This window comes from Xanthomonas sp. WHRI 6106, from assembly GCF_040202405.1.
In the GTDB taxonomy this organism is placed as follows: domain Bacteria; phylum Pseudomonadota; class Gammaproteobacteria; order Xanthomonadales; family Xanthomonadaceae; genus Xanthomonas; species Xanthomonas cannabis.
Genome location: NZ_JBEGFC010000012.1, coordinates 1 through 56,612 on the forward strand (window position 1 = coordinate 1; position 56,612 = coordinate 56,612).

At 66.6% G+C, this 56,612-nt stretch carries 50 protein-coding genes and 1 pseudogene; 33 read left to right on the forward strand and 18 right to left on the reverse strand.

Annotated elements, in window-relative coordinates:
* Window positions 1-354 precede the first annotated feature (354 nt).
* Window positions 355-1,566, reverse strand: coding sequence for a tyrosine--tRNA ligase (gene tyrS / locus ABQZ09_RS16245; RefSeq protein ID WP_184557668.1), 1,212 nt, complete (start codon window positions 1,564-1,566; stop codon window positions 355-357).
* Between the two features lie 170 nt (window positions 1,567-1,736).
* Here tyrS and ABQZ09_RS16250 point away from each other — a divergent pair, with 170 nt between their 5' ends.
* Window positions 1,737-3,155 (forward strand): M23 family metallopeptidase, encoded by a 1,419-nt coding sequence (locus ABQZ09_RS16250; RefSeq protein WP_179456629.1) that lies wholly within the window; start codon window positions 1,737-1,739, stop codon window positions 3,153-3,155.
* A gap of 377 nt (window positions 3,156-3,532) precedes the next feature.
* Window positions 3,533-4,666: an anhydro-N-acetylmuramic acid kinase gene (locus ABQZ09_RS16255; protein ID WP_349777381.1), complete on the forward strand. Its 1,134-nt coding sequence runs from the start codon at window positions 3,533-3,535 to the stop codon at window positions 4,664-4,666.
* A 257-nt stretch (window positions 4,667-4,923) separates the two neighbouring features.
* Here ABQZ09_RS16255 and ABQZ09_RS16260 read toward each other — a convergent pair whose 3' ends face one another.
* From ABQZ09_RS16260 to ABQZ09_RS16270, 3 genes are all read right to left on the reverse strand, one after another.
* Entirely contained in the window at window positions 4,924-5,151 is a 228-nt protein-coding gene (locus tag ABQZ09_RS16260; protein ID WP_047692723.1) for a hypothetical protein, read from the reverse strand.
* Window positions 5,152-5,209: 58 nt separating this feature from the next.
* Complete coding sequence (locus ABQZ09_RS16265; RefSeq protein ID WP_349777382.1) at window positions 5,210-6,505, reverse strand: AmpG family muropeptide MFS transporter; 1,296 nt, start codon at window positions 6,503-6,505, stop codon at window positions 5,210-5,212.
* Window positions 6,506-6,764: 259 nt separating this feature from the next.
* Window positions 6,765-7,565: an exodeoxyribonuclease III gene (locus ABQZ09_RS16270; protein WP_349777383.1), complete on the reverse strand. Its 801-nt coding sequence runs from the start codon at window positions 7,563-7,565 to the stop codon at window positions 6,765-6,767.
* Window positions 7,566-7,692: 127 nt separating this feature from the next.
* Here ABQZ09_RS16270 and pyrE point away from each other — a divergent pair, with 127 nt between their 5' ends.
* The 9 genes from pyrE to ABQZ09_RS16315 all read left to right on the forward strand — a co-directional run bounded on the left by pyrE (window position 7,693) and on the right by ABQZ09_RS16315 (window position 14,832).
* On the forward strand, window positions 7,693-8,352 hold the full coding sequence (gene pyrE, locus ABQZ09_RS16275) for an orotate phosphoribosyltransferase (protein ID WP_349777457.1): 660 nt from the start codon (window positions 7,693-7,695) through the stop codon (window positions 8,350-8,352).
* A gap of 22 nt (window positions 8,353-8,374) precedes the next feature.
* Window positions 8,375-9,040, forward strand: a complete 666-nt coding sequence (locus ABQZ09_RS16280; protein ID WP_184557681.1) for a hypothetical protein — start codon at window positions 8,375-8,377, stop codon at window positions 9,038-9,040.
* Between the two features lie 113 nt (window positions 9,041-9,153).
* Window positions 9,154-9,951 carry a ParA family protein gene (locus tag ABQZ09_RS16285; protein WP_039413394.1) on the forward strand — a complete coding sequence of 266 codons (798 nt, stop codon included), beginning with the start codon at window positions 9,154-9,156 and terminating at the stop codon, window positions 9,949-9,951.
* Entirely contained in the window at window positions 9,951-10,880 is a 930-nt protein-coding gene (locus tag ABQZ09_RS16290) for a ParB/RepB/Spo0J family partition protein (RefSeq protein WP_039413397.1), read from the forward strand. The genes ABQZ09_RS16285 and ABQZ09_RS16290 overlap by 1 nt, the downstream gene beginning before the upstream one ends.
* 35 nt (window positions 10,881-10,915) lie before the next feature.
* On the forward strand, window positions 10,916-11,224 hold the full coding sequence (locus ABQZ09_RS16295; RefSeq protein WP_003489070.1) for a helix-hairpin-helix domain-containing protein: 309 nt from the start codon (window positions 10,916-10,918) through the stop codon (window positions 11,222-11,224).
* A 204-nt stretch (window positions 11,225-11,428) separates the two neighbouring features.
* The gene (locus tag ABQZ09_RS16300; protein WP_184557684.1) at window positions 11,429-12,394 is read left to right on the forward strand and encodes an SDR family NAD(P)-dependent oxidoreductase; all 966 of its coding nucleotides are present in this window, start codon (window positions 11,429-11,431) and stop codon (window positions 12,392-12,394) included.
* 505 nt (window positions 12,395-12,899) lie between these two features.
* Complete coding sequence (locus tag ABQZ09_RS16305) at window positions 12,900-13,622, forward strand: glycosyltransferase family 2 protein (RefSeq protein ID WP_166744870.1); 723 nt, start codon at window positions 12,900-12,902, stop codon at window positions 13,620-13,622.
* Window positions 13,622-13,963, forward strand: a complete 342-nt coding sequence (locus ABQZ09_RS16310) for a lipid-A-disaccharide synthase N-terminal domain-containing protein (RefSeq protein ID WP_228313575.1) — start codon at window positions 13,622-13,624, stop codon at window positions 13,961-13,963. The genes ABQZ09_RS16305 and ABQZ09_RS16310 overlap by 1 nt, the downstream gene beginning before the upstream one ends.
* A gap of 341 nt (window positions 13,964-14,304) precedes the next feature.
* Complete coding sequence (locus ABQZ09_RS16315) at window positions 14,305-14,832, forward strand: hypothetical protein (RefSeq protein WP_184557691.1); 528 nt, start codon at window positions 14,305-14,307, stop codon at window positions 14,830-14,832.
* Between the two features lie 104 nt (window positions 14,833-14,936).
* Here ABQZ09_RS16315 and ABQZ09_RS16320 read toward each other — a convergent pair whose 3' ends face one another.
* From ABQZ09_RS16320 to coaBC, 3 genes are read right to left on the reverse strand one after another with little or no spacing between them, the layout of a single operon-like run.
* Window positions 14,937-17,285, reverse strand: coding sequence for a phosphomannomutase/phosphoglucomutase (locus ABQZ09_RS16320; RefSeq protein WP_349777384.1), 2,349 nt, complete (start codon window positions 17,283-17,285; stop codon window positions 14,937-14,939).
* A gap of 12 nt (window positions 17,286-17,297) precedes the next feature.
* Window positions 17,298-17,765 (reverse strand): dUTP diphosphatase, encoded by a 468-nt coding sequence (gene dut, locus ABQZ09_RS16325; RefSeq protein WP_039411114.1) that lies wholly within the window; start codon window positions 17,763-17,765, stop codon window positions 17,298-17,300.
* Window positions 17,762-19,027 (reverse strand): bifunctional phosphopantothenoylcysteine decarboxylase/phosphopantothenate--cysteine ligase CoaBC, encoded by a 1,266-nt coding sequence (coaBC, locus tag ABQZ09_RS16330; protein ID WP_039411116.1) that lies wholly within the window; start codon window positions 19,025-19,027, stop codon window positions 17,762-17,764. Before coaBC ends, dut begins: the two co-directional genes overlap by 4 nt.
* 96 nt (window positions 19,028-19,123) lie before the next feature.
* Here coaBC and radC point away from each other — a divergent pair, with 96 nt between their 5' ends.
* The 5 genes from radC to ABQZ09_RS16355 all read left to right on the forward strand — a co-directional run bounded on the left by radC (window position 19,124) and on the right by ABQZ09_RS16355 (window position 23,948).
* Entirely contained in the window at window positions 19,124-19,801 is a 678-nt protein-coding gene (radC, locus tag ABQZ09_RS16335) for a RadC family protein (RefSeq protein ID WP_039411118.1), read from the forward strand.
* Window positions 19,802-19,887: 86 nt separating this feature from the next.
* Window positions 19,888-21,576: an arginine--tRNA ligase gene (gene argS / locus ABQZ09_RS16340; protein WP_349777385.1), complete on the forward strand. Its 1,689-nt coding sequence runs from the start codon at window positions 19,888-19,890 to the stop codon at window positions 21,574-21,576.
* A gap of 140 nt (window positions 21,577-21,716) precedes the next feature.
* Window positions 21,717-22,604: an SPOR domain-containing protein gene (locus ABQZ09_RS16345; RefSeq protein WP_039411122.1), complete on the forward strand. Its 888-nt coding sequence runs from the start codon at window positions 21,717-21,719 to the stop codon at window positions 22,602-22,604.
* A gap of 6 nt (window positions 22,605-22,610) precedes the next feature.
* Window positions 22,611-23,144 carry a hypothetical protein gene (locus ABQZ09_RS16350; RefSeq protein WP_349777386.1) on the forward strand — a complete coding sequence of 178 codons (534 nt, stop codon included), beginning with the start codon at window positions 22,611-22,613 and terminating at the stop codon, window positions 23,142-23,144.
* 48 nt (window positions 23,145-23,192) lie between these two features.
* Window positions 23,193-23,948, forward strand: a complete 756-nt coding sequence (locus ABQZ09_RS16355) for an SDR family NAD(P)-dependent oxidoreductase (protein WP_039411126.1) — start codon at window positions 23,193-23,195, stop codon at window positions 23,946-23,948.
* 256 nt (window positions 23,949-24,204) lie between these two features.
* Here ABQZ09_RS16355 and ABQZ09_RS16360 read toward each other — a convergent pair whose 3' ends face one another.
* Window positions 24,205-25,332 carry an acyltransferase family protein gene (locus tag ABQZ09_RS16360; protein ID WP_349777387.1) on the reverse strand — a complete coding sequence of 376 codons (1,128 nt, stop codon included), beginning with the start codon at window positions 25,330-25,332 and terminating at the stop codon, window positions 24,205-24,207.
* A gap of 331 nt (window positions 25,333-25,663) precedes the next feature.
* Window positions 25,664-27,550, reverse strand: a complete 1,887-nt coding sequence (gene speA, locus ABQZ09_RS16365) for an arginine decarboxylase (protein WP_349777388.1) — start codon at window positions 27,548-27,550, stop codon at window positions 25,664-25,666.
* Between the two features lie 234 nt (window positions 27,551-27,784).
* Between speA and speE the strand changes: the two genes are divergently transcribed.
* Entirely contained in the window at window positions 27,785-28,642 is an 858-nt protein-coding gene (gene speE, locus ABQZ09_RS16370) for a polyamine aminopropyltransferase (RefSeq protein ID WP_349777389.1), read from the forward strand.
* 373 nt (window positions 28,643-29,015) lie between these two features.
* On the opposite strand, the gene ABQZ09_RS16375 is transcribed toward speE, so the two are convergent.
* Both ABQZ09_RS16375 and ABQZ09_RS16380 read right to left on the reverse strand, forming a co-directional pair.
* Window positions 29,016-29,627 carry a PH domain-containing protein gene (locus tag ABQZ09_RS16375; protein WP_039411133.1) on the reverse strand — a complete coding sequence of 204 codons (612 nt, stop codon included), beginning with the start codon at window positions 29,625-29,627 and terminating at the stop codon, window positions 29,016-29,018.
* A 185-nt stretch (window positions 29,628-29,812) separates the two neighbouring features.
* The gene (locus ABQZ09_RS16380) at window positions 29,813-30,619 is read right to left on the reverse strand and encodes a putative outer membrane beta-barrel protein (RefSeq protein ID WP_039411135.1); all 807 of its coding nucleotides are present in this window, start codon (window positions 30,617-30,619) and stop codon (window positions 29,813-29,815) included.
* 559 nt (window positions 30,620-31,178) lie between these two features.
* Here ABQZ09_RS16380 and ABQZ09_RS16385 point away from each other — a divergent pair.
* Window positions 31,179-31,835: an RIO1 family regulatory kinase/ATPase domain-containing protein gene (locus ABQZ09_RS16385; protein WP_184557720.1), complete on the forward strand. Its 657-nt coding sequence runs from the start codon at window positions 31,179-31,181 to the stop codon at window positions 31,833-31,835.
* 219 nt (window positions 31,836-32,054) lie between these two features.
* On the opposite strand, the gene ABQZ09_RS16390 is transcribed toward ABQZ09_RS16385, so the two are convergent.
* Together ABQZ09_RS16390 and ABQZ09_RS16395 are read right to left on the reverse strand one after the other, a co-directional pair.
* Window positions 32,055-34,028: a glycoside hydrolase family 84 protein gene (locus ABQZ09_RS16390; RefSeq protein ID WP_349777390.1), complete on the reverse strand. Its 1,974-nt coding sequence runs from the start codon at window positions 34,026-34,028 to the stop codon at window positions 32,055-32,057.
* A 458-nt stretch (window positions 34,029-34,486) separates the two neighbouring features.
* Window positions 34,487-34,861 (reverse strand): P-II family nitrogen regulator, encoded by a 375-nt coding sequence (locus ABQZ09_RS16395; RefSeq protein ID WP_349777458.1) that lies wholly within the window; start codon window positions 34,859-34,861, stop codon window positions 34,487-34,489.
* Window positions 34,862-35,014: 153 nt separating this feature from the next.
* On the opposite strand from ABQZ09_RS16395, the gene ubiK reads away from it, so the two are divergent.
* The 3 genes from ubiK (at window position 35,015) to ABQZ09_RS16410 (ending at window position 37,604) form a co-directional block, all read left to right on the forward strand.
* Entirely contained in the window at window positions 35,015-35,299 is a 285-nt protein-coding gene (ubiK, locus tag ABQZ09_RS16400; protein WP_349777391.1) for a ubiquinone biosynthesis accessory factor UbiK, read from the forward strand.
* 15 nt (window positions 35,300-35,314) lie between these two features.
* Window positions 35,315-36,874: a YifB family Mg chelatase-like AAA ATPase gene (locus ABQZ09_RS16405; RefSeq protein WP_349777392.1), complete on the forward strand. Its 1,560-nt coding sequence runs from the start codon at window positions 35,315-35,317 to the stop codon at window positions 36,872-36,874.
* 220 nt (window positions 36,875-37,094) lie between these two features.
* Entirely contained in the window at window positions 37,095-37,604 is a 510-nt protein-coding gene (locus ABQZ09_RS16410) for a lipocalin family protein (protein WP_349777459.1), read from the forward strand.
* Window positions 37,605-38,009: 405 nt separating this feature from the next.
* Here ABQZ09_RS16410 and ABQZ09_RS16415 read toward each other — a convergent pair whose 3' ends face one another.
* Window positions 38,010-38,186: a hypothetical protein gene (locus ABQZ09_RS16415; RefSeq protein WP_068835690.1), complete on the reverse strand. Its 177-nt coding sequence runs from the start codon at window positions 38,184-38,186 to the stop codon at window positions 38,010-38,012.
* Between the two features lie 382 nt (window positions 38,187-38,568).
* Here ABQZ09_RS16415 and ABQZ09_RS16420 point away from each other — a divergent pair, with 382 nt between their 5' ends.
* Entirely contained in the window at window positions 38,569-40,140 is a 1,572-nt protein-coding gene (locus ABQZ09_RS16420) for an EAL domain-containing protein (protein ID WP_184557732.1), read from the forward strand.
* 399 nt (window positions 40,141-40,539) lie between these two features.
* Here ABQZ09_RS16420 and ABQZ09_RS16425 read toward each other — a convergent pair whose 3' ends face one another.
* Both ABQZ09_RS16425 and ABQZ09_RS16430 read right to left on the reverse strand, forming a co-directional pair.
* The gene (locus ABQZ09_RS16425) at window positions 40,540-41,661 is read right to left on the reverse strand and encodes a fatty acid desaturase family protein (RefSeq protein ID WP_039411148.1); all 1,122 of its coding nucleotides are present in this window, start codon (window positions 41,659-41,661) and stop codon (window positions 40,540-40,542) included.
* A 9-nt stretch (window positions 41,662-41,670) separates the two neighbouring features.
* Window positions 41,671-42,747, reverse strand: coding sequence for a ferredoxin reductase (locus ABQZ09_RS16430; protein ID WP_349777393.1), 1,077 nt, complete (start codon window positions 42,745-42,747; stop codon window positions 41,671-41,673).
* Window positions 42,748-42,840: 93 nt separating this feature from the next.
* On the opposite strand from ABQZ09_RS16430, the gene fabR reads away from it, so the two are divergent.
* The 4 genes from fabR to ABQZ09_RS16450 all read left to right on the forward strand — a co-directional run bounded on the left by fabR (window position 42,841) and on the right by ABQZ09_RS16450 (window position 48,215).
* Entirely contained in the window at window positions 42,841-43,488 is a 648-nt protein-coding gene (gene fabR, locus ABQZ09_RS16435; protein WP_039411152.1) for an HTH-type transcriptional repressor FabR, read from the forward strand.
* Between the two features lie 1,300 nt (window positions 43,489-44,788).
* A complete protein-coding gene (locus ABQZ09_RS16440; protein WP_349777394.1) occupies window positions 44,789-45,913 on the forward strand; it encodes a slipin family protein in 1,125 nt (374 codons plus the stop codon).
* A 54-nt stretch (window positions 45,914-45,967) separates the two neighbouring features.
* Window positions 45,968-47,191, forward strand: a complete 1,224-nt coding sequence (locus ABQZ09_RS16445; protein WP_349777395.1) for an RtcB family protein — start codon at window positions 45,968-45,970, stop codon at window positions 47,189-47,191.
* Window positions 47,192-47,414: 223 nt separating this feature from the next.
* The gene (locus ABQZ09_RS16450) at window positions 47,415-48,215 is read left to right on the forward strand and encodes a hypothetical protein (protein ID WP_349777396.1); all 801 of its coding nucleotides are present in this window, start codon (window positions 47,415-47,417) and stop codon (window positions 48,213-48,215) included.
* Window positions 48,216-48,446: 231 nt separating this feature from the next.
* Here ABQZ09_RS16450 and ABQZ09_RS16455 read toward each other — a convergent pair whose 3' ends face one another.
* Both ABQZ09_RS16455 and ABQZ09_RS16460 read right to left on the reverse strand, forming a co-directional pair.
* Window positions 48,447-49,310 carry an alpha/beta hydrolase family protein gene (locus ABQZ09_RS16455; protein ID WP_039404502.1) on the reverse strand — a complete coding sequence of 288 codons (864 nt, stop codon included), beginning with the start codon at window positions 49,308-49,310 and terminating at the stop codon, window positions 48,447-48,449.
* A complete protein-coding gene (locus tag ABQZ09_RS16460) occupies window positions 49,310-50,416 on the reverse strand; it encodes a DUF3182 family protein (protein ID WP_349777397.1) in 1,107 nt (368 codons plus the stop codon). Before ABQZ09_RS16460 ends, ABQZ09_RS16455 begins: the two co-directional genes overlap by 1 nt.
* Window positions 50,417-51,061: 645 nt before the next feature.
* Here ABQZ09_RS16460 and ABQZ09_RS16465 point away from each other — a divergent pair.
* The 7 genes and pseudogenes from ABQZ09_RS16465 (at window position 51,062) to ABQZ09_RS16500 (ending at window position 56,561) form a co-directional block, all read left to right on the forward strand.
* On the forward strand, window positions 51,062-51,343 hold the full coding sequence (locus ABQZ09_RS16465) for a hypothetical protein (protein WP_039404509.1): 282 nt from the start codon (window positions 51,062-51,064) through the stop codon (window positions 51,341-51,343).
* 53 nt (window positions 51,344-51,396) lie between these two features.
* Window positions 51,397-51,663 carry a hypothetical protein gene (locus ABQZ09_RS16470; protein ID WP_349777398.1) on the forward strand — a complete coding sequence of 89 codons (267 nt, stop codon included), beginning with the start codon at window positions 51,397-51,399 and terminating at the stop codon, window positions 51,661-51,663.
* Window positions 51,664-51,740: 77 nt separating this feature from the next.
* On the forward strand, window positions 51,741-52,334 hold the full coding sequence (locus tag ABQZ09_RS16475; protein ID WP_039404514.1) for a DUF4142 domain-containing protein: 594 nt from the start codon (window positions 51,741-51,743) through the stop codon (window positions 52,332-52,334).
* Window positions 52,335-52,576: 242 nt separating this feature from the next.
* Window positions 52,577-53,464, forward strand: coding sequence for a TIGR01777 family oxidoreductase (locus ABQZ09_RS16480; RefSeq protein ID WP_349777399.1), 888 nt, complete (start codon window positions 52,577-52,579; stop codon window positions 53,462-53,464).
* Window positions 53,465-53,612: 148 nt separating this feature from the next.
* Window positions 53,613-54,278, forward strand: coding sequence for a response regulator transcription factor (locus ABQZ09_RS16485; RefSeq protein WP_349777400.1), 666 nt, complete (start codon window positions 53,613-53,615; stop codon window positions 54,276-54,278).
* On the forward strand, window positions 54,275-55,459 hold the full coding sequence (locus tag ABQZ09_RS16490) for an ATP-binding protein (protein WP_228313554.1): 1,185 nt from the start codon (window positions 54,275-54,277) through the stop codon (window positions 55,457-55,459). Before ABQZ09_RS16485 ends, ABQZ09_RS16490 begins: the two co-directional genes overlap by 4 nt.
* Window positions 55,460-56,046: 587 nt before the next feature.
* A pseudogene (locus ABQZ09_RS16500) lies at window positions 56,047-56,561 on the forward strand (DUF3313 domain-containing protein).
* The last annotated feature ends 51 nt before the right edge of the window (window positions 56,562-56,612 follow it).

The following is a 56,612-nucleotide window of genomic DNA, read 5'->3' on the forward strand; positions in this document are numbered from 1 at the left end:
CACCTCCATCCGCCGTAGCGTCTTTCCGTGTAGCGAGCCGCCCATCATAGCCGGCTTTTTCGTTTCGTCAACACCTTAATTTCAGGGAGTTTCCGAACCCTTTCTGCTTTGGCGCCGCGCTTGCAGGCCGTTGCGTCGGGGGAGGCGAACTATATGCCCAGAGAACGGATTTGGGAAGGGTTTTGTGAAAAATTTTTCACTAAGCTGCCAAAAACTTGCGCTATGGCTCACGCAACCCCGGATCAGCCTCTCGCACATCTACGAATTCACCCTCTCTATCTAATGGCGTGGTTCGTACAACCGTCAAGGTTGCCGCCCTACAGCAACCTCGAAGTGCTCCAGGCCAGTCACGAGTCAGGCACTCACGAGCGACACCCGGGCGAAGTTGCGTTTGCCTACCTGGATGACACCTTCGAAGCCGTGGGCGAAGACGCGGCTGGCATCTTCCATCACTTCGCCGTCGATCTTGACCGCGCGCTCCTTGAGCTTGCGGGTGGCTTCGGAATTGCTGGGCGTCAGGCCGGCGGCTGTCAGCAAGCTGGCGATGCGCAGGCCTTCGGCCGGCACGACCACTTCCTGTAGCGGCAATAGGCTGGTGTCGCCCTGCCCTGTCACTACGGCGTGCCAGCCGGCAATGGCCTGCTCTGCGGTGGCCGCATCGTGGAAGCGCGTGGCCAGTTCGCGCGCCAGACGTAATTTGACCTCCCGCGGGTGCAGCTCGCCGGAGGCAACCTGTTCCTTCAGACGCGCGGCCTCGGCCATGCTGATCTCAAAGGACAGCAGATCGATCCAGCGCCAGGTCAGCTCATCGCCGATCTTCATGGTCTTGGTGACGATGTCGATGGCCGGTTCGTTGATGCCGATGTAGTTGCCCAGCGACTTGGACATCTTGGCCACGCCGTCCAGGCCTTCCAGCAGCGGCATGGTGATCACGATCTGCGGCGCCTGGCCGTAGTGCTCCTGCAGGCCACGACCCATCAGCAGGTTGAACTTCTGATCGGTGCCGCCCAGCTCGACATCGGCTTTCAAGGCGACCGAGTCGTAGCCCTGTACCAACGGATAGAGAAATTCGTGGATGGCGATCGGCTGCTGGCCGCCGAAGCGCTTGGCGAAGTCGTCGCGCTCGAGCATGCGCGCCACCGTGTGCTGGGCGGACAGCTTGATCATGTCCGCCGCGCTCATCTGGCCGAACCACTCGGAGTTGAAGCGCACTTCGGTGCGTTCGCGGTCCAGGATCTTGAAGACCTGCTCCTCATAAGTACGTGCATTGGCCAGCACGTCCTCGCGGCTGAGCGGCTTGCGGGTGACGTTCTTGCCGCTGGGGTCGCCGATCATGCCGGTGAAGTCGCCGATCAGGAAGATGACCTGGTGCCCAAGCTGCTGGAACTGCCGCATCTTGTTGAGCAGCACGGTGTGGCCCAGGTGCAGGTCCGGCGCGGTGGGATCGAAGCCGGCCTTCACCCGCAGCGGCACGCCGGATTTTAGTCGCGCTTCGAGCTGATCGAGCTTGAGGATCTCTTCGGCGCCACGGCCGATGAGTGCAAGGGATTCTTCGATAGTGGTCAACCACAGACTCCAGCGGCGCTTGCCGTCAAAAACGTGAATGATGTTAAACGCGGGTTAATTTCGCGCCAAGTGAAAATAATGAACAGGCTCAATGGTTTGACGCGCTGTTACAGGCTGTCTATGGTACCGGCGATTGGGCTCGCACTTCGAGCCAGCGAGGAATTTGAACGATGCAGAACTCAGAGCAGGGCCGTGCACGCAAGCGGCGCTTTCACGAACGCCTCCACGTCCTCCACGACACTGCACTGCATCGCAAGCTCAAGGCGCATCTTCCGGCGGCCTTCAATGACCGTTGGACACGCCGCCATTGGATCCACGCCAGCCTGTTCGCCACCATCGGTGCGTTGGTGGCCACCATTGTGCCGGGCTTTTCCAACGCCATCGACACGCCACTTTCCAGTCATTCGACGCTGGCATTGCCGTTGCCGCCGCTGGTGCCCAGCCGCAAGCAACTGGCGCCAAGCACCGATTGGGAGATTCTGCAGGTCAAGTCGGGCCAGACGCTGAGCACCTTGTTCGGCGAGCTGGGAATCCCGACGGCGGTGATGTATCAGGTACTGGCGCATCCGGGCACCAAGGAGGCGCTGACCAAGCTGCGTCCCGGTACTGAAATTGCGTTTGACATGCCGACACCCGGCCAGCTGCGGGCGCTGCGCTTCGATCGCGATGACAGCCACCGGGTGGAACTGCGCCTGCTGGGCGACAGCGTGCGCGAGAATGTGACCGAGCGGGCGACCACCACGCGCACGGTGGTGGCCAGCGGGGAGATCAGCAGCTCGCTGTATGCCTCTGCCGGAAAATCCGGGCTGTCGCCGGCGGCGGTGGCGGTCATGACCGATGAAATCTTCAAGTACGACATCGACTTCGATAAAGACCTGCAGCCGGGCGACCGTTTCAGTGTGGTGATGGACGAGACCTGGCGCGAAGGCGAGCGGATCAGCACCGGCGACATCCTGGCGGCGACCTTCACCACCGGTGGCAAGACGTACACCGGCTTCCGCTTCGAGCGCGCCGGCAAGCCGGCCGAGTATTACGACATCACCGGCCGGCCCTTGAAGAAGAGCTTCATCCGCATGCCGGTGGCTTATAGCCGGATCAGCTCCACCTTCGGTGCGCGCAAGCATCCGGTGCTGGGCACCATGCGCATGCACAAGGGCGTGGACTATGCGGCCGCTTCGGGCACGCCGATCATGGCGGCCGGCGATGCACGGGTGGTGTTTGTCGGTACCCAGCGCGGCTACGGCAATGTGGTGATCCTGGATCACGGCAAGAACTACAGCACGCTGTACGGGCACATGTCGCGCTTCGGCAAGATCAAGGCCGGCCAGCGCATCAACCAGGGCACGGTGATCGGCTATGTCGGCATGACCGGCCTGGCGACCGGCCCGCATCTGCATTACGAATTCCGCGTGGCCGGGCAGCAGCGCAACCCGATGTCGGTGACGATGCCGCCGCCGGAGCCGCTGCAAGGTGCCGAGCTCGCGGCCTTCAGGGCGCAGACGGCGCCGGCCCTGGCGCGAATCGAAGGCATGGAAAAGTTGATCTATGCCGACGCCGCCAAGCCGGCCAAGGGCAAGTCGCGCGGTTGAGCGGCTGCGGCCAGGCAACCGAGGCAGTTGCTGGAACGGTGACGCGGCGCGGGCCGCGCAGAACGCCGGCCACTGTATGCGGTCACGCTGGGTGGCTGATCCATCCGCAGCCACCGCTGTGGTCTGCTGGTGTTGTAAGCGCCGGTAGCTTCCACACCCTGCACTGGTCTCACCGCCCTCCGCCGCTGCCTAGGTGCGATGGCCGGAGAGGCCTGGGACTGCGGGGAAACTCTGCGCCGCCGTGGTCCTGGCGGCACGCGTCCCGAGGTGAGGTCCGGTGGCGACGCGGGTATCGCACATCAGTGTCGCGCGCGAGACCGGTTGACGGACCTGGCCGGGCTGCACAAGCTGGCCGACCGTGCATCTCTGGCTTCGGCATGTCTGTCCTGGAACGCGTTGACTCTCCGCTCTATCTTGGCCTGATGTCGGGCACCAGCGCCGATGGCATCGATGCGGCCCTGGTGCGTTTTGCCGATGACAGCCACCGCCGCTGCGAACTGGTTGCGGGCACGACCGTGCCATGGGCGCCGCCGCTGCGCGATGCCCTGATCGCACTGGGCCAGGGCGCCGAGACGTTGGCCATCGATGCACTGGGGGAACTGGATGCGCAGGTGGGGCTGGCCTTTGCGGACGCCGCCAACCGGTTGATCGCAGAGAGCGGCGTTGCGCGGCAGCATATCCGCGCGATCGGCTCGCATGGGCAGACCATCCGCCACCGGCCCAAGGCCGACCCGGCCTTTACCTGGCAGATCGGCGATGCCAGCCGGATTGCCGAGCATACCGGCCTGACCACGGTGGCCGATTTCCGCCGCCGCGATGTGGCGGCCGGTGGCCAGGGCGCGCCGCTGATGCCGGCCTTTCACCTGGCCATGCTGGGTGCGGGCGATGAGGATCGCGCGGTACTCAACCTGGGCGGCATCGGCAACCTGACGCTGATTCCGCGCGATGGCACGGTACGGGGCTTCGACACCGGGCCGGCCAATGCGTTGCTGGACAGCTGGTGTCAGCAGCACCGCGCCACGGCCTTCGATGCGGATGGCCTGTTTGCTGCCAGTGGGCACGTCGATTCGGTCCTGCTGCAGGCACTGCTGACCGACCCGTGGTTTGCGTTGGCACCGCCAAAGAGCACCGGGCGCGAGCAGTTTCATCTGGCCTGGGTCCGGGAGGCGATGGGCGGCGCGGCGCTGCAGGCGGCAGATGTGCAGGCGACCTTGCTGGAACTCACGGCGGCCACGGTGGCCGAGGCCTTGCTGCGCCTGCAGCCGCGGACCCGGCGCGTGCTGGTGTGCGGCGGCGGCGTACGCAACCCGGTGTTGATGGCCCGCCTGGCAGCCCGGTTGCCGGGCGTGGTGGTGGAATCCAGCGCGCGGCACGGGCTGGATCCGGACTATCTGGAAGCAATGGGTTTTGCCTGGCTGGCGGCCGAACTGCTGGCCGGACGCCCGGCCAATCTGCCCTCGGTGACTGGGGCGGCGGGGCCAAGGCTGCTGGGGGCGATCTATCCGGCGTAAGCGCAACAGCGGGCCGAACGGCCGCGCCGCTGCGCCGGTGGTGGCTGCTTGCGCACGTGCATGCATGGTGTGTCGACCGGCGCTGCCGCTGGACCGGACTACGGTTGACGCGGCAAGCCGCTGGCGATGGTCTGTCCGTCTGGCTGCGTGAACTGCGCGAGCGGCCGGCAGGTAGACTCCTCGTCAGCGCCATCGCCGATCGTCCGTCTTCCGGGTCGGCGCCGTATGGTCCGCGTCAGCACCACCGGCATCCGTTGTCAGGGGTTGTTGCCCGCCGGCAGCGCCTTGAGCGCGGCGATCGCTTCGGCCAGGGCATCGACCTCCGGATGCTGCAAGCCACCGGTGACTTCATATTCGCTGGCGAACAGGCCTTGTTCGAGCAGATGCATGACGGTCTGGTGCTGGGTCCAGCCACGTGCGACGGAAATGCGACGGATGCGGTCCACCAGCAGCGGATCGATGTCACGCAACACCAGATCGGTCATGCCCTTCCTCGTGCGATGGATTGCCCCGCCGGCATCATCGGCAACCTTGGCGGACGTTTCAATCCGGTCGGCGGTCGTGGGCCAACAGGCGCGGCCATAGCCAGGCCAGCAGTGCCAGGGTTGGAATCACGGTGAGCGCGCTGAGGATGAAGAAAGTGCTGTAGGAGGTCGACTGCACCAGAAAGCCGGAAACGCCGCCGGCAAACTTGCCCGGCAGATTGGCCAGCGACACCAGCAAGGCGTACTGGGTGGCGGTGAAATTGCGATTGGTCAGCGATGACATGAAGGCCACCAGCACGGTACCGGCGAATCCCTGGAACAGGTTGTCGGCACTGAGCGCGGCATAGAACGCCCACAGCTTGCCGGGATTGTGCGCCATCAGCAGGAAGGCCAGGTTGGACAACGCCACGCCCAGGGTGGCCACCAGCAACATCCGCCGGAAGCCGTATGCGGCCACCGCCGCACCGCCGGCAAAGGCGCCGACAATCCCGACCCAGACGCCGAAGAGTTTGGAGACGGTGGCGATGTCGGCCTTGGTGTAGCCGGAGTCCAGATAGAATGGCCCGGCCATGACCCCGATCACCTGGTCGGGGAACTTGTATAGGCCGACAAACAGCAACAGCACGATCGCCAGTGCCAGACCATTGCTGGAAAAAAAACTCGAAATGGGCTGCCAGAATGCGCCGGCGACATCGACGCGGCGCACCACCGTGATGTCCGGTCGGTCCGGCTCACGGCAGACCAGGGTCGTGATGATCGGCAGCAGCATCAGCGCCGACATGCCCACATAGGCCCAGGTCCAGCCGAGATATTCGGCCATGTACAGCGCACCGGCGCCGCCCAGGATCAGGCCCACGCGATATCCCAAGGTGTAGGTTGCCGCCAATGCCGCCTGGGCGGTCTCCGGCGCGATCTCGATGCGATAGGCATCGACCACCGAATCCTGGGTGGCGCCCCAGAACGAGGCAAACAGGACCCAGCTCACCAAGCCGGTCACGCTCAACTCTGGACGCGAGAAGGCCAGCGCGGCCAGGCCGATGGTGACGCCGATCTGCGCGATCAGCAGCCAGGACCGGCGCCGGCCCAGGAAGGCGGTGAGCGGAAACGCGTAGCGGTCGATCAGCGGTGCCCAGAGGAACTTGAGCAGATAGAAAAAGCTGGCCAGGCTGATCAGGCCGATGCTGCCCAGGTCCAGACCGACATCGCGCAGCCGGGTCGACAAGGTCTGCGAGGCGATCAGCAAAAACGGCAGCCCGCTGCCGAAGCCGAGCAGTGCCATGGTCGCCGCCGATGGCGTGGTGAAGGCCTGTCGGATACCGCGCAGGCCTTTGTAACGTTGTGCAGGCTTGGTCATGCGTGCGGCCGCTGGACGCGGTCAGCGGGCGAGACGAGGCCGCCATTGTGGCCAGCACCTGCGCGGGCCGGGTTGGCGGAAGCGAACATTGCGCTCGGTACCGGAGGAGCTGCGAGGGCAGCGTGGCCCACGGCGCAACGGCGGCGCCCAAGCGGCGCGACGTTTCTCGTTGCGGATACCTGCGGACTGCGCGCAGCCGACTGCCCGGTCGCCCCGGCACCGTCGCGCTGCCCTACTTCAGCCAGCCACGGGCGCTGACTCACAGCGCGTAATCCACGATGTAAGGCGCGTGGTCGGAGAACCGCTCTTCGCGGTAGATCGCGCAGGCCTGCAGTGCCTCGCGCAGGCCAGGGGTGACCAATTGATAGTCGATGCGCCAACCGACGTTGTTGGCGCGCGCCGCGCCGCGGTTGCTCCACCAGGTGTAGTCCTGGCCTTGCGGGTGCAGGACGCGGTAGCTATCGACCCAGCCGCGGCCTTCGGCGGCGTTGGCGTCGTCTGCCGCGTCGGCGCACAGGCCGTTGAGCCAGTCGCGCTCGGGCGGCAGGCAACCGGAATTCTTCTGGTTGGACTTCCAGTTCTTGATGTCCAGCGCAGTACGCACGATGTTCCAGTCGCCGCACAACACGTACTGGCGGCCGCTGGCCAGCCACTCGTCCAGGATCGGACGCAGCCATTCCATCACCTGGAACTTGTAGCCCTGGCGCAGCTCGCCCGAAGAGCCGGACGGGATATAGAAAGAGACCACGCTGAGGTTGCCGAAGCGCGCCTCGATGTACCGGCCTTCTTCGTCGAACTCGGGCCAGCCCAGGGCGGTGCGCACTTCGTCGGGTTCGCGCTTGGCATAGATCGCCACGCCGCTATAGCCCTTCTTGGTGCTGGCATCGCGAAACCAGGCCTTGTAACCGGCCGGCAAGAATTCCGGCCCGGCCAGCTGATGCTCCTGCGCCTTGGTCTCCTGGATGCACAGCACGTCGGCATCCTGGGTGGCGAACCAGTCGAAGAACCCCTTGCTGGCGGCCGAGCGCAGGCCGTTGGCATTGAAACTGATGATGCGCATGGATGAGGAGCCGGGATTCGGGAATGGGAATTGGAGATTCGTGAAAGCGTACCGCATCAGCGGATGCCGCAAGGCGCGACCGGCTATGCTTTCCAATCCCGAATCCCTACTCCCCAATCTCGTCACCATGACCAACCACCGCACCCGCTTCCTGCAGCTGGCCCTGGGCGCCGATGCCCTGCGCTTTGGCGAGTTCACGCTCAAGTCCGGGCGCGTCAGCCCGTACTTCTTCAATGCCGGGCGGTTCGATTCCGGGGTCAAGACCGCGGACCTGGCGCAGTGCTATGCCGATGCGATCGATACGGCCGGCGTGGAGTTCGACCTGCTGTTCGGCCCGGCCTACAAGGGCATCCCGCTGGCCACCGCACTGGCCTGTGCCTATGCCGGGCGTGGGCGTGACCTGCCGCTGGCGTTCAACCGCAAGGAGGCCAAGGACCATGGCGAAGGCGGCACCCTGATCGGCGCGCCGCTGGCCGGGCGCAAGGTACTGATCGTGGACGACGTGATCACCGCCGGCACCGCCATCCGCGAGGCCCTGGGCATCATTCGCGCCGCTGGCGGTACGCCGGCGGGCATCGTGGTGGCGCTGGACCGGCAGGAGATCGCCTCCGAGCAGGATCGCCGGTCGGCGGCGCAGGCGGTGGCGGCCGAGGCCGGTATTCCGGTGATCGCAGTGGCCAACCTCGCCGATCTGCTTGCTTTTGCGGAAGGAAACGCCGACCTTGTCGGCTACCGGGAACCGCTGCTGGCCTATCGAGGCCGCTACGGAACCGACACCACAGGCTGATGGCAGGCGACAGGGGGCTGCGATGATGCCGAGACACACACGTTTGGCATTGCTCGCTGCCGTTGCGGCAGCCGTCGTCATGGCCCCTGGCCTGGCACAGGACAAGCCGACGGCCAAGAAACTGTATTGCTGGAACCAGAACGGCGCCCGGGTGTGCAGCGACACGCTGCCACCGGAGGCGGTGAACCAGGCGCGCGACGAGTTCAACGTCAAGAGCGGGCTGCGCAGCGCCGAGGTGCAGCGCGCGATGAGCAGCGACGAGCGTGCTGCCGCTGCGGCCAGCGAGCAGCAACGCCAGGCCGATCTGGCCGCCGAGCAGATGCGCCAGCGCACCGACCAGGCGATGCTGATGTCGTATCAAAGCGAAGACGACCTGCGCCGGGTGTTCAATGAGCGCATCGCCATCGTCGACAACAACATCCACACCGCGCGCTTCAATGTGACCAGCCTGCGCGAAGGGCTGGCCAGCATGCTGCGCACGGCCGGCGACCGCGAACTGGCCGGCCAGGCAGTGGCCGACAAGCTGGCTGGCGACATTCAGCAACGCCATCGCGAGCTGATGGCGCAGTTGCGCCTGCAGACCAGCTTCGAGCAGCAACGGGTGGCGCTGGACGGCGAGATCGCCGACATCCTGCAGCGCTACCGCGCCATGAAGGAACCGCCCGGCGGCGCTCCGCCCGCCGGCTGAGCGGCGCCCGTCATTCCCGTCCAGGCGCACGGTCGCTGCGGGCGGCATTTCCCGATCCGACGCCCTGCCCGCATAATGGCCGGTCTTACTCCTTGCCCACGAGGCTCTCCCGCATGGCCCGGATCATCGCCATTGCCAACCAGAAGGGCGGCGTCGGCAAGACCACGACGGCAGTCAATCTGGCGGCCGGCCTGGCGCGCGCGCCCAAGCGTGTGCTGCTGGTGGATCTGGACTCGCAGGGCAATGCCACCATGGGCAGCGGCATCGACAAGCGCGATGTGGCCGCGTCCACCTGCGATCTGCTGCTGGGCGAAAACACCGCCGCCGAGATCCGGGTCACCGCGCCGGAAGGCTTCGACCTGCTGCCGGGCAACATCGACCTGACTGCCGCCGAGATCCAGCTGATGGACCAGGGCGAGCGCGAACAGCGGCTCAAGCGCGCGCTGGCGCCGATCCGCGACGAGTACGACTTCATCCTGATCGACTGCCCGCCGGCGCTGTCGCTGCTGACGCTCAACGCGCTGACCGCGGCCGATTCGATCATCGTGCCGATGCAGTGCGAGTACTACGCGCTGGAAGGACTCACCGCGCTGCTGGAAACCATCGAAGCGCTGCGCGCCAACCTCAACCCGGCGCTGGAAATCGAAGGCGTGCTGCGCACGATGTTCGACATCCGCAACAACCTGGCCAACGCAGTGTCGGCGGAGCTGACTGAGCATTTTGGCGACAAGGTGTTCCGCACCATCGTGCCGCGCAACGTGCGCCTGGCCGAGGCGCCCAGCCATGGCCAGAGCATCGTCGGTTACGACCGCAGCTCCCGGGGCGGCGTGGCCTACCTTGGGCTGGCCGGCGAAATCGTGCGCCGCCAGAACGACCGTAACAAGGCCGTCCGGCCCGTGGAGACCGTCTGATGAGCAAGCCGCCTCTGGCGAAGAAGCGCGGCCTGGGCCGTGGCCTGGAAGCGCTATTGGGACCGAAGGGCGCAGCAGCGGCAACGGCACCCGGCGCCACCAGCGACGACGTGCTGCAGCCGGGTGACACGTTGCGCCAGTTGCCGGTAGGCCAGCTGCAACCGGGCAAGTACCAGCCGCGCCAGGAGATGGACGAGGTCAAGCTGGCCGAGCTGGCCGAGTCGATCAAGGCGCAGGGCGTGATCCAGCCGATCGTGGCGCGCGAGCTGGCGCCGGGGCAGTTCGAGATCGTGGCCGGCGAACGCCGCTGGCGCGCCTCGCAGCTGGCCGGGCTGACCGAGGTGCCGGTGGTGGTGCGCGAACTGGACGACCGCACCGTCATCGCGATGGCGCTGATCGAGAACATCCAGCGCGAAGATCTCAACCCGCTGGAAGAAGCGCAGGCGCTGCAGCGGCTGATCGACGAATTTTCGCTGACCCATGCCGAGGCCGCTGCGGCGGTGGGCCGCTCGCGGGCCTCGGTGTCCAACCTGTTGCGGTTGCTGGAATTGCCGGTGGCGATCCGGGTGCTGCTGGAAACCCGCCGCCTGGAAATGGGCCATGCGCGGGCGCTGCTCACGCTGGCACCGGAGCTGGCCAGCAAGCTGGCGCAGGAAGCGGCCGACCAGGGCTGGTCGGTGCGCGAGGTCGAACACCGTGCGCAGCAATTCGCCGCCGGCAAGGTGCCCGGTTCGCTGCGCAAGGGCAAGCCGGTGGCCGCGGCCCCGCAGGCCGATATCGCCTCGCTGCAGACCGAACTGTCCGAGTCGCTGGGCACCAAGGTGGTGTTCAACCATGGCCGCGGCGGCAAGGGCAAGCTGGTGATCCATTACACCGACCTGGACACCCTGGAAGGCGTGCTGGAACGTCTGCGCGCGCAGCGCGGCTGATCGCGGCTGCACATCCAACAGGATCCTCGTCGGCAATGAATCCCGCCAAGGTGGACCGCCAGCATCTGCTGCAACTGACCGACCTGCCCAATGTCGGGCCGGCCTGCGAAAAGGACCTGCGCCTGATCGGTATCCGCGTGCCTGCGCAGCTGCGCGGTCGCGATGCCTACGACATGCATGCACAGCTCTGCCTGCGCACGGGCGTGCTGCACGACCCCTGCGTGATCGATGTGTTCCTGTCGATCGTGCGTTTCATGGAAGGCGAGGCGGCGCAGCCGTGGTGGAAGTTCAGCGCCGAACGCAAGGCCAAGCTCGCCAGCGAAGCGCCGCTCGCCCTGCGGTGAACGACCACGCATGGCGCGTTGCCGTCCTTCGCTGGAGCACCGCATGAGCCGCGCCCACCGCGAGCCGAGCCTGGCGCCCTGCGCACTGCAGGCACGTCAGCAGCATCAACCCGCCGGCGCCGCATGCAGCCATGCCTTTGGCGGCTGGCGCATGCAGATCGATCGCACCGGCCTTTTGTTTCCGCATTTTTCAGGATCACAGCCATGACCATCCTCGTCACCGGCGCCGCCGGTTTCATCGGTGCCTACACCTGCCGCGCGCTGGCCGCGCGTGGCGACACGGTGGTGGGTCTGGACAACTACAACAGCTACTACGATCCGCAGCTCAAGCACGACCGGGTTGCCGCGTTGTGCCCGGACATCGATCTGCGCACGCTGGACCTGACCGACCGCGATGGTCTGGCGGCGCTGTTCGACGAGATCCGGCCCACCCGCGTGGTGCATCTGGCCGCGCAGGCCGGAGTGCGCTACTCGCTGGAAAACCCGCATGCCTACGTCGACAGCAACCTGGCCGGGTTCGTCAACATGCTGGAGCTGTGCCGGCACCGCGGCGTACAGCACCTGGTGTATGCCTCCAGCAGCTCGGTGTACGGCGATTCGGCCACGCCACCGTTCTCCGAAGACCAGCGCGTGGACCAGCCACGCTCGCTGTATGCGGCGACCAAGGCCGCCAACGAATTGATGGGCTACACCTATGCGCAGTTGTACGGCCTGCGCGCGACCGGGCTGCGCTTCTTCACCGTGTATGGCCCGTGGGGCCGGCCGGACATGGCGCCGCTGCTTTTCAGCCGCGCGGTGCTGGCCGGTCGCCCGATCGAGGTGTTCAACCACGGCAGGATGCAACGCGACTTCACGTTCGTGGACGACATCGTGGCCGGCGTGCTCGGCGCGCTGGACGCGCCAAGCAGCGAGCCGATACCGCACCGGGTGTTCAACCTGGGCAACCACACCCCGGTGGAGCTGGAATATTTCATCGACGTGATCGCCCAGGCCGCCGGCCGGCCGGCCGACAAGGTCTACCGGCCGATGCAGCCGGGCGACATGATCCGCACCATGGCCGACACCCGGCGCGCGCAGGCGGCGTTCGGCTTCGACCCGGCCACGCCGGTCGAACGCGGATTGCCGCAGGTGGTGGACTGGTGCCGCAGCTACTTCGGCGAGCGCGCTTAGAGCGACTGACAACGCTGCTGCGCAGCCGCCAGGCGGGTCCGGCCGGTGCCCGGAATCGGCATGATCTGCTCGTACTCCGGTCCCTGCGCGCCGTCCGCACTCACCTGGCCACTGTTCACCATGTCTAGTCCCTCTCGGCCCTGGTCGGGATCGGTGTGTTGGCGGCTGCCGGAGGCGCGCAGCAGTGGCTTGCAGTGGCTGACCGGCGTGGTTTTGGGCTGCGAGGCGACATCACATGGCCATCTTGCCGCCTCTCGTCGCCCGCGCAGCAGCTGATCGCAGGGCAGACCGCGGTGCAAGACCCTGGCGTGGCTGCGCTGACACGGCATGATCCGGGTATTGGCCCGCGCCGTTGCCGTCTCTGCTTGCGCCCAACCACACGCTACAGGCCGCTTGCGGGTCGCAGCCCGGCACATGAGGTGTGCTTGCTTCATGCCTGACTCAGACAGTCAGGGCACAATGCGCGATCTTTTTCGCTCAGCCTTCATCCGGCCACCACGAATCCATGAGCCAACCTCAGCTTTCCGTCGTCGTCCCGGTGTTCAATGAGCGCGACAACGTCGCGGCCCTGGTCGAGGAAATCACGCGCGCCTTGCGCGGGGTGGTGGCCTTCGAAATCGTCTACGTCGACGACCATTCGCGCGATGACACCCTGGCGGTGTTGCAAGGCCTGAAGGCCACCACGCCGGAGCTGCGCGTGCTGCATCACGTGACCCAGAGCGGCCAGAGCACGGCGGTACGCAGCGGGGTCAAGGCCGCGCGCGCCAGCTGGATCGCCACGCTCGACGGCGATGGCCAGAACGACCCGGCCGACATCCCCAAGCTGCTGATCGCGCGCAGCCAGGCACAGGCGCAGGTCAAGTTGTTCGCCGGGTGGCGGGTCAACCGCCAGGACTCAGGCTCCAAGCGCTGGGCCAGCAAGTGGGCCAATGCGATCCGCTCGCGCATGCTGCAGGACAACACGCCCGACACCGGCTGCGGCATCAAGCTGTTCGAGCGCGAGGCGTTTCTGGACCTGCCCTATTTCGACCACATGCACCGCTATCTGCCGGCACTGATGCAGCGCGCCGGCTGGCGCACGGTGAGCGTGCCGGTGAACCACCGCCATCGCACCGCCGGCGTGTCCAAGTACAACAACCTCAATCGCGCCCTGGTCGGTATCCGCGACCTGCGCGGCGTGGCGTGGCTGATCACCCGCAGCAAGCGCACCGTGGTGGAGGAACGTTGATGGATCCGTCGTTTCTCGATCAACAGCTGACCTGGCTGTACTGGACCGGCATCCACGTCACCGGCTGGAAGCTGATCGGCTATGTGGGCGCACTGATGTTCGGCGGCCGCTGGCTGGTGCAGTTCGTGGCCTCCAAGCGCGCCGGCAAGCCGGTGATCCCGCGCCTGTTCTGGTACATGAGCGTGGTCGGCAGCCTGATGACGCTGAGCTACTTCGTGTTCTCGGCCAAGCAGGATTCGGTGGGCGTGCTGCAGAACCTGTTTCCGGCATTTACCGCGTTCTACAGCCTGTATCTGGACGTGAAGCATCGCGGCTGGAAGCGCGATCGCGCGGCGCATTGATGTGTTGCCGGGATTGCGGACGTGCGCGGTCACCGGCGCAGGCGATGGCCGTGCGGGCGGGATAGGCGTCGCCAAGCCGCAGGGGTTGATGGACGTCTGAGGGCGCGATCGACGCTTGGCATGTGTTGCGGTGCGGGCGCGTTGGCCAGACGCGTGGCGTCTGCCGCGGTCCGGTGCGGGTGCCGACTGTGTGGCGACCGGATGGATCCGTCATGGCGGGTTGTCACGCGCGAGCGCCGGCGCTCGGCAGCCGAGTCGTACACGAGGCTGCGAAGCTTACCGACCTGCGCGCGGGCAGCTGACCGATGGTGCCGCCATCACCCCGTCGGCAGGCTGTGCGCATGTCCAGCACGCGCCACTTTCCCCTGCCCCTGCCGGCGCCCACTGCGGCGTGTTGGTCGCTGTGCCTGCATGCACATCAGGGTGTGCCTTTGTTTGCAGACTGGCGCTGCGCGCGTGCTGCGGCCGCCAGTCTGGCCCTGCCGGGCCAGTGGCCTGGCGCGCGGCTGCTGTGCTGGGTACTGCTGCCACAACGGTGGTGCGCCCTGGTGCAGGCACCGGGCAAGGCCACCGTGCTGCAGCTGGCGCTTGCTGCACGACAGGCCGCCGGCGATGCCGTCAATCGTGCGCGCGGGCGCGGCGGCACGGTCTGGCAGCCGGACATCGAGGCGACCGCGCTTGCGCCGCAGGCCGACCACCGCCACTTTGCGCGCAGCCTGGTGGCCTTGCCGTTGCGCGCGGGCCTGGCCGAGCGGATCGGCGCGTATCCGTATTGGGATGCGGTGTGGTTGCCCGACCAGCGCGATCCTGCACCACTGCGTGCGCCCCACCCTCCCGCGCAGCTGGCGGCAACAGGTGGCACGCGGTGAGCCGCGTCGACGCCGGCGCTCCATCGAGGCAGGCGGTCGATGTCCGCGTCGGCGCGCGCCCTGGCGTTCTGCAGGCAGGGCGGTGCGCCGCAAGCGTGCGGTGTTCAGAACGCCAGTGGGTGCTCCGGCAGCAGGGCCTGCAGTTCGCTGCGGAACAGCGCGCGGATGCGCTCCAGCGCGGCCTCGCTGTCGGCCTCGAAACGCAGCACCAGGATCGGCGTGGTATTGGAGGCGCGCACCAGGCCCCAGCCGTCCACGAAGTCCGCGCGCAATCCGTCTATCGTGGACAGGCGCGCCGATTCGAACGGCGATTCTTCGCCGGCCTGCGCACGCTCCACAAACCGCGCCACCAGTGCATGCGCATCGCCGTCTACCGGGACCTTGATCTCCGGCGTGGACACGCTCTCGGGCAGCGCGTCCAGCACCTCGGACGGGGTTTCCTCGCGCTGGGCCAGGATCTCCAGCAGGCGTGCGGCGGCATAGATGCCGTCGTCGAATCCGTACCAGCGTTCCTTGAAGAAGAAGTGCCCGCTCATCTCACCGGCCAGTTCGGCGTCGGTCTCGCGCATCTTGGACTTGATCAGCGAATGCCCGGTCTTCCACATCAGTGGGCTGCCGCCGTTACGCAGCACGTAGTCGGACAGCTTGCCGGTGCACTTCACATCGTAGATAACCAGCGCGCCGGGATTGCGCTGCAGCACGTCGGCGGCAAACAGCATCAGCAAGCGGTCCGGGAACACGACCGTGCCTTCCTTGGTCACCACGCCCAGGCGGTCGGCATCGCCATCGAAGGCCACGCCAATGTCTGCATCGAAGCGCTGCACCATGTTCACCAGGTCGTCGAGATTGTGCGGCTCGCTCGGGTCGGGGTGATGATTGGGGAAGGTGCCGTCGATGTCGCAATACAGCGGCACGACCTTGGCACCGATGGCCTCCAGCAGGCGTGGCGCGATGTCGCCGGCCGCACCATTGCCGGCGTCCACCACCACCTTGACCGGGCGGTCGAGCTGCACGTCGTCGGCAATGCGCTGGATGTAGGCGTCGCTGATGTCGCGCTGCTCCAGGTCGCCAGGCGTGGCCGCGGTATGCAGCCGGCCTTCGTTGATGCGCTGATGCAGTTCGGTGATGGCCGCGCCGGACAGCGTCTCGCCTCCGATGACGATCTTGAAGCCGTTGTAGTCCGGCGGGTTATGGCTGCCGGTCACCGCCACGCAGCTGCCGGCGCGCAGTTCATAGGCACCGAAGTACACCACCGGCGTGGGCGCCAGACCGATGTCGGTCACGTTGCAGCCGGCACGCCGCAGGCCTTCGATCAGGCCAGTGGTCAGCTCCGGCCCGGACAACCGCCCATCGCGGCCCACCACCACATCGCGTAGCCCCTGCGCCTGCATCACGCTGCCGATGGCCTGGCCGATCAGCGCTGCAACCCCGGGAGTGAGCTCCTTCCCGACCACCCCGCGGATGTCGTAGGCGCGGAACATGTCGGTGGCGACCTGGACCACCGGCAGCGGCGGCGGCGGCGGTGCAGGCGATACCGCCTGGTCCAACGCACGCGCGTCGCTGGCAAGGCTGGCGTCGTGCTGCAGGCTTTGACTGAAGGTGGGCTCGTCGGCCGTGGTATCGCCGGCAACGCGACGACGTGGCAGTGCCACCCGGCCACGGCTGGCCAGCACCAGCAACACGGCAATGGCCAGCAACAAGGCGGCCACGATGGCGCACCCCAGCGCACCCAGACCCAATGGGCCGTTGTCGCTCTGCGGTACCGCAGCGGCCACGCGCAAGCCACTGGTGCCGAGCGGGCGTGCCAGGGTTTCGGCGGCATCGGCCAGGCCTACGTCGCCTTGTTGGGCCACGTTGTAGCTGCCCTGGCGCAAGGCCAGATAGGCGCTGCCGGGCACGGCGATCGCATCTAGCGGGCCGATCAGGCGCAGCAGCGGCAGCCGGGCATACGCCACCGCCGGCTGCGCGCCCAGGCGCACCGCGGCAGCCACGCCCAAACGTACCTGCCTGGCATCGCGCACCACATGGACCTGCGCACGCTCGGCCACCAGCGCCGATTCGAGCAGGCTCAGTCGCGCATAGCCGAAGTCCTTGGGATTGGCATAGGCGGCGGCCAGATCGCCGGGCAGCACCTGCACATCCTCGGCGCCCTTGAAGCGCTCGCGGATTGCCGAGGCGGCGGCCAGCGCATCGCCGTTGGCCAACGCAGCGGCCACCGGCGGCTGTTTGAGCACCGCGTCGAGCTGGCTGGCCTGCGCAGACATTGCCTGGCTGACACCCTGCACGGCGCGATCGCGCGCCTGTTCCAGGTCGTGCGCAATCGCATCCTCACGCCATTGCGTGTAGCTGCTCCAGCCAAACCAGGCCGCCAGCAGCACCAGCACGCCCCCCAGCACCGGACCACTCGTACGCACGCTGGACATCGACTGCCTGCGCTCGTTCGCCTTGCTCATGTGACTCCCCCGTCAGCGCACGCCGGTGTGGCCGAATCCACCCGCTCCCCGCGCGCTGTCGACGAAAGTATCCACCACTTGCAAGCCCACGCGCACGATCGGAAGGATCACCAATTGCGCAATCCGGTCGCCCGGCTCGATGGTGAAGGCCTCACGGCCGCGATTCCAGGTACTGATCAGCAGCGGCCCCTGGTAGTCGGCATCGATGAGCCCGGTGCCGTTGCCCAGCACGATGCCGTGCCGGTGGCCCAGCCCCGAGCGCGGCAGGATCACTGCGCACACCTGCGGGTCGGCCAGATGGATGGCGATGCCGCTGGGAATCAGCGCCGCATCGCCCGGCTCCAGCGTCATCGGCGCTTCCAGGGCCGCGCGCAGATCCATGCCCGCGCTGGCTTCGGTGGCGTAGGCCGGCAGCGGCCACAGATCGCCGAAGCGCGGGTCGAGCAGCTTCACCTGCAAGGACTGGGTCGGGATGCTCATGCCTGCAATCTCTCCGCGATCAGGGCCAGCAACTGGTCGGCCAGTTCAGTCTTGCTGCTGCTGGGAAACACGCGCTCGCCCCCCTGCCAATAGGCGGTGGCGGCATTGTTGTCGCTTTCGAACCCGCCGCCTTCGATCCCCACCTGGTTGGCGATGATCAGATCCAGCCGCTTGGCTGCCAGCTTGCCACGCGCGTAGTGCTCCACGTCGTGCGTTTCGGCCGCAAATCCGACCACCAGCTTGAGCGCACCGGTCTGCGCGGCCACCTCGGACAGGATGTCCGGGGTGCGCACCAGTTCCAGGGTCAGGGTTTCGCCGGTCTTCTTGATCTTCTGCGCGACCACCCGCTTGGGGGTGTAGTCGGCCACCGCGGCGGCGCCGATGTAGATGTCGGCCGGGAACGCACCCAGTACCGCATCGCGCATCTGCGCGGCCGAGCGCACGTCGATGCGCTGCACGCCGGCCGGCGTGGTCTGGTGCACCGGCCCGCTGACCAGCACCACCTCGGCGCCCTGGCGGGCCGCGGCGGCGGCCAGGGCATAGCCCATCTTGCCGCTGCTGCGATTGCCGACGTAGCGCACCGGATCGAGGTCTTCGAACGTGGGGCCGGCGCTGATCACGATGCGCAGGCCCTCCAGTTGCGCGCTGCTGGGCACGAAGGCCGGCGCAGCACTGACCGACGGCGCGGCGGCGAGCGTGGCGGCATCACCCGCCAGTGCGGCAATGATCGCCGCCGGCTCGGCCAGCCGGCCGGGGCCGGATTCGCCTTCGGCCAGCGGGCCGTCGTCCGGGCCCACCACGGCCACGCCGCGTGCACGCAACGTCGCCACGTTGGCCTGGGTGGCCGCATGCAGCCACATGCGATGGTTCATGGCCGGGGCCACGGTCAGCGGCGCAGTCGTGGCCAGGCACAGGGTGGTGACCAGATCGTCGGCCAGACCGTGCGCCAGGCGCGCCAGCAGGTCGGCGGTGGCCGGGGCCACGACCACCCGGTCGGCCCAGCGGGCAAGCTCGATATGCCCCATCGCCTGCTCGGCGGCGCTGTCCCACAGCGTGGTGCGCGTCGGGTGCCCGGACAGCGCCTGAAAGCTCAGCGGGGTCACGAACTGTTGTGCGCCGGCGGTCATGGCGACCTGCACCTGTGCGCCGGCGTCGCGCAGGCGACGGACCAGTTCAAGCGATTTGTAAGCGGCGATGCCTCCGCCGACGCACAGCAGCAAACGCTGTCCGTCCAGGGGGCGGGCCTGAGTGGAGCCGATCACGTCGGGGTCGTCCTACGGTTACAAGGACAACTAGATTAGCCGATGCCCCCGCTTGGCCTGATGGGCGTCGGCGATGAGCACCGGCAATCTCGCCATATGCACATACACGACTGGCCCACCCACGAACGTCCGCGCGAGAAACTTCTGGCGCGCAGTGCCGCTGCGCTTTCCGATGCCGAGCTGCTGGCGATCTTTGTCGGCTCGGGACTGCGCGGCCAGGATGCGGTGCAGACCGCGCGCGATCTGCTGGATCGCCACGGCCCATTGCGCCCGCTGCTGGATCGTCCGCCCAAGGTCCTGGCGCGGCTGCCCGGGCTGGGCCCGGCATCGGCGTGCAAGCTCAGCGCCGCGATGGAGCTGGCGCATCGCCACCTGATGAGCGAGCTGGAGCGCGGCGACGTGCTCAGCGACCCGCTCAGCGTGGGCCACTATTTTTCGCAGCGGCTGCGCGCGCGGCCCTACGAAGTGTTTGCGGCGCTGTTCCTGGACAATCGCCATCGCGCAATCGCCTTCGAGGAGCTGTTCACCGGCACCATCGACGGCGCCGATATCCATCCGCGTGAAGTGGTGCGCAAGGCGCTGCTGCACAACGCTGCGGCGGTGATCGTCGGCCACAACCACCCCTCCGGCAATCCGGAGCCGTCCGAGGCCGACCACGCAGTCACCGTGCGCCTGTCGCAGGGCCTGGAACTGGTGGATATCCGCCTGCTCGACCATTTTGTGATCGGCGACGGCCGCCCCGTCTCGCTGGCCGAGCGCGGCTGGCTGCGATGAGGCCGCCGCGTTGACCTGAACCATCACCCGGACCCCAGGGCCCGCGGTCGGGTAAAATCGCTGGTTTGGTTCCAAGCAGATCCCACGTGAAAGCCCTACTCCGCGCACTGATCGGCCAAGGCATCGAAGCCTTGCGCGCCAACGGCACCCTGCCTGCCGACACCCTGCCGCCGGATTTTGTGGTCGAGCGACCCAAGACACGCGAACACGGCGACTTCGCCACCAATGCGGCGATGCTGCTGGCCAAGGCGGCGCGCAGCAATCCGCGCGCGCTGGCGCAGGCGCTGGTGGCCGCACTGCCGGCCAGCGAGGACGTGGCCAAGGTCGAGATTGCCGGCCCCGGCTTCATCAACTTCCACCTTGCCCCCACCGCCTACCAGCGCGAAGTGGCGCATGTGATCAAGCAGGGCCACGACTACGGCCGCGGCCTGGCCGGCAATGGTCGCTCGGTGGGCGTGGAATACGTTTCGGCCAACCCGACCGGCCCGCTGCATGTCGGCCACGGCCGCGCGGCGGCGATCGGCGACAGCCTGGCGCGCGTGCTCGACGCCAACGGCTGGAACGTCAAGCGCGAGTTCTACTACAACGATGCCGGCGTGCAGATCGAAAACCTGGCGTTGTCGGTGCAGGCACGCGCGCAGGGGCTGACCCCCGACAGCGCGGGCTGGCCGGAGAACGGCTACCGCGGCGACTACATCGCCGACGTGGCCAATGCCTACCTCGCCGGCGACACCGTGGACCTGGAAGGCCACCTGGTCACCGGCACCAGGGATCCGGCCGATTTTGAATCGATCCGCCGCTTCGCCGTGGCCTATCTGCGTAACGAGCAGAACCACGACCTGGCCGCCTTCCGCGTCGACTTCGATATCTATTTCCTCGAGAGCTCGCTGTACAAGGACGGCAAGGTCGAAGAGGCGGTGCAAAAGCTCATCGCCTCCGGGCACACGTACGAGGAAGGCGGCGCGTTGTGGCTCAAGTCCACCGACTTCGGCGACGACAAGGACCGCGTCATGCGCAAGTCCGACGGCACCTACACCTACTTCGTGCCGGATGTGGCCTACCACCTGACCAAGTGGCAGCGCGGCTACGAGCGCGCGATCACCGAACTGGGCGCCGACCACCACGGCTCGCTGACGCGCGTGCGCGCCGGCCTGCAGGCGCTGGAACTGGGCATCCCGCAGGGCTGGCCGGAATACGTGCTGCACCAGATGGTCACGGTGATGCGTGGCGGGGAGGAAGTGAAGCTGTCCAAGCGTGCCGGCAGCTACGTCACCCTGCGCGATCTGATCGAAGAAACCAGCGCCGATGCGGTGCGTTGGTTCCTGATCGCGCGCAAGCCCGATTCGCAGCTCACCTTCGACATCGACCTGGCACGCGCGCAGAGCAACGACAACCCGGTGTTCTACGTGCAGTACGCGCATGCGCGCGTGTGCAGCGTGCTGCGCCAGGCGCAGGAAAAGGGCTACAAATACGAGCAGGGCCACGGTCTTGCCCAGCTCGCCCGGCTGGACGATGAGCACTCGCTCACCGTGATGCTGGAGCTGTCGCGTTACCCGGAAGTGGTGGAAATCGCCGGTCAGGCACTGGAGCCGTACCAGATCGCGCAATACCTGCGTGAATTGGCGCACGCCTTTCACACGTGGTATCACAACAGCAAGGTGCTGGTGGACGATGCCGCCGAGCGCGACGCCAAGCTCACCCTGGCTGTCGCGACGCAACAGGTGCTGGCCAACGGTCTGGAACTGCTCGGCGTCAGCGCCCCGGAAAAGATGTAAGCGCTGTCGGAAAACACAGGCGCGGCGATCGACCGGGCGTGCTACCTGCCGGGCGCAGCCGCCTGACGGCGACGCGGATCGCGCGCGCTACACGCAGGGCCTTCCACGGCCCGCAACGACATGATTCGGAGAAGTGGTAGATGGCAGCACGACGCGGTAAGAGCCAGGCACGACGCAACACCAGTAATGGCACCCCCGGTTGGGTGTGGTTGGTGGCGGGCGCCGCGATTGCGGCAGTGATCTTCCTGGCCGCCCCCAACCTGTTCAAGAAGGACGGCGACGGCTTCCTGCGCGTGGGCCCGCGGGCCAACCCGGACGCCCAGCCCGAACCGGTGGCCGACGCCGACACCGATACCCCTGCCGAACTGCCCAAGCCCAGCACGCCGCCTGCCAAGCCGCAGCCCAAGCCCGGCGATGCGCAGACCCAGTACGACTTCTATACCTTGCTGCCCGGCAAGGAAGTGCAGATGTCCGATGCCGAGCTGGCCGCCAGCGCACGCGCCGAAGAGGCCGCGCGTGCGCGCGCAGCGCTGGAAGGCAAGCCGGTGCCGCCAGCACCCGGTGCGGCCGCAAGCGTGGCTGCTGCTACGCCAGCCGCCAGCGTGCCGGTGCCCTTGAACGAATCTGCCGCCAGCGCACCCAAACCGCTGCCGGAAACCGCTCCGGCACGGCCGGCAGCCACGCCGGCGCCGGCCGGCACTGCGGCCATCACCACGCCCGCGGCCACGGCGCCGAAGCCTGCGACAACGCCTGCCGCTGCAGCGCCCTCGTCCGCTGCAGCGGCGGTGACCGACAACACCCGTTACATCCTGCAGGCCGGCTCGTTCGGCGCTTCCGGCGATGCGGAATCCACCAAGGCCAAGCTGGCGATGATGGGGCTGGCCGCACGCGTGGAATCGGCCGAAATCAGCGGGAAAACCGTCTATCGCGTGCGCATGGGGCCCTACGGCAGCGCCGGCGAACTGGCCGAGGCCAAGCAGAAACTCACCGGCAGCGGCCTGCCGGCCATTGCGATCAAGGCGCAGTAAGCGCGCATGCTGAGTCGCTGCGCCGGGCTGTTGCTGGGAACGCTGGCACTGACCGGCACGGCGCAGGCCACCGATCAGATCCGCGACCGCATCCAGATCGACGGCCAGCAGGCAACGTTGCTGGCCGAGCCGTTGTCCGGGCCCCTGGATGACCCGGACACCTGGACGCGCTTCGTGGCGCACGCACGCAGTGCGATGGGCAGCTGCACCGCCAACTGGCGCGGCTATCGCGCGGACTGGCGTCTGGACGCGCAGCAGCTGGTGCTTGATCGCGTCGTGCTGGGCGCCTGCGCCGATGCGCCACCAACCTTGCCGTTGGACGTCCTGTTCCCCGGCCAGCCGGCGCCAGTGCCGGCCGTGTGGGTGGATGGCGAAGTGATCGTCGCACTGCCGTCCACCGCGACGCCTGCCACGCACGCAGCGGGCGCCTACGTGGTGCTGCGGCTGCGCCGTGGCCATGTCGTCTCGCGCGAGAGCGTGACCGAAGAGATGCTGCGTGCGCGGCGTGCCGCAATGGCAAGTCCGCCCCCTGCGCTCTGAAACTGCCTTGCAGTGAATCCTGAATCCCCCGTCCCCCTGGAGTTCCGCATGTCCAAGACCGTCCTGATCACTGGTGCCACCTCCGGATTCGGCAGCGCTGCGGTGCGCCGCTTCGCCGCCGCTGGCTGGAAGGTCATCGCCACCGGCCGACGGGCCGAGCGCCTGCAGGCGCTGGCGGCCGCGCTGCCGGCCGGCCAGGTCCACACCGCCGCGTTCGACATGCGCGATGCGCAGGCCCTGTCGGCTGCCATCGACGCGCTGCCGCCGGCGTTCGCCGACATCGATGTGCTGGTCAACAACGCCGGCCTGGCGCTGGGCACCGCGCCGGCGCAGCAGGCCGACCTGGCCCAGTGGCAGCAGATGATCGACACCAATGTCACCGCGCTGGTCACGCTCACCCATCGCCTGCTGCCGGCGCTGATCGCGCGCCGCGGCGCCATCATCAACATCGCCTCGGTCGCGGCCACCTACCCATACACCGGTGGCAACGTCTACGGCGGCACCAAGGCCTTCGTGCAGCAGTTCTCGCTGGGGCTGCGCGCGGACCTGCACGGCACCGGCGTGCGCGTGACCTCGATCGAACCCGGCATGGCCGAAACCGAATTCACCCTGGTGCGTACCGGCGGCAACCAGGCCGCCTCGGACACGCTGTATCGCGGTGCCACGCCGATGACCGCCGACGACATCGCCGAGCAGATCTTCTATGTCGCCAGCCTGCCGGCCCACTTGAACATCAACCGGCTGGAAATCATGCCGGTGACGCAATCGTTCGCCGGATTTCAGGTGGCGCGCGACGCGCAGTGACATGCCGCGGCATGCTGGACGCATGCATCGGCAAGGGCTGAGCGCGCACGGAGGCAAGACGCCTCGCGCAATGCCTGAGAAGCCGCGCACTGCGCGGCTTTTCTTCCAGGAACGCATTCATGCGATCAAGGGACGCGCGCGTGGCAACGGCAATGCCACATAGCGTCGTTTGCCAAGCAATCATCGGCATGAGATCGATGGCCGAAGTCTGACCAGAGCGCACGCGGCAGCAGTGGTGCTGAGCGGCGTGGGCACGCTACGCCGCCTCGGCACCACCGGCCGGCCTGGCGCGCTGCCGCAGCAACATTCCACGCAGGCGCAGGAAAGGCCGCTCCACCGCGTAGTGCAGCAACGCGCCCACCAGCAGCGCCACCCCACCATAGACGGCAAATGCCAGCAGGCCGTGGCCGTCCAGCGCGGCGCCGAGCCAGCTCTGCGTCACATGGAACATGGCCTTGTGGGTCAGATACAGGCTGTAGGAGATGGCTGCCAGCCACGCTGCGCCCGGCACCCGCAGCCGGCCGAAGGCGCTGCCGGTGGCAGTGCCGGCCAGCACGAGCAATGCCAAGCCCAGTGAAAGCACCGGCCAGCCCACGGCATTGCCGATCAGGCCGGTGCGCTCGCGAAACAACCACATCGCCAGCGCCAGCACCGCCATGCCCGCCAGCAACCACGCGCTGCCGTACTGCTGCAGCCGTTGCCAGGTCTGCGGGCGGAAGACCTTCAGCACCGCGAGCATCACACCAGCCAGCAGGCCATCGAGGCGGTTCCAGGTGGGGTAGTAGATATCTTCGACGAACCAGTTGCGCTGCTGGCCACCGCCGATCTGGTCCAGCGCGGTGTTATGCAGCCAGGCGCTGGTGCGCAAGGCGATGCCTGCCACTACCACTGCCATGCATAACGCGATGAATCGCCCGGCCGACGGGCGCCGCAGCAGTACCGTGGCCAGTAGCGGAAACACCAGATAGAAGTGCTCCTCCACGCAGAGCGACCAGGCATGCGAAAACGCAGCCTGCTGGCCGTAATCGACGAACAGGTTCAGGGTGAAGGTGGCAAACATCCACCACGGCGCCAACCCGGGCGTTTCGCGAAACCCCGGCCATGTGATGTAGACGATCAGCACCAGCAAAAATGCCGGCAGGATGCGGAAGGCGCGCCGCAGGTAGAAATCGGTGAAGTCCAGGCGCTGCCCGCGCCCCAGCGGCGTCAGCACCTGGCTGCCGATCAAAAAGCCGCTCAGCACGAAGAACAGGTCCACGCCCATCCAGCCATAGCGCGACAGCCACGCCCAGTCGGGCCCCAGCCCACCGACCACAAACGAATGGAACAGCATCACCCAGACGATGGCGATGGCACGCAGCAGGTCCAAGGCGGGATAGCGCATGCGCACGCTCGATGACTGAAGGACGTCGATTGTGCCGCATGGCCGGTGTGATGGCGCCGGGATGTGGCGGCCGTGTCATTGCCATTGCATCGGGCAGTGCCGCCCCGGCATGCCATGCGACCGCATGGCAGTCCCTGTCGGTGATGCGCGCATCGCCATCCATCAGCGGCAACGCGGGTGCAGGTCAACCTGGTGGGGGCACGACACCGGCACCGCGATCATCGCGCCATCACCGCAGCCGCTGCCGCTGCCGCTGCCGTTCCAGGCGAGCGCCGTGACATGGCTCCAGCGCCCTACTGCGCGCCACGGCAGTGCCGCAGCGCGTGCACGATCAGCCCAATGGTTCGTCGGACAGATAGGTGTAGCCGGTCAGCCCGGCCTCCAGCGCGTCGCTCAGTTCCTTTGCGCGCTCCGGTGGCAGCTGCGCGGCGGCGATGCGTTCGGCGTAGGTCGCGCGCAGCGTCTCCAGCTGATAGCCCACGTAGTCGAGCATCACGTCGGTGGTATCGCCGCGACGCTGCTGCACGATGCGATAGCCATCGCCATCCACCGCCACTTCCACCGCGTCGGTATCGCCGAACAGGTTGTGGATGTCGCCGAGAATTTCCTGGTAGGCACCGACCAGAAAGAAGCCGATGCGGTAGCTCTCGCCCGGGTTCAACGTGTGCAACGGCAACGAGCTGTCCAGACTTTCGTTCTCGACGTAGGTCTTGACCATGCCATCGGAATCGCAGGTCATGTCGGCGATGATGCCGCGCCGCTGCGGCGCTTCGTTCAGGCGTTCGATCGGCACGATCGGGAACACCTGGTCGATCGCCCACACATCCGGAATCGACTCGAACACGCTGAAGTTGACGAAGTACTTGTCCACCAGCCGCTCGTTGAGTTCGTCCAGCACCGGGCGGTGGCTCTTTTCGTCGAAACTCAACCGCGCACGCACGCCGTGCGCGATGGCATAGAACAGATCATCGATACGCGCACGATGGGTCAGGTCGATCTGGCCCAGGGCGTAGGCGCTCAAGCCCTCGGCATGGAAGTGCTGCGCCTCCTGGAACAGTTCCACCGCCGGGCGCACATCCAGTTCGTCGTGGATCTCGCGCAGGTGGCGGATGGCCGCCGGTTCATCGTCGTGCGCATCGGGCACGCGGCCTTCCGGCGCCTGCTCCACTTCGGAGACATTGGCGATCAGCACCGCGTGGTGCGCGGTCATCGCGCGCCCGCATTCGGTGACGATGCGCGGCGGGGTCAGCCCGTGCTCTTCGCAGGCGCTGGCCAGGGGCTGCACGATGTTGCTGGCGTACGAGTGCAGGCCATAATTGATCGAGCAATAGCTCCGCGAGCGGGTGCCTTCGTAATCGATGCCCAGGCCGCCACCGACGTCCACATGGCTGATCTTGGCACCCAGGCGCGAAAGCTCCACGAAATAGCGGGTGGCCTCGCGCATGCCGTTGGCGATGTCGCGCACGTTGGAGATCTGCGAGCCCATGTGGAAATGCAGCAGATTCAGGCTGTCGGCGTACTCGGTGTCGCGCAGCGTCTTCCACAGGTCCAGCACCTGCCGCGGCGACAGCCCGAACTTGGCCTTGTCGCCACCGCTGTTCTGCCACTTGCCCGCGCCCAGCGAGGCCAGGCGCATGCGCACGCCCAGGCCCGGCTTGACGTCCAGCGCGCGCGCCTCTTCCAGCACCAGCTTCAGCTCGGAAGGCTTTTCGATCACGATGAAGGTCTGCAGGCCCAGCTTGCGCCCGATCAGCGCCAGGCGGATGTATTCGCGGTCCTTGTAGCCGTTGCACACGATCAGCCCGCCCGGGCGCGACAGCGCCAGCACCGCCATCAGCTCCGGCTTGCTGCCCGCTTCCAGCCCGAAGCCGTCGCCGTGGTGGCCGGCCAGGGTGCCGGCCACGCCGCGGTGCTGGTTGACCTTGATCGGGTACACGGCGGTATAGCCGCCGGCGTAGTCCCACTCCGACTGCGCCTGCGCAAAGGCCGCCTGCAGCTTGCCCAGACGCTGGCCCAGGATGTCCGGAAAGCGCACCAGCAGCGGCAGCTTGGCGCCGGCCGCACGCGCGGCGTCCACCACCTCGGGCAGCGACACCGACGGGCCATCGGCAGTCGGGCTGACCACCACGTGGCCGGCGGCGTTCACATCGAAATACCCATCGGCCCAATGCGGGATCGAGTAGGTCTTGCGGGCTTGGTCGAGGGACCAATCGCTCATTTCGCTGTCTCGGCTGGAATAAAAAAGGGCGTGAAGTGTAACGCCTGGCATGCGCAGGGTCCGTTACAATCCGCGCCGACTTCACGCCCCGCTCCTGCTGGAGCGGGGTGGAATGCAGGTTCAGCCGCCGCGCAGGTTGACTGCACGAGGCTGCGCCCGACCCTCATCCGGCGCTTTGCGCCACCTTCTCCCCGTGGGAGAAGGAACAGCTCCCCTTCTTTTCAGGATCTTTGCATGAGCGCCAACGACAACTGGTACATCGAACACTTCCAGCCCACCGGGTCGGCCATCGGCTTCCGCATCAGCGGCAAGCTGGACGAGGTGCAGTCCCCGTTCCAGAAGATCGAGATCTACCAGACCACGGACTGGGGCAAGCTGATGCTCATCGACGGCGCGGTGATGCTGACCAGCCGCGACAACTTCTTCTATCACGAGATGATCAGCCACCCGGCGCTGTTCACCCATCCCGCGCCCAAGCGCGTGGTGATCATTGGCGGCGGCGACTGCGGCACCCTGCGCGAGGTGCTCAAGCACCCGGGCGTGGAAAACGCCACCCAATGCGATATCGACGAGCAGGTCACCCGCATGTCGGAGAAGTATTTTCCCGAGCTGTGCGATTCCAACCACGATGCGCGCGCCGAGCTGTTGTTCGACGATGGCGTGGCCTACATGGCCAATTGCCCGGCCGGCAGCGTGGACATCGTGATCGTCGACTCCACCGATCCGGTGGGCCCGGCCGAGGGCCTGTTCAACAAGGCGTTCTACGAGAGCTGCTTCAAGGCGTTGAAGGACGACGGCATCCTGGTGCAGCAGTCCGAATCGCCGCTGGCGCTGCTGGACCTGATCAACGAGATGCGCACCGAAATGGGCAAGGCCGGCTTCCAGTCGTTCAAGACCCTGCCGTTCCCGCAGCCGTGCTACCCCACCGGCTGGTGGAGCGTGACCATGGCCAGCAAGCAGGCCAAGGCCGATTTCGCGTTCCGTCAGGATGCCGCGCAGGCCAAGGGCTTCGACACGCTGTATTACACCGCCCACCTGCACACCGGCGTGCTGGTCGCCCCGCCGTTCGTGGCCAAGGCGCTGGGCGAGTAAGCGCGGCGAGCAACCCTTCGCCTGCGGGCGCGGACGGCGCGCGCAGGCGCGATGCTTGAATGGTTGCGGCCGATTGACGACACCGGCCGCAACGGCCTGGCAGTGACGCCCCCGGGCTACCGGCAGCCGCCCGTTGACGAGACTGCCTGCGCGCCTGCAGCGCGCGGGCTGATCTGCCAGTGCGTTGCGTCTGGCGTACTCGCGCACCGATCGCCGATGACGCGGCGATGCGCCGCTCACATTCCCTTGAACGGCGCTCGATCGACAGTGCAGCCGTGCGCGGGACGCATCGGTCTTGCGCGCCATTGCTGCGTCACGCTGCGGTCGATGCCGCTGCCCATGCCTTGCCGACCAATGTACGGGACCGCGCAGCCTATAACCGGGCCAGGACTTCCGTCTTCTTGGCGTCGAATTCGTCCTGCGTGACCAGCCCCGCATCCAGCAATTGCTTCAGCTTGCTCAACACCTGCACCGGATCGTCTGTGGCGGGAACGGCACTGGCCTGGGATGGCACTGCCGCGCCGTGCGCACCCGGCGCATGCACCACCACGCCACCGGCCGCCGCACGCAATTTGTCGATCTCCAGCTGCTGGCGCTTTTCGTAGGCGGATTCTTCCACCTGCTGCGCATAGGCATAGACGCGCCGCGCCTGCTTCTTGGGCAGGCTGTCGATGGAGGCGGAGGTGCCTTGGGTGGTGCGGCACATGATGGTCGCCCCGAGCATCTGTTCGCTCATGTGCACATCGAGCACCTCGCGCCAGGGGAAATCGCGGAAGGTCATGCCGAACAACGTGGGATAGACCACGATGAACCTGCGGTTGGTCAGCACCACCGCATCCGGCGACAGGTTCATCACCATCTTCTTCTGCACGGCGATGTACTCGACCTGCTCATCGCGGGTCAGCAACTCACTGACCTTGGGCAGGATCTTGCCGACTGCCACCGGGTCCTGCTCGTCTGTCAAAAACTGCGCCACTGCGTCCATAGGCCCTCCCAACGACTGTCACCGTTGGGCACGACACTACAGCACCTTGCATGGATCGCCCCGCAACGTGGGAGTCGGTGGCCTGGGTACGCCCCCGCCAGCTTGGCAGTAACGCTGACTGGGTCGATTGCCTCAACGATCAGGGGCGGACGCTGCCGCCCGCCTTGCGGTCCTGGCCGCTGCAATCAGAAGCGGACTTCGGCGCCGAAGCTCAACACCTCGGCACGATTGATGGTGATGTCCTCGTAGTCGTCGTAATACTCGTCGGCATACACGTAGTTGGTGTACAGCGCGCTCAGGCTGACATGCCTGCCGATATCCACGCCGAGCCCGGCGCCCACGTAGGCACCATACACACGCTCGTCGTAGTCCTCTCCCTTGGCCTTGCCACCCCAATAGCCCAGCCGTACGAGCGCAAATACCGGAGCGTCGCCGAAGTTGAAGCGCGCCGTTCCACCAACACTGCCGAAGTCCACCGTCGGGATGACGACAAACCCATCCTCATCCTTTGAACCATCGACGTTTCCGGTTGCCGCTTCGATGCCGATCAAGGTCACCGGACCTGCGCGCCAGCGATACCCGACATTGAAGCCCAACAGGTCCTGCTTGACTCCGTCGAATACCTTGGCCTTGCCGCTCTGCACGCCAAGGAACATGCCGCTCTTGAGCCGTTGGTCGTCTTCGATCGGCGCAGGAGAGACATCAACCGGCACAGGCGGCGCTGCCATCTCCGTCTGCGTCGTAACCGTGGTGAATCCGCCGGATTCGCCAGTGCCAGTGCCGCTTCCACCGACGGCAGCCGGCGCGCCGCCGATGCCGGCTTGCGAGGTGCGCGACGACTGCGCGACCGGCGCGCGCGCGTCCTGCGTGCCGGTCTGCTGCTTTTGCTGTTGCCGGTAGCTGTCCCAGCCGCGCGACAACGATTGCGCCGAGGCCTGTGCCGTGACGCCGAAGGCCGTGCAGGCCAACAGCAGTGTTGCGGTCCTTTTCATCGCTTCCCCCAATGAGTCGTACTCCATCGTTCCCGCATCCTTGCGCACGCAGGGGTCACCTGACGGCGTCTGGAAGTGGCGCAGTTGCTGTCGAATTCGGGGGCTTTCCCGGCATCACCGGATGTCGTGCGACATCGATCCAGGCGCCGTCCCTGAGAACGTGCCCGTACTAACGCGTGATGCAGCCCCCTGACCGCAGCCGGCACAGTGTCTGGAGTCTCACCAGCTGTCAAGAAGGTATGTGACCGCTCGCGCCTGGTTGAAGCGACCACAAGTCAGGCGCTGGTCGAAGCAGGCAGCAGGCATCGCCGATGCCGGCTTTCTGCGCGCGCACGCGCGGCGTGCCTGTCGTGCCCACCTGATGCCAACAGAGTCCTAGCGAAGGGGCCGCCAAGCACTTGATTAGCAACGCTGTTCCACTTCCGGAACATTTCATTTGTTAAATAAAGGTAATTTCAATACTGGCAAGTTCTAAATTTGCGCACACCGATCCCTCGCGATCATCGTGAACCTGCGCAACGCGTGACATCTCCGCGCCGCCAAGGTCCGGAGAACTGTCATGCATTACCAGCCGCTGGACGTGTCCAGCCTGCACGTTGTCACGCCCGTGTTGCTCAAGCAGGGCACCCGCCTGCTGGAACCCGACGTCTACCGCACCCACGTGGATGGGCAGCTGGCGGTGGTCAAGGACTACGGCCGCTACCGCCGCACGCTGCTGGCACCGGTCGCGCGGTTGATGGTGCGCCACGAGGCCAGGATGCTGGAACAGCTGAAGGGCTGGCGGCATGCGCCGGCCCTGCTCGGCACCCTGGGCGGGCTGGCACTGGGCATGGAGTTCATTCCCGGCGACACGCTCAGCGCCAGCGCGGTGGTGGGCCAGGAAGTCTTCCAGCAACTGCAGCAGGCCTTGCGCCGGCTGCATGCGTTCGGCATCACCCATAACGATCTGCATGGCACCAATGTGGTGGTCAGTGCGGGCGTGCCGGTGCTGATCGATTTCACTTCGGCGTGGCGATTCCCGCGCTGGTTGCGTCGCGGCACGCTGGCGCGTCAGCTGCAACGCAGCGACGTGGCCAACTTCCAGAAAATGCGCCAGCGCCTGGCCGGCATCGCACCGACGGCCGACGAAGCCGCACACAGCGCCGAACCGCGCTGGGTGCATGCCGTTCGCAGCGGCTGGAAGCGGCTGTATCGGCGTCTGAAAGGCGCTGCGTAACCCGCGCTGCTGACCGGGAGCCGCTTTGGAGCGGCTGGCCAACGTTGTGGCGTCATCCGCTGCGCCGATTGCATCGGTTTGATCTGCAGCGCGGAACATCCCCGAGTGCTCTGTGCATACCACGTGCTGCGACGCGGATGGCTAGGGCGCTCCCGCATTTGCCTGCACCGCGACGCGAACAGTCACCCAGGCGCGTCGCGGTGCCTGCGCACCAACCCATCACTTTGCTGCTGCCGAAGCGGCAACTGCCGGCGTGCGATAGGCGATCAAGCTCGGTGCATCGGTGACAAAGCGGTCGAGCACGCCGTCGGCGATCTTGACCGGGCCCCCGAAGCGGGTGGCGCCGGGAATCGATGGAATGGCTGCCGCTTTGGCTGCAAGCGCAGCCGCGTCCGCAAACAATGCCGGTGCCTCGGTGCCGCCGCGATTGGCGGCATCCAGCCCGGCTGCGGTCTGCTGCAGCGCGCGGCCCCAGCCTTCCATTGCCTCCAGCCAGGGACGCGATTGCGCGGCAAAGCCCTTGTCGGCCACGCCGTCACGGATGATCTGCGGCGCGGCGGCCATCTCGTCAGCCGTACGCGCCAGCTCGGCAATCGCCTGCGTGCGCGCGGCCGCATCGCCCAGCGCGATCGCTTCGCGCACATGGTCGAGCACGGCCTTCAGCCGTGGCGCCTGTTCCTGCCACGGCTGGCTGCCGAAGGTGGGCGCCAGGTGCTGGGTGTCGAAGAAGGTCAGCAAGGCCGCGGTGACGCGCGCATCGCCGCCGGCCAGATCGCGCGCCGCCGCATGCCAGGTGCGTTGTGCGTCGTAGCCTTTGTCGTTCCAGGCGAAGGCGGTCAAGCCCATTACCGCCACGCGGCTAGGCACTTCCTGGTTCATCGGGTTGGAGACGATGCCCGACAACTCGGCCGACAGGCCGGCCTCGCGCCGCGCGTACGGCGCCATCAACAGGCGCCCGGCCGAGGTTTCGAAATCGTTGACCGGGTAGTTGTCCCACAGCAGCGTCTTGCGGCCGAACGCCTTGGTGGCGGCGCGCGCATCGGGAATGGAGATGGCCGGCGGCACCACGTCGGTGCCGGTCCACTGCACCACGATCTTCGGGTCCAGATGCTTGCGCAGCGCTTCCTTGTATGGACTCTCTTTGGCGTCGTAATACTCGGTCGGCACCATGATCAATTCCGACGCTGTATCGTGCCGCGCGACCAGATCGGCCTGCACCAGATTGAGCAGGTGCGATTGCGCGATGCCCGCCGCCTGCGCGCCGGATTCACCGAAGGTGGCCTTGTCGCGTTCGCAGTTCCACTTGGTGTATTCGATATCGTCCAGCGCCACATAGAAGCTGCGCACGCCCAGCGCGCGGAACGCATCGAACTTGCGCAGCAGTGCCTTGGCGTCGGCGGGATCCGAGAAGCACACGGTCGGGCCCGGTGAGATCGCGTAGACGAAATCGACGTGATTGCGCTTGGCGGTGGCAGCCAGCTGGCCGAGCGCCTTCAAGGTCGGTTTCGGATACGGCTCGCGCCAGCGATCGCGCGCGTACGGGTCGTCCTTGGGGCTGTAGATATAGGTGTTGGCCTTGGTACGGGCGAGGAAATCGATGTGCTTGCTGCGGTCAGCCATCGACCACGGCGCACCGTAGAAGCCTTCGATCGTGCCGCGGATCGGCATGGCCGGGTAATCCTGGATCACCAGCGTCGGGATGGCCGGCCGCGCGAGCAGCTGACGCAGCGTCTGCGCGGCGTGGAACAGGCCATCGCCGTCGTGGCCGGCCAGGGTGATCAGGCTGCCGCGATCCAGGGCAACGCTGGCCAGCGTGTAGCCCTCCTTGTGCGTGTCCTGCACCGCCTTGCTGCGCGTCAGCGCGTCACGCACCACTACCGCATCGCCAGTGCCAAGCACGATGTGCGGACGGTCCAGCGTGGCGGGCAGGCGCGTGGCGGTGGCAATGTTGCTGACGCCGGCCGTGGTAAGGATGCTGCGCACCAGCGTGACCGAGGCCGAGTCCGCGCCCGGCGCGACCACCAGCACCACCGACCGGCCCAGGCTGATCGTCTCGCCATCCAGGGTGATCGACACCGGGGTCGGAAGGATCGCCGGCTGGGTGACCGGCTCGGCCAGCGCCGATGTCGCCAGGCCCAGCGCCACCACCATCGGGAGCAGGCGCAAGCCCGACTTGCCACTGCGTCGCTTCATGTCCGAACTCCGGTATTGGAATGGTATTAACGCCTAGAGTAGGCGCGTCGCTGCGCGGGGACAAGAGCATCGCTTTGCCATGGGTCGAGTCCGTTTTGCGCGTAACGAAAGCTGCTTTCGCCAGGCATCGCCGCAATACAGGACCGGCGCCGCGCAGCCAGCAGGCTGCGGTATTGAAATGGTATGAGGCGAGATGGCTACGTAGCTCAGAGCGACAGCCGACTCGCGGTCAACGGATACTTGTCGGTGCTGGTAGGGGCGCCGCTGGCTGGTGCGTCGCTTATGGAGGCAGCCGTCAGGCAGCCGCAGACCCCGTCGCGCGAACCGTTTGGCATCACGCGCTGAGCCTGCTTGTCGTCGATCGGGCCCGTTGATGCCGACACCTTCGACCCGGGCATCACGGTCGCGCGGAGACCGGCAATGCCGCCGTAGGCTCGGCCTACGGCGTGCGCTCACTCCTACAGTGCGTCGCTATCCAGCTCGCCGGTGCGGATGCGCACCACCGTGCCCAGGTCGTAGACGAACACCTTGCCATCGCCGATCTTGCCGGTACCGGCCGCCGCCACGATGGCTTCGACCACGCGCTCGGCCTGGTCGTCGGTCACCGCCACTTCGATCTTCACCTTGGGCAGGAAGTCGACCACGTATTCGGCACCGCGATACAGCTCGGTATGCCCCTTCTGCCGGCCGAAGCCCTTGACCTCGGTCACCGTGATGCCCGCCACGCCGCAGCCGGCGAGCGCTTCGCGCACATCGTCGAGCTTGAACGGTTTGACGATGGCCATGATCATTTTCATCGGTACGGATCCCAGGGCATGACGGCCGCGCAGCATACCGTGGACGCAGGCAACACTCATCTAATGCGGCAGCGCCGTCACCGCGGACCACAGCCGAATGGGACTATCCTTACCGCCTGCCGACTGCCTTGCCGATGTCCCGCGTGTCCCGGCCTGCACTAGGCTTCCTACGGACCTGCGGAGAACACCATGATCGATTTCAATCAGCTCGACGACCTCGCCCGCCGCCTCAGCGACCTGGTGCCACCGGGCCTGCGCCAATCGCGCGAAGAATTGCAGAGTACCTTCAAGGGCGCGCTGCAGGTCGGCCTGGGCAAGCTGGACTTGGTCACCCGCGAAGAATTCGACGTGCAGCGCGCGGTGCTGCTGCGCACGCGCGAAAAGCTCGACGCGCTCGAACAGGCCGTCGCCGCACTGGAAGCGCGCGCAGCGGGCGCACCGCCCAGCGCCGCTGCCAGCGCCGACAGTCCCTGAGCTGAGCCGCCCACCATGAGTCTGGCGCTGGTGCACAGCCGTGCCCGCGTAGGGGTGCAAGCGCCCGAGGTCCGGGTGGAAGTGCATCTCTCCGGGGGTCTCCCCTCCACCCAGATCGTGGGCCTGCCCGAGGCGGCGGTGCGCGAATCGCGCGAACGCGTGCGTGCGGCCCTGCTGTGTGCGCAGTTTGAATTCCCGGCGCGGCGCATCACCATCAACCTGGCGCCAGCGGATCTGCCCAAGGACGGCGGTCGCTTCGATCTGCCGATTGCGCTCGGCATCCTGGCTGCCAGCGGGCAGATCGACCGGCAGGCGCTGGCCGACTACGAATTCCTCGGCGAGCTGGCGCTGACCGGCGAGTTGCGCGGCGTCGACGGCGAGCTGGCGCTGACCGGCGAGTTGCGCGGCGTCGACGGCGTGCTGCCGGCGGCCCTGGCGGCCGCGCAGGCCGGGCGGCGGCTGATCGTGCCGCTGGCCAATGGCGCCGAAGCCGCCATTGCCGGGCATGTCCAGGCCTTCACCGCACGCACCCTGCTGGAGGTGTGCGCCACGCTCAACGGTACCCAGCAGGCACCAGCCGCCGCGCTGGCGGTGGCCACCCTGGACACAGCGGCCCTGCCCGACATGGCGGATGTGCGTGGCCAACCGCACGCACGCCGCGCACTGGAGATCGCCGCCGCAGGGAGCCACCACTTGCTGCTGGTGGGCAGCCCCGGATGCGGCAAGACCCTGCTCGCCTCGCGCCTGCCCGGCCTGCTGCCGGACGCCAGCGATACCGAGGCGCTGGAAACCGCCGCCATCCGCTCCATCAGCGGGCGCGGGCTGGATCTGGCGCGCTGGCGGCAGCGGCCCTACCGATCCCCCCATCACACCGCCAGTGCGGTCGCCCTGGTCGGTGGTGGCACGCACCCGCGCCCCGGCGAGATCTCGCTGGCCCATAACGGCGTGTTGTTTCTGGACGAGCTGCCCGAGTGGCAACGACAGACGCTCGAGGTCCTGCGCGAGCCGCTGGAATCGGGGCTGGTCACGATCTCGCGGGCAGCGCGCAGCGTGGATTTCCCGGCACGGTTCCAGCTGGTTGCCGCCATGAACCCGTGCCCGTGCGGCTGGGCCGGCGATGGCAGCGGGCGCTGTCGCTGCAGCAGCGACAGCATCCGCCGGTATCGCAGCCGCATCTCCGGGCCGCTGCTGGACCGCATCGACCTGCATGTCGACGTACCGCGCCTGCCGCCGCAAGCGCTGCGCAGTGGCAACCCGGGCGAGGACAGCGCCAGCGTGCGTGCACGCGTGGTCGCCGCGCGGCAGCGCCAGCTTGCGCGCGGCCCGCTGCCCAACGCACGCCTCGACCAGCCAGACACCGATCGCCACTGCCGCCTGCACGGCGACGACCAATTGCTGCTGGAGCGCGCGATCGAGCACCTGCAACTGTCGGCACGCTCGATGCACCGCATCCTGCGCGTGGCGCGCACCATCGCCGACCTGGACGACAGTGCCGTCATCGCGACGCGCCACCTGACCGAGGCCATCGGCTACCGCAAGCTCGATCGCGCGCTTGCCCCTGCCAGCGCGGCCTAGCGGGGCGGCCGGAAATGCCGGAACCGTGCTGCGGCGATTGGAGCAACACAAGCGGCTTCCGCACGCCCTGAGTGATGTGCGACTGCGGGCAGTAATACGCGACTGCGGGCAGCGCCGCGCGATGCTTGGTCGCCGCATCGAGCGCAAGGCGGGACATCGCAACATCCACTTCATGGCGCTCCACGTACAACGTCTGCCACTCCATTGCGCAGAGGCCATCATGAGCCGACATCCCGACCTGACCACCGTTCCGTCGCTGGATCTGAACCGCTATCTGGGCACCTGGTACGAGATTGCACGGCTGCCGATCCGCTTCGAGGATGCAGACTGCACCGACGTGTCGGCGCACTATTCGCTGCAGGACGACGGCAGCGTGCGCGTGCAGAACCGCTGCCTGACTGCGGCGGGCGAGCTGGAAGAGGCCGTGGGAGAGGCCCGCGCCATCGACGACACGCATGGCCGGCTGGAAGTGACGTTCCTGCCCGAAGGATTGCGCTGGATTCCCTTCACCAAAGGGGACTACTGGGTGATGCGGATCGATCCCGAGTACACCGCCGCCCTGGTGGGCAGCCCCGATCGCAAGTACCTGTGGCTGCTGGCGCGGCTGCCGCAGCTGGATGAGAACGTCGCCCAGGCCTACCTGGCGCAGGCGCGCGAGCAGGGGTTCGATCTGGCGCCGCTGATCCACACCCCACACACCGGACGGTTGACCGAACAACCGCTTCCCTGAAAACCCGTGAGGTACCAGCGCTGCTGCGCGACAGCCGAGCGGTTGCACGGTGCCCCGCTCCGACCTGCCTCCTGCGGCGCCCGGGTGTAAGCGCGTGCAACGGATAGCCAACTGATCCGGGACACGTCCGACGACGTCGTCCTCGTGCCACGCAGCCGCACATGCGACGCCGCAGCAGGTCACCCGCACTCGGCTGGCGCGCCGGCGTGACCGCGACGACAGCCGCCGTAACGTCGTCCAGCCTGCGGCGCGAGCTGGCGCATGTCGCACCACACCCTTCCTCTCCCACCGGCAGCCTTATGAGAACGGCCGGGGCCGGAACAGCACTACCAGATCGGCACTGCCATCCTGACCCCGGCCGCACCGGCTCCTGCGCGCGATGGGTGGCCATACGGCCCGGCAGGTTTACCCGTTGAGGGTGCCCAGATCCTTGGCCGCGGCCTGGGCACCTTCCAGGCTATCGAAGGCCACGCCGGTATCGCCCACCACGTACTTGATCAGTTCGCCATCGCGCGTGGTTTCATGCATCTTGAAGATCGGCACTGCGTCAGTGCCGCCGACGCGTTCTTTCTGCGTTGTCATGGTGATTCCTCCAGTGAGAGCGCCTTGCAAGGGACCGGGTGGCCCCGCAGCCCGCGGTGGCGAGCACAGACGCACCGACCCTAGCGCGCCCATGCGTGCAGGCGCGTGAACCCCTCCAACGTAGCGGCCGCCCTGTGCCTGCGTGGTCCGCCGCAAGAAAATCACAGCGACTTCGCTCCGCGGACGCGCGCAACGCACGCGTGTGTCGTACATTCGCGACGTGCAGCCTCATCCGTCCACTTCCGTTGTTCACCTAACGCCGTTACGGCGCACTGCCTGGCGCGGTGGTAGTGCCATGGCGCTGGCTCGATGCGTGCTGTGCCACCGGCATCACGCAAGGCCGTGTGCGTGAGCTGGCCTGTATGTCGATGCGGGTGAGGGCATGAAGCGTCAACGCATCATCAGTCTGACCGTGCTGCTGGTGGTGGTGTGCGCAACGCTCCCGATCGGACTGTCGTATTACCTGGCCTGGCGGCTGGCGCTGTCGCGCGAGGAGAGCAGGCTCAGCCAACTGGCGGCGCTGTCGATCCGGCGTACCGACACGGCCTTCGACGAAGCCCATGGCGCGTTGTTGAGCATGGCCGCCTCGCAGGTGCCGCCCTGCTCGCCCGCCCATCTGGCGCAGATGCGCGCGCTGGTGCTGACCAGCCATTACATCGTCGAGCTGGGCCACTTTCGGCACCGCTGGCTGCGCTGCACCTCGTGGGGGCAACTTCCCGACAACATTCCACAGACCGCTCCGGATTTCGTGGTCAAGCGCGGCATCGCAGTGACCACCCGGCTGCTGCCGCTGGCCAATCCGCAACATCCGTTGATGGCGCTGCAGCTGGGCAACTACAACGTGCTGATCAATCCGAACACGCTGGCCGACATCAACATCCCGCCGGGCCTGCAGCTGGCGATCGGCACGCCCGACGGCCAGGTGCTCAGCAGCACCGGCACCGCGGCCGAACAGTTGCTGGTGGCGCCGCCCGCCGACGCCGCCACGTCCCGCACCGACGGCGACATGCAGCCACAGGTGCTGTACGGCCGCGACCGCCGCGGGGACTGGGTGGCGGTAGTCACCGAGCCGGCGGCCTATCTGCGCGGGCCGCTGGCGGCGGCACGCCTGCAGGTGATGCCAGCCGGCATCGCAGTGGCCGTGCTGCTGGTGGGCCTGGTGCTGTGGGTGTCGCGGCGCCGCCTCTCGCCGCTGGCACGGCTGGAGATTGCAGTGCAGCGCGGCGAATTCATCGTACACTACCAGCCCATCATCTCGCTCGATAGCGGCCACTGCGTCGGTGCGGAGGCACTGGTGCGCTGGCAGCAACCCGACGGCGTGCTGGTGCCGCCGGATGCCTTCATTCCGCTGGCCGAAGAAAGCGGGTTGATCCTGCCGATCACCGACCTGGTGGTGGCCGAGGTCATCCGCGAGCTCGGCCCCACCCTGGCCGCCGACCCGACCCTGCATGTGGCCATCAACGTGTCGGCCGACGACATCAAGAGCGGCCGGGTGCAGTCGGTCCTGGCGCAGGCGCTGCAAGGCACCGGGGTGGACAGCGGACAACTGTGGGTAGAGGCGACCGAGCGCAGCCTGATGGATATCGACGCGGCGCGCACCACCATCACCCACCTGCGCGGCGCCGGCCACACGGTGTCGATCGACGATTTCGGCACCGGCTATTCGAGCCTGCAATACCTGCAGGGGCTACCGCTGGATGCGCTGAAGATCGACAAGTCGTTTGTGGACACCATCGGCACCCACTCGGCTACAAGTTCGGTGACCGCGCATATCATCGAGATGGCCAAGACGCTGCAGTTGCGCACCATCGCCGAGGGCGTGGAGCGCCAGGAACAGCTGGATTACCTGCGCGCGCATGGCGTGGACCTGGCGCAGGGCTGGCTGTTCTCACGCGCGCTGCCGGCAACCGGCTTTATCGCCTACCACGCACAGACCCGCAGCGCGGCGCACTGATCCACTCGGCGGCATCACCCGCACGTGCCGGGTCGGCTCGCTGCAGCGGTGGGTCGAAGGCAGATCTGCCGCCGCGCCGCGCGCCCATCGCCGACGGATATGGGCTGGCGCTGAGCGCGTCATCGACAGACGCGCGCGAGCCGATCATCCAACCACGACGGGAAAGTCGATGCTGCGCCCGACCAGGCTGCGTGCGCAGCGCATCCTGCTCCAGCTGCGCGCCCAAGTGTTGGCCACCATCGCCGCAAGACAGCGACGGGCGCTGCCCATGGCCGAACAACGGACCAGCCTGCGCGCAAGAACCCAGGACTGGACATCTCCACCACCATTGCCACGCGGCCTCGCTGCAAAAAAGAAAGGCCGCCAATGGCGGCCTTGCGATAGCGGCAGCGCGCTCGATCAGGCGCTCTGCAATGCGCCGCTGCGTTCGCGCACCGGCTTGGGCCGGCTGGGAAACGCATGCCGCACGATCCGCCACATCACCTGGCCAAACTGCCGCGGCAGCGAGCCGGTGTTGTAGTGCTGGCCGTAACGGGCGCAGATCTGCTTCACTTCGACGGCGATCTGCGCATAGCGATTGGCCGGCAGGTCCGGGTAGAAGTGATGTTCGATCTGGTGGCTCAGGTTACCCGACAGCACGTTCATCAGCTTGCCGCCGGTCAGGTTCGACGAACCGCGCAGCTGACGCAGGTACCAGTGACCGCGCGACTCGTTGCGGATCGACTCCTTCGGAAACACTTCCGCATCGGCGGTGAAGTGGCCGCAGAAGATGATCACGAAGGTCCAGATGCTGCGCAGCACGTTGGCGGCCAGGTTGCCCAGCAGCACGGTCAGGAAGAACGGGCCGGCCAGCGCCGGAAACACGATGTAGTCCTTGAGCATCTGGCGGCCGATCTTGCGGCCGACCGGCAGGAACGAGGCACGCAATTCGGCCGCCTTCATCTTGCCGGCGAACCAGCGGCCCAGGCGCAGGTCCTGGATCGCCACGCCCCATTCGAACAGCAGCGCAAAGACCACCGCGATGAAGGGCTGCATCAGGTAGAACGGGCGCCAGCGCTGCTCGGGGAAGATGCGCAGCAGGCCGTAGCCGATGTCATCGTCCATGCCGCGCACATTGGTGTAGGTGTGGTGCTTGAAGTTGTGCGTCTTGCGCCAGTTGTCGCCGGTGGCGACGATGTCCCACTCGTAGGTGTTGCCGTTGAGCTGCGGGTCACCCATCCAGTCGTACTGGCCATGCATGACGTTGTGGCCCAGCTCCATGTTCTCCAGGATCTTGGACAACGTCAGCAGCAGCACGCCGGCGATCCAGGCCGGGATCAGCACGCTGTGCACGAACGCGCCCAGAAACAGCAGCGCGCGACCGGCCACGCCGGTCCAGCGCACGGCCGCCACGATGCGGCGGATGTAGCGCGCATCGTCGGCGCCCACCTGGCGCTGCACGCGGGCGCGGATGGCATCGAGTTCGTCGCCGAAGGACTGCAGTTCGGCAGCGGACAGGGCACGGTTGTGGACTCGGCTCATGTGGGTTCCTTACAGATCCAGGATCAGGTCAGTGCTCGGGGCACTGATGCACAGGCGGACCTGTGCGGTGGGTTCGTTGCTGCGCTCACCGGTCAGCAGGTGGCGCGTGGTGCCGGACTGGCGCGCGCAGGCGCAGCTGTTGCAGATGCCCATGCGGCAGCCGTGCTTCGGCCGCAGGCCCTGGGCTTCCAGTCCTTCCAGCAGTGACTGGCCGCGCGGCAGGATGAGCGTACGGCCGCTGCGTGACAGCTGGACCTGCACCTGCCCGGCTTCGCTTTCGTCCAGTGCCGGCACGCTGAAGGCTTCGGCCTGGAAGGCGGCCACGCGCCCTTGCAAGCGCTCGCGCGCCGCCTGCACAAAACCGCCCGGGCCGCAGACCATCGCATGGCGCTGGTCCAGCGCGGCAATCTGCTCCAGCGGATAGTTGTCCACGCGCGCGGCCGGTGTCTGGCCCTCGCGAGTGGTGAGAAGGCGCACGCGCAGGCGCGGATGCGCCGCAGCCATCGCCTCGAACTCATCCATGAAGCAGGCTTCGTCGCGCTGGCGCACCCAGTACAGCAGGTCCACGTCCACCGGCATGCCGGCCTGTGCGGCGGCCTGCAGCAACGCCCGCATCGGGGTGATGCCCGAACCGGCGGCCAGCAACAGCAACGGGGTGGGGGTAGCCGGCAGCAGCATGTCGCCAAAGGCCGGGTCCAGCGACACCACCGTGCCCAGCGCTGCATCGCGCGCCAGGTACCGGCTGACCTGCCCGCCTTCGATCGCCTTGACGGTGATCGCCAGGCGGCCGTCGGCCAGCACGGTCGGGCTGTAGCTGCGCAGCAGGCGGCGGCCATCGATCTCCACGCCAACGCTGACGTGCTGACCGGCCTGCAGACCCTGCCAATGGCCATTGGGCTGCAACACCAGCGTCACCGCATCGCGGCTGGCGGCGCTGCGGCCGACCAGGCGGGCCATCGGCCGCTCCAGCGTCCACAGCGGGTTGATCCGGGTTGCCCAGAAATCGAACAGCTGCGGCGACACCAGGCGGCGCGCCAGCCGTGCAGGCAGGGGGGACTTGGACTTGGAGGTGGATGCCAGGCTCATAGGGTGCACTATACGCATGCATGCACACCCGTGTATACAGTTGTATATGGGCCGAAAGCGCTATGATTCATCCCCACGCCCGGCTGCTGCCTCATGACCTCCATCGCCCTGCCTTCCCACGACGCGCCGCCGTCACGCAAGCCGGCGATTTCACGCGAGGACCTGATCGCCGCGGCGTTGTCGCTGATAGGCCCGCACCGCAGCCTGTCCACCCTGAGCCTGCGTGAAGTGGCGCGCGAGGCCGGCATCGCGCCGAACAGCTTCTACCGCCAGTTCCGCGACATGGACGAGCTCGCCGTGGCCTTGATCGACCTGGCCGGGCGCTCGCTGCGCACCATCATCGGCCAGGCCCGCCAGCGCGCCACCTCCACCGACCGCAGCGTCATCCGCGTCTCGGTGGAAGCCTTCATGGAGCAGTTGCGCGCCGACGACAAGTTGCTGCACGTGCTGCTGCGCGAAGGTGCGGTGGGTTCGGACGCCTTCAAGCAGGCGGTGGAGCGCGAGCTCACCTACTTCGAAGACGAGCTGCGGGTGGACCTGATCCGCCTGGCCGCCGCCGACAATGCCAAGCTGCATGCGCCGGCGCTGGTGTCCAAGGCGATCACCCGGCTGGTATTTGCGATGGGCGCGGTGGCGATGGACTCACCGCCGGAAAAAGACCCCGAACTGGTCGAACAGATCTCGCAGATGCTGCGCATGATCCTCACCGGCGCGCGCACCCTGGGCACGCACGGCGGTTGATTGTTCGCGTTGGCGATGGCGTTGCCGCGAACGAGCAGCGGCATCGGCGCATGGACCAGCGTACACGCCGATGCTGAGCACGCCGTACATACCGCCGGACAAATGCTTGCTACGTTTGTCGGCGTGCTTCATCTGCAATGCCTGACATCAGGTCATCGCCGGACACCGACCGTCGCATCAAATCCAATACCGCCTTGCGGTCGTTACACAGCTGCATTCTCTTTCGACTATCCGAAAGATAATATGAAAAAATAATTGCATAAAGTGCTTGCGCAATGAAAAGGACGCGGGTAATGTTCGCGCCCTCAGCAGGTACGCCTGCACTTTCACCGACTCGACCTCATGCCCCTGCTCCATTCCGCCACATTCAATCGACTGCCTAGCGCACACCGCGCGGCGTCGTTTGTGCGCACGAAGAAAGCAGCCGTGCGCATCACCCGATTCGACTGATGTCCTGACGAGGAGATCGGTCACCCGATCTCCGAGGCAAGCGAACGCCCTCGGATGCTGCATCCGGGGGCGTTTTTCGTTATGCGTTCGCATCGCATCGTGTGGATGACCTTCCAGGCACCCGGGCATGGATTGCCCGGCAACATGGACGTTGCAAGCGGTCAGGCGCGAAAGCGCTGTGCCCAGGTGCCGGGCACGGGTCGCGCGTGGTCATGCACATACAAGATTACCGTTTGAATAAAACGGTGATCAGAAACACTGCGGAAGAGATTCAGCGGCCTGGAGTTTATTCCAGCTGGTGCGCGCGGCGATGCCGTGGCGTATACCGAACGCTTTCTCAATGTTTCTTGTTATGAGTATCGGCTCCTGGTGGAGCGGCGGCGCAATCCGCAGGCCTGGTTCGATTCCGGAATACTCACCACTGGATAGCTCAGTTGGGTAGAGCAACAGATTTCTAATCTGTCTGTCGCGGGTTCGAATCCCGCTCCATGCATGACCTTCTCGGTCATCTCTCGGGACGCAAGTCCCTTTACGGAAACGCCCATGCCGCAGGCACACAGGCAACCCATCGCCTGACTGCCTGCAGCAGCGGCGCCATTGCCGGGCCCTCGCCCTGAACGCGCACGCTGCACCGTTCGCAACCGCTGCGCAGTTCATCGCACAGCGCCCGCAACGCGCACGCAAGCGCCAATAGCGCATCGCGCCCCGCACGGCCGCCGTCACCGGCGTTTCCACCTTTCAACGCCGCGTTGCATCGGCAGACGTCTCGCCAGCAGTCCGATCCGGGCGGCGCGACGGCTATATCCCCCCGGATCGGACCACCAGCGCCAAATGTGAAAGGAGTAGTGCCATGTTCTGGACCAAGAGGGTCGTGATCGGTGACGGCGAGCGCGGCCTGGTGTATCGCAACCGTCGGTTCGAGCGCGTGCTCGTCCCCGGTGTCTATCGCCTGTTCGACCCCCTGGGTCGCAGCGAGGTCATCGTCCACGCCATCACCCAGGGCGCCTATGTCGGCCCCGCTGCGGAGATGCTGATCGACACGCTCGGCAGCACCCTGCCGCAACACTTCGTGCTGGCCGATATCGGTACCGCGCAGGTCGGCCTGCTGATCCGCAACGGCAAGCTTGAGGAGGTGCTGCCGCCGGGCACGCGCGCGCTGTACTGGCGTGGCCCGGCAGCGATCGAAGTGCAGACCCTGCCGCTGGGCGATGGGCTGCAGGTGCCTACCGATGTGCAGCGCAGATTGCGTCAGCTCGGCACGCTGTCGCGGGTGGCAGTGTGCATGGACGTGCCCGCCGAGTCGCAAGGGCTGGTGTTCGTGGACGGCAAGCTGGTCGCGCCATTCGGACCGGGGGCATACGCGTTCTGGAATTTCCAGAAGAACATCGCCACCGAGGTGATCGATCTGCGCGTGCAGTCGGTCGAGGTCTCCGGGCAGGAGCTGTTGACGCGCGACAAGGTGTCGTTGCGGGTCAACCTGGCCGCCAGCATGCGCGTCACCGATGCCGTGGCGATGCGCACGCGCGTGGCCAAGGCGGGCGATTATCTGTACCGCGAGTTGCAATACGGCTTGCGCCGTGCGGTGTCGGCCAAGACGCTGGACGAGTTGCTGGGCGACAAGGCCTGCCTGGATGCGGATATCTTCGGGTATGTGCGTGGCAGCATGAGCGGCTTCGGTATCGAGGTGCTGGGCGTCGGCGTCAAGGACGTGATCCTGCCGGGCGAAATGCGCGAGATCCTCAATGCGGTCGTGCAGGCGGAGAAGCAGGCGCAAGCCAACGTCATCCGCCGGCGTGAAGAGGCCAACGCCACGCGTTCGTTGCTCAACACCGCCAAGCTGATCGAAGACAGCCCGGTGCTGATGCGCTTGAAGGAACTGGAGGCGCTGGAAAAGGTCACCGAAAAGATCGACAAGCTCACCGTGTTCGGCGGCCTGGATGGCGTGCTGAAGCAGTTGGTGACGATCAGGCAATGAAGGCTGCGCGTGGCGGAAGGATCTGCCACTCACTGCCGCAAGGGAATGACGACAATGAGTACCTCACAACATTTTGAATTACTGCATGCCGAAGGCAGCACCACCCCGATCAAGGGCTGGGTGCGCGGCGTGCCGCTGGAAGCGCAGGCGCATGCACAGTTGCGCAACATCGCCGCGGTGCCGTTCGTCGGCCCGTGGGTGGCGGTGATGCCCGACGTGCATCTGGGCAAGGGCGCAACCGTGGGCTCGGTGATCCCGACCCGTGGCGCCATCATCCCGGCAGCGGTCGGCGTGGACATCGGCTGCGGCATGGCGGCCGTGCGTACCACGCTGCGTGCCAACGACCTGCCGGACAATCTGGCGCACTTGCGCTCCAGCATCGAGCGCAGCGTGCCGGTGGGCAACGGTCGCGGCGGCGAACACCGCACGCTGCCCGACAGCATCGGAACCCGGATCGCGCAGTCGGGGTTGGTGCAACGTCTGGATGCGATCAAACAACGGCACAGGCGCATCCGCACCGACAAGCTGGAATGCCAGATCGGCACGCTGGGCGGCGGCAATCACTTCATCGAACTCTGCCTGGACGAAACCGATGCGGTCTGGGTGATGCTGCACAGCGGTTCGCGCGGCACCGGTAACCTGATCGGCGGCTACTTCATCGAGCGCGCGCGTGAGCAACTGGCGCACCGTGTGCTGGGTTTTCATCTGCCCGACAAGGACCTGGCCTTCTTCATGCAGGGCGAGCCCTTGTTCGACGAGTACGTCGAAGCGGTTTCGTGGGCGCAGGATTACGCCCGCGAAAATCGCGAGGCGATGATGGCGCGCGTGCTGGCCGAGATGCGTCACCGCTTGCCGAAATTCCAGCTGGAAAAGCTCGCAGTCAATTGCCACCACAACTACGTGCAGAAGGAGACGCACGCCGGTGAGGAGCTGTTGATCACCCGCAAGGGCGCAGTGAGCGCACGCGCCGGCGAGCTGGGCATCATTCCGGGCAGCATGGGCACGCGCAGCTACATCGTGCGCGGGCTGGGTAACGCGGAGAGTTTTCACAGCTGCAGCCACGGCGCAGGCCGCGTGATGAGCAGGACGGCCGCACGTGCGCAGATCACCCTCGCCCAGCATCGCCAGGCAACGGCGCATGTGGAATGCCGCAAGGACGCCGCCGTCATCGATGAGTCGCCGGCCGCCTACAAGTCGATCGAGGCAGTAATGGCAGCACAGCAGGATCTGGTCGAAGTACTGCACACGTTGCGCCAGGTGGTGTGCATCAAGGGGTAAAGCAAGGGCCGCAGCAGCGGCCCCTTTTCTGCAAGAAGCGTGTTCTGCGAGAAGCATGCAACACCGGTCAGCGACCTCATCCCCAGTGCGACTGCACAGTTCAGTCATGTCGCGATCGCACTCACATCCAAGCACACGCGTTTCACTCCCGCGACGCCATCGTTGCGCCACATTCGCGGCCTGCATTGCAGGGCGCATCCATTATCAGGCAACCGGAGGCGGCATGAGCAATCTCGACAAGCAGGAACGCAAGGAAGACGCAAAGGATCTGAACCGCGACCCGATTTCCGGCGCACCCGGTTCGCACCCGGTGGGTGTGGGCGTGGGCGGCATCGCCGGTGGTGCAGCGGCAGGCGCACTGGCAGGCACGGTGTTCGGTCCGCTGGGCACCTTGATCGGCGCAGCGGCCGGCGTGGTTGCCGGCGCGGCGGCAGGCAAGGGTGTGGCCGAACGCCTCGATCCCACCGTGGAAACCGAATACTGGCGCCAGGAGCACCGAAACCGTCCTTACTACAAGGAAGGCACCGACTACGACCGCGACTATGCCACCGTGTACGGGTTCGGCCTGCAGGCGCGCGAAACGCGTCCGACCAGCACCTGGGAAGAAACCGAAGCCACGTTGGCCGGCGAATGGCCGCGCAACCGTGGTGAATCGCGCCTGGAGTGGGACGATGCCCGCCTCGCTGCGCGTGATGCCTGGGACCGCGCCGATCGTACCCACACCGTGTATCGCGACGGCGATACCCACTACGCCGGTCGCTTCGATAGTGCCAGCTACCGTGATGCCGAGTATTCGTATGACGATTATCGCCCGGCCTACCGGTACGGCATGCAGGCGCGCCAGCAGCACGCCGGCCGCCAGTGGGACGACCATCTGGAACGTGATCTGGGCGATGGCTGGGACCGTTTCAAGGCCGGTTCGCGCTTGAACTGGGAAAAGGCCAAACACGCCGTGCGGGAAGCATTCGATTCGGATCATCACGACGACGCTGCGCGTCGTAACCCGACCGACCCACGCGTGTAACGGCTTCCTGGGATGCAAGCTGTCGCGTCCATCGCGTCATTTGCATGATGCAAAAAACGAACGGGCCCCACGGGCCCGTTCGTTTGTCTTAGGTTTGTGGTGGCGCTGGAGTAAGTGAGACAACCACGCTGCAAGCAGATCGCAACGCTCACCTGGCATGACGCCTTCGTCAGTGGCGCTCCATCCAGCGCAACGGTGCCGCCAAACGCTGGCGAACAGGTACGCGATCGACTAACCGGACGTCTTCTCCACCGCGCGGATGTCGCCGCGGAACACCGCAGCGTCGGCTCCTGCCGATGGTGCCTCTTCCTGCTGCTTGATCAGCTGCTTGCGCGCTGCCACCACTTCGCGGGCCAGCGCAATCCGGCGACCCACCACCATTTCGGTCAACCAGTCGATCAATGCGCGCGTGTAGCGCTGCTGATGCTCCTTGACGCTCAGGGCGTGGTCGGCTCCGGCGATCACCCGCGAGGTCAATGAGCGCGCCTTGCCAAAGGCATTTGCGTAATTGCGCAGCACCGGTTGCGGCACGATGACATCGTGCTCGGCTTCGACCAGCAGGACATCGCCGGTGTACGCAGCGCATGCCGCCAACGCAATGTTGTCGTCGGGCGTCAGCGTGCGATGCCGATAGGCCATCAGATCCGGATCGGCATTGAGGCTGACCTTGGGTTGGTCCCACTGCGCATCCTTGTAGAGCGCAGGCGAACGTAGTGCCAACCACTCCACCGGGCGCTCACGTGTCAGCAGGGCGGACAGATAACCACCGTAGCTCAGGCCCACCACCGCAATCGACTGCGGATCCACGTACGGCAGGCCTGCCAACTGGTCGTAGGCGGCAATGATGTCGCGCAGGTTTTGCGCACGGGTGACGGTCTGCCGCATCGATGCATGGCCTTCATGCCCACGCAAATCGAAAGTCATGCAGATGCAGCCCAGACCTACCGCCTCGCGCGCGCGCACCAGGCTGTGGTGCTGACTTCCGCCCCAGCCGTGAACGAACAGCACCGCCGGAATGCCGGTGGGCGTGAGCAAGGTGCCGCTGAGGGCGTCGTGATCGACTGCGATGTCGATACTGGAAAGTTTGGCTTCCATCAGTCGGTTGAAACCCTCCGGTATTTGTAGCGCGGGCCTGCGCCGGGGCGGCTTGCACGGTAGTACACCTGTGCGTCGGCCGGCGGCTCGCCTTCATAGATCTCGTGGGTGGATGCCCGCACCCAGTGCAGCCCCGGATGTCGCTGAAAACAGGCGATGGCCGCAAGTTCGGCCGGGGTGGCGCCACCGATCCGCCAGGACTGCTCCAGGACGCCGCACACCGCGCCCGCGTGCGGGTCTTCACCGCTGACCACATCGTAATTGCGCCGGGACACCTGCAGGTCTGCAAATGCAGCAGCAATGCTGCGATCGTACTGGCACGCCTGTTCCACCACGCGGCGCTGCAGCGGCGGCAGCCCAGTGCCCAACAGTGCCTCCAGCGATCCGCGATGGACATGCAACGACGAGCCGCCATAGACATCCTCGCCCTCGGCATTGCGCACGCTGCATTGCGTTCCGTAGTACGCGATCTGCACACCTGCCACGCACAGCTCGCCAACGCTGTGCGTCATCGGCTGCAGGATATTGCGCTCCAGCACTGCGCCGTGGGTTTGCAGATAGTGTTCGGGCAACTCGTCGAGTACGAGTGCCAGCGCGGCCGCATCGGCGATGCGCCACTGCCCGTTGCCGCCGACGCCGGTGGGCAGCTTCAGGCGCACCTGACCATCAGGCAGCAATCGGTCCAACGCCTGCAAGGCATCGTCCCGCGAGAACACCGTGTAGCCGGGCAAGGTGGTCGGGATCAGGGCGAGCGCCAGTGCCTGATTCCAGCCGGTGATACGCGTCGCCGCAGGGTCGATCAAGGGGTGACCGATCACCTTGGTGGCCACAAATGCATGCGGCACGATGCCGCCCAGCAGGCCGTGACGACCATCGATGCCAAGCGCACGGGCCTGCTCGGTGGTCAGCGTGTCGTCGGGCACATGCAACGCAGCATGTTGGTCACCTGCGGCGGAAGCCATCGCAGTGTCCAGGCCTGCATCATGTGCGCCCAGCAGGCGCGCAAGTTCGCTGCACACCCAGGCATGCGTGGCACGTTCGTGGCCATGCTCGACCACGGCACGCGTGGTATGCCCGAGCACCTGCAAGTACCGTGGCTCCGCCATCTGCTGTCCCCGTGCTCGTGCCACATCCAGACGCCTCCAGCTGCGTGCCGGAACCCACCGCTGCAAACGCTGAAACCAGGCCTATTTCATGGCGAAATACAAACCCACCACGATCAACACCACCACGATCAGGCTGATGGCCACGCGGCCCCCGCGCAGCTCCAACAGTGCGTGCCACCACACGCGTGCTTCCGGTGTTCCGCTGGCATGGTGCGGCTTACGATGACTGCTTTCGCTGTCCTGCATCCTGAGTACTCTCTCCTATACGTCGTTGCCTACCTTAATGATCAGACGTTACACAGGTGTGGAGCGGTTCAGAATCTTCCGTGAAATGCGGCGCCGCACGCAGGCGATTGCGTGAATCTGGGCGCCACGCCGTGCCGTGCGACGGTGACAATCGCAACTTCGTGCTGCGTTGCACTGCAGGTTAGAGGTGTTCGTCCATCGAACAGAGTCGATCACGCCGATCAACATCCACGACGCGAACGAGGGTGCATGCACAGTGTGTAGAAACACCGACGCAGCCTGAGCAATTAAGCGTTGGTGTTCCCGCTAACGCATTATTGTTGCGTTCGATGATCATTCGTTGACGTACCCGCAGTTACTCTGCAGGTCAAGTTTGTTTAATCCGGAACGCCCCAAGCCATGAGCAGAGACCCATCCGTCATCGATGTACAGGCCGAAATCGCGCATTGGCAGGCGCGGCACGCCCAGGGGAACCTGGGTAGCGGCAAGTTCAGCGAATTGTCCCCGGTGGTGAAAATGGCCTGCGACATCTACCTGCAGGCGCCGCGTTCGAGCGATCAGGAACGTCTGCGCCTGTTTCGCGATCGCCTTGAGCATCACTTCATTTCATCCAGCACCCAGTCCAACTACGAACAGTTGGCGACCGACTGCTGGCAACGTCTGGGCACGCGCAATAGTTGAGCACGCCAGTGACGCCGGCGTTGAGCAAGATCCATTATTCATTGGAGATCGTCATGAAAACCCCGTATCAAGTGCAGCAGGAGCTGGAACGATTGGAGCGGTTGGTGCCGCACATCATCAGCGACCAGGGCGACCGCGCGGAGGAAATCCTTGGCTTCCATGTGGCCAGCCTGCTCGGCAGCGCACCTGCCAGCGAGCACGCCATGATTCGTGAGCGCACTGCGCGCATGGCACGCATGTGCCGTACGGCGCAGGACGCGGTTCGCGCGCCAGTCAGACCCATGGGCATTGGCCCGGTCGCCCAGCCGCAGTGGGCCTGACCAACGCATCGCCGGAGCCGCCTAGCGGCTCCTTTGCATTTCATCGTCGGCCATTGCCGACTCACCTCAGGACCTCCATGAAATCCACTCTCGCTGCCGCTTCGCTGCTTGCCATGCTGACCCTCACCGCCTGCGATCGCCCCGGTGGCGATGCCTCGCGCACTGCACCGGCGGTGTCGCCGGAACCGACTGCGGCGCCGGTCAGCGGCAGCGGAGCGACCGAGCTGGCCAAGGGCGACGGTGCAGTGCTGGGCGTGCTGGCAGCCATTGACGAAAACGAGATTGCGCTGGCCAAGCAGGCCATCGGGCAGGATCTGGGCGGCTCCACCGGCCCGTTTGCCGAGCAGATGCTGCACGACCACCAGGCCAACCTCGAGAAGACCAAGGCCCTGGGCGCAAAGGACAGCCCGCGCGCCGACGCAGTGCGCGCCAAGGGCAAGGCCGCAGTGGAGGCGCTGGAAAAGACGTTGACGCTGCCCGATGGCAAGGATGCGTACCGCAATGCCTTCATGCGCAACATGGTCATCGACCATGGCGACACCATCAAGATTCTGGATTCGGAACTGTTGCCCGCCGCCGAAAGCGCACCAGTCAAGCAGCATCTGGAAGAAACCCGCCGTGTGGTGTCGGCACACTTCGAACGCGCCCATGCGGTGTCGTCGTCGAAATAAGCACGCTGCATGCAGCACCTTGCAAACGCGCCGGCCTGTCCGGCGCGTCTGTGTTTGGGGATGAGGCGGCTACCCGGTGCCGCATCACGGCGCCGGCCCGGCGCGCCTGACGCCACGCCTGACGCCACGCACCACCGGCCGCTGGCCGTATCGCTGCGTCGGCAGCGACATCGGCATCGGCTTCACTGCGCTCCAGTCCGCACTGGCCTATGGTGCCGCATCCCTCCGGCCAGGAACTTCTCATGCGCGTGCTCATCACCGGCGGTACCGGCTTCATCGGCCAGGCCTTGTGCCCGGCCTTGGTGCAGGCCGGCCATCAGGTCTGCGTCCTGACCCGCAATACCGGCCGCGCCAGCCGCAGCCTGCCCGGCATCACCGCCGTGGAGACGCTGGACGGCATACAGGCCGAGGCCGTCATCAACCTGGCCGGTGAGCCGCTGGCGGCCGGCCGCTGGAGCGATGCACGCAAGCAGCGCTTTCGTGAGTCGCGGCTGGGCACCACTGACCGGTTGCACGACTGGATTGCGCAGCAGCCAGCGCAGCAGCGCCCGGCAGTGGTGGTGTCCGGTTCGGCGGTGGGTTATTACGGCGAGCGCGGCGATGCGGCGCTGACCGAAACGGACGGCGCCGGCGAGGATTTTTCGGCCGTACTCTGCCGCGACTGGGAGGCCGCCGCTGCCCGCATCGGCGCGCTTGGCCCACGCGTGAGCTGGGTCCGCACCGGCATCGTGCTGGACCGCGACGGCGGCGCACTGGCACGCATGCTGCCGGCGTTCCGGCTCGGTGGCGGCGGGCCGTTCGGCGATGGGCGGCACTGGATGAGCTGGATCCACCGCGCCGACATGGTCGCGCTGCTGGTATGGCTGCTGCAACACGGGCAGCCCGGCGCCTACAACGCCACCGCCCCCAACCCGGTGACCAATGCGGAATTCGCCCGCACCCTGGCCAAGGTCCTGCACCGCCCGGCCTTGCTGGCACTGCCGGCCGGGCTGCTGCGATTGGGCTTTGGCGAAATGGCCGACCTGCTGCTGATCAGCCAACGCGTGCTGCCGCAGCGTGCGCTCGATGCCGGGTTCGGCTTCCGCCACGAGCGGCTGGAGCCGGCCCTGCGCGCGATTCTGCAGCGCTGAACCGGCCGCGCAGGCAACTCGCCTGCGCATCCCGGCCGCCCCTCGGTTCGCCTGCCGGGCCGGTTTGCGCATGCACTAATATTTGCCTAACGCGCATCTCCGACAGTGCTGCGGATCTTGGAATGGCCCGGCGCCCGGCGGAACCCTGATGCACCTGCTGCTTGTCGAAGACGACCCCCTGTTGGCCAACGCCATCTGCGACGGCATGCGCCAGCACAGCTGGACCATCGACCACGTGGGCAACGCCGCCACCGCCAGGGCGGCGCTGGTGGACCATCGCTACACCGCTGTCCTGCTGGATATCGGCCTGCCCGGCGAGTCGGGGCTGGCGGTACTCCGCTTCATGCGCAGCCATTACGACCCGACCCCGGTGATCGCGTTGACCGCACGTGGCCAGCTCACCGACCGCATCCGCGGCCTGGACGCCGGCGCCGACGATTACCTGGTCAAACCCTTTCAGTTCGATGAGCTGATGGCGCGGCTGCGCGCGGTCACCCGGCGCAGCCAGGGCCGCGTGGTGCCGCTGCTCAGTCAGGGCGATGTCTGCGTGGACCCGAGCAGCCGCAAGGTCACCAGGGCCGGCAAATGGGTGGCGCTGAGCGCGCACGAATATCGACTGCTGCTGGCCTTGATGGAACGTGCCGGGCGCGTGGTCACCAGGGATCAGCTGGAAGAAGGCGTGTATGGCGGCCCGTCCGACGGCGGCAGCAACATGATCGCGGTGTATGTGCATCAGTTGCGCCGCAAGCTGGGCGAAGAGCTCATCGCCACCGTTTACGGCCAGGGGTACATGGTCGGCAAGTCCCCCGAATGAAGTCCCTGCAGGCACGCATGCTGGCGGCGCTGGCCGCCATCGTCCTGCTGAGCTGGTCCACTTCGCTGTGGATCCTGGTGGCGCTGGTCACCGAGGGTCACCATAGCGTGTTCGAGCAGGAGCTCAACCTGCTGGGCGACCACCTGGTCGGCATCCTGCCCGAAGCGCTGCAGCACCGCTTCGACAGCCCGTCAGCGCCGGCCAATGGTGCAGGCCTTGAAACGCCGATCGGCAATGCGTCCTCGCGCATGAGTTTCAAGCAGACCCTGATCGCGATGGTGCTCAACACCGTGCAACTGGGCGTGCTCGGCGTGCTGGTGTGGTGGGCGGTACGTACCGCGCTGGCGCCGTTGCGCAGCGTCTCCTGCGCCATTGCGCAACGCACCGGGCTGGACACCGACCCCGTCCCGCTGGACCGGGTGCCTGACGAGATCCGTCCGCTGATCGCCGCGTTCAACACCTTGCTGGCACGGGTGGAACAGGCCGTGCAGGCCGAGCGCAATTTTGTCGCCGACGCCGCGCATGAACTGCGCACTCCGCTCTCGGCGCTGCATGCCTACGCCGAAGTCGCCTTGCGCGCGCCTACGCTGCAGGACAAGGACGCTGCCCTGCGCCAGTTGCTGGAAACCGCGCGCCGCAGCAATCGGTTGGCCGAACAATTGCTGGATCTGGCGCGGCTGGATGCCGGCATCAGTTCGGCTGCCTACCAACAGGTCGAGATGGGCGAATTGATCTCGCATGTCCTGGACGAATTCAGCGTGCAGGCCGATGCACGCCAGCTCAATCTGCACGTGGAGGCGGCACCCTGCCTGCTGCGTTGCGATGTGGATGCAGTGGGCATCCTGATCCGCAACCTGGTCGACAACGCCATCCGCTACGGGCGCGTTCGCGGCACCGTGGAAGTGAGTTGCGGCTACTGCCTGCGCGCCGATGCACTGCACCCGTTCGTCCAGGTCAGCGATGACGGCCCCGGCGTACCGGACGCGGCGCATGCGTCCATCTTCGAGCGGTTCTATCGCGTGCCCGGCAGCGAGGTGCAGGGCAGCGGAATCGGACTGTCGCTGGTGGCGGGCATTGCCCGCCTGCACGGCGCCACCATCGAAACCTGCGAAGGCAACGAAGGGCGCGGCCTGTGCGTGCGCGTGGTGTTCGCCGATGACCGCGCGCCGACCACGGCGTGAACACCCGGGGCGGACGGTACTGCGGCCCGGCACCTCCAATAAGTTTCCAATCCTGGCCGCCTAGAGTGCACGCACCACACGCATCCAGGCTGCATGGTGATGACTTCCTCGACCCGCTCCACCTCGCCCATCGCCGCCCTGTCGCCGTGGGCCACGCACGCCGCAGCCAACGACAGCGTCGGCATGACGGTCAGTCACATTGCCGCATCGCCGGCCTGTCGCTGTGGCCGCACCGGCACACGTAACCGCGACATCTGGTGCGCCTTCCGATATCCGCAGCGCGCGCCACGTCCGCCGACTGCCACGTTGGGTAACACGCAGCGTGCTGTTGGGCGCGGCAGGCCTTGCATTTGCATTGGCACTGGCGCGCGTGCTGCTGCATTGAACCCCGCTGCCCGCACTGGCCCTTCCACCGTCCTCACTCTATCCAGGTCTTTGTCATGTCTGTCCATTTCGTCACTCGTTGCTGCACGCTTGCCGTTGTCGGCATCAGTCTGATCGGCTGCTCCAGCACCCGCCCGTTGCCGTACAGCCAACTGCCGTCGTCCAGTTATTTGCGCCCACACGACGGCAGCCGCGGAGACCGCATGCCGTACGCCTATCACAGCAACGTGGACTGGACGCGTTACCGGGCGGCCATCGTCGAACCGGTGGCCATCTACCGCGGGCCGGATGCGCAGTTCGAAGAGGTGCCCGAACAGGACAGGCGCATGCTTGCCGATGACATGCAGCAGCAATTTGGCTACGCCCTTGCACGGCGTTGGCGCCGGACCACGGTGGCCGGCAGCGATACCGTGCGGGTGCGCCTCACCCTCACCGGCGCCAAGCCCAGCAAGCGCGTACTGGGCACCGTCATGAAGGTGGACCTGGGCGGCGGCTCCTACAACGCGGTGCAGGCCGCACGCGGCAAGGAAGGTGCATTTCCGGTTCGGTCAGCTATGCGGTGGAGATCTTCGACGCCCAAAGCGACCGCCTGCTCGCCGCCTATGTCGAGAAACAGTATCCCAGCGCGATGAACATCAAGGCCAGCCTGGGCGCCTACGGCGCAGCGAAGGCCGGAATTCGCAAGGGGGCCGAGCAGTTGCTCGAGGGGATCGAATAGTTCGGGGATCGGGGATCGGGGATCGGGGATCGGGGATCGGGAGGTGGGAGG

Bases quoted from the DNA above. Each gene is read 5' to 3' on its own strand.
- ABQZ09_RS16255 (WP_349777381.1), top strand. From the start codon at position 3,533: ATGTCTGTCCTGGAACGCGTTGACTCTCCGCTCTATCTTGGCCTGATG.
- ABQZ09_RS16265 (WP_349777382.1), bottom strand. From the start codon at position 6,505: ATGACCAAGCCTGCACAACGTTACAAAGGCCTGCGCGGTATCCGACAG.
- ABQZ09_RS16445 (WP_349777395.1), top strand. From the start codon at position 45,968: ATGAGTACCTCACAACATTTTGAATTACTGCATGCCGAAGGCAGCACC.
- ABQZ09_RS16290 (WP_039413397.1), top strand. From the start codon at position 9,951: ATGAGCAAGCCGCCTCTGGCGAAGAAGCGCGGCCTGGGCCGTGGCCTG.
- ABQZ09_RS16360 (WP_349777387.1), bottom strand. From the start codon at position 25,332: ATGCGCTATCCCGCCTTGGACCTGCTGCGTGCCATCGCCATCGTCTGG.
- dut (WP_039411114.1), bottom strand. From the start codon at position 17,765: ATGAGCATCCCGACCCAGTCCTTGCAGGTGAAGCTGCTCGACCCGCGC.
- ABQZ09_RS16260 (WP_047692723.1), bottom strand. From the start codon at position 5,151: ATGACCGATCTGGTGTTGCGTGACATCGATCCGCTGCTGGTGGACCGC.
- ABQZ09_RS16355 (WP_039411126.1), top strand. From the start codon at position 23,193: ATGTCCAAGACCGTCCTGATCACTGGTGCCACCTCCGGATTCGGCAGC.
- ABQZ09_RS16480 (WP_349777399.1), top strand. From the start codon at position 52,577: ATGCGCGTGCTCATCACCGGCGGTACCGGCTTCATCGGCCAGGCCTTG.
- ABQZ09_RS16295 (WP_003489070.1), top strand. From the start codon at position 10,916: ATGAATCCCGCCAAGGTGGACCGCCAGCATCTGCTGCAACTGACCGAC.
- ABQZ09_RS16450 (WP_349777396.1), top strand. From the start codon at position 47,415: ATGAGCAATCTCGACAAGCAGGAACGCAAGGAAGACGCAAAGGATCTG.
- ABQZ09_RS16270 (WP_349777383.1), bottom strand. From the start codon at position 7,565: ATGCGCATCATCAGTTTCAATGCCAACGGCCTGCGCTCGGCCGCCAGC.
- ABQZ09_RS16425 (WP_039411148.1), bottom strand. From the start codon at position 41,661: ATGAGCCGAGTCCACAACCGTGCCCTGTCCGCTGCCGAACTGCAGTCC.
- ABQZ09_RS16315 (WP_184557691.1), top strand. From the start codon at position 14,305: ATGTCCAGCACGCGCCACTTTCCCCTGCCCCTGCCGGCGCCCACTGCG.
- ABQZ09_RS16305 (WP_166744870.1), top strand. From the start codon at position 12,900: ATGAGCCAACCTCAGCTTTCCGTCGTCGTCCCGGTGTTCAATGAGCGC.
- ABQZ09_RS16350 (WP_349777386.1), top strand. From the start codon at position 22,611: ATGCTGAGTCGCTGCGCCGGGCTGTTGCTGGGAACGCTGGCACTGACC.
- fabR (WP_039411152.1), top strand. From the start codon at position 42,841: ATGACCTCCATCGCCCTGCCTTCCCACGACGCGCCGCCGTCACGCAAG.
- ABQZ09_RS16390 (WP_349777390.1), bottom strand. From the start codon at position 34,028: ATGAAGCGACGCAGTGGCAAGTCGGGCTTGCGCCTGCTCCCGATGGTG.
- ABQZ09_RS16310 (WP_228313575.1), top strand. From the start codon at position 13,622: ATGGATCCGTCGTTTCTCGATCAACAGCTGACCTGGCTGTACTGGACC.
- ABQZ09_RS16410 (WP_349777459.1), top strand. From the start codon at position 37,095: ATGAGCCGACATCCCGACCTGACCACCGTTCCGTCGCTGGATCTGAAC.
- speA (WP_349777388.1), bottom strand. From the start codon at position 27,550: ATGAGCGATTGGTCCCTCGACCAAGCCCGCAAGACCTACTCGATCCCG.
- speE (WP_349777389.1), top strand. From the start codon at position 27,785: ATGAGCGCCAACGACAACTGGTACATCGAACACTTCCAGCCCACCGGG.
- radC (WP_039411118.1), top strand. From the start codon at position 19,124: ATGCACATACACGACTGGCCCACCCACGAACGTCCGCGCGAGAAACTT.
- ABQZ09_RS16395 (WP_349777458.1), bottom strand. From the start codon at position 34,861: ATGCTGCGCGGCCGTCATGCCCTGGGATCCGTACCGATGAAAATGATC.
- ABQZ09_RS16285 (WP_039413394.1), top strand. From the start codon at position 9,154: ATGGCCCGGATCATCGCCATTGCCAACCAGAAGGGCGGCGTCGGCAAG.
- ABQZ09_RS16470 (WP_349777398.1), top strand. From the start codon at position 51,397: ATGAAAACCCCGTATCAAGTGCAGCAGGAGCTGGAACGATTGGAGCGG.
- ABQZ09_RS16430 (WP_349777393.1), bottom strand. From the start codon at position 42,747: ATGAGCCTGGCATCCACCTCCAAGTCCAAGTCCCCCCTGCCTGCACGG.
- ABQZ09_RS16455 (WP_039404502.1), bottom strand. From the start codon at position 49,310: ATGGAAGCCAAACTTTCCAGTATCGACATCGCAGTCGATCACGACGCC.
- ABQZ09_RS16320 (WP_349777384.1), bottom strand. From the start codon at position 17,285: ATGAGCAAGGCGAACGAGCGCAGGCAGTCGATGTCCAGCGTGCGTACG.
- ABQZ09_RS16465 (WP_039404509.1), top strand. From the start codon at position 51,062: ATGAGCAGAGACCCATCCGTCATCGATGTACAGGCCGAAATCGCGCAT.
- ABQZ09_RS16490 (WP_228313554.1), top strand. From the start codon at position 54,275: ATGAAGTCCCTGCAGGCACGCATGCTGGCGGCGCTGGCCGCCATCGTC.
- ABQZ09_RS16345 (WP_039411122.1), top strand. From the start codon at position 21,717: ATGGCAGCACGACGCGGTAAGAGCCAGGCACGACGCAACACCAGTAAT.
- ABQZ09_RS16380 (WP_039411135.1), bottom strand. From the start codon at position 30,619: ATGAAAAGGACCGCAACACTGCTGTTGGCCTGCACGGCCTTCGGCGTC.
- ABQZ09_RS16300 (WP_184557684.1), top strand. From the start codon at position 11,429: ATGACCATCCTCGTCACCGGCGCCGCCGGTTTCATCGGTGCCTACACC.
- ABQZ09_RS16485 (WP_349777400.1), top strand. From the start codon at position 53,613: ATGCACCTGCTGCTTGTCGAAGACGACCCCCTGTTGGCCAACGCCATC.
- ABQZ09_RS16460 (WP_349777397.1), bottom strand. From the start codon at position 50,416: ATGGCGGAGCCACGGTACTTGCAGGTGCTCGGGCATACCACGCGTGCC.
- ABQZ09_RS16385 (WP_184557720.1), top strand. From the start codon at position 31,179: ATGCATTACCAGCCGCTGGACGTGTCCAGCCTGCACGTTGTCACGCCC.
- ABQZ09_RS16420 (WP_184557732.1), top strand. From the start codon at position 38,569: ATGAAGCGTCAACGCATCATCAGTCTGACCGTGCTGCTGGTGGTGGTG.
- ABQZ09_RS16375 (WP_039411133.1), bottom strand. From the start codon at position 29,627: ATGGACGCAGTGGCGCAGTTTTTGACAGACGAGCAGGACCCGGTGGCA.
- ABQZ09_RS16415 (WP_068835690.1), bottom strand. From the start codon at position 38,186: ATGACAACGCAGAAAGAACGCGTCGGCGGCACTGACGCAGTGCCGATC.
- ubiK (WP_349777391.1), top strand. From the start codon at position 35,015: ATGATCGATTTCAATCAGCTCGACGACCTCGCCCGCCGCCTCAGCGAC.
- ABQZ09_RS16475 (WP_039404514.1), top strand. From the start codon at position 51,741: ATGAAATCCACTCTCGCTGCCGCTTCGCTGCTTGCCATGCTGACCCTC.
- ABQZ09_RS16280 (WP_184557681.1), top strand. From the start codon at position 8,375: ATGATGCCGAGACACACACGTTTGGCATTGCTCGCTGCCGTTGCGGCA.
- ABQZ09_RS16250 (WP_179456629.1), top strand. From the start codon at position 1,737: ATGCAGAACTCAGAGCAGGGCCGTGCACGCAAGCGGCGCTTTCACGAA.
- ABQZ09_RS16405 (WP_349777392.1), top strand. From the start codon at position 35,315: ATGAGTCTGGCGCTGGTGCACAGCCGTGCCCGCGTAGGGGTGCAAGCG.
- ABQZ09_RS16440 (WP_349777394.1), top strand. From the start codon at position 44,789: ATGTTCTGGACCAAGAGGGTCGTGATCGGTGACGGCGAGCGCGGCCTG.
- pyrE (WP_349777457.1), top strand. From the start codon at position 7,693: ATGACCAACCACCGCACCCGCTTCCTGCAGCTGGCCCTGGGCGCCGAT.